Annotated in this window: 57 protein-coding genes and 1 tRNA gene (2 of these 58 only partly in view); 40 read left to right on the forward strand and 18 right to left on the reverse strand. The window is 64.2% G+C overall.

Translation table 11 applies throughout. From position 1 onward, the window contains the following. Nucleotides 1-186, forward strand: partial view of a spermidine/putrescine ABC transporter permease PotB gene (potB, locus tag OOT43_RS06265; protein WP_266023971.1) — the final stretch only. It extends 666 nt beyond the left edge of the window; 186 of the gene's 852 nt are visible here — the last part of the coding sequence; the start codon falls outside the window, past its left edge; its stop codon occupies nt 184-186. Here potB and OOT43_RS06270 read toward each other — a convergent pair. Then, on the reverse strand, nt 183-578 hold the full coding sequence (locus OOT43_RS06270; protein ID WP_266023972.1) for a GFA family protein: 396 nt from the start codon (nt 576-578) through the stop codon (nt 183-185). The genes potB and OOT43_RS06270 overlap by 4 nt on opposite strands. Nucleotides 579-601: 23 nt before the next feature. Between OOT43_RS06270 and potC the strand changes: the two genes are divergently transcribed. Next, nucleotides 602-1,414: a spermidine/putrescine ABC transporter permease PotC gene (gene potC / locus OOT43_RS06275; RefSeq protein ID WP_266023973.1), complete on the forward strand. Its 813-nt coding sequence runs from the start codon at nt 602-604 to the stop codon at nt 1,412-1,414. Continuing rightward, nucleotides 1,411-2,445: an extracellular solute-binding protein gene (locus OOT43_RS06280; protein ID WP_266023974.1), complete on the forward strand. Its 1,035-nt coding sequence runs from the start codon at nt 1,411-1,413 to the stop codon at nt 2,443-2,445. The genes potC and OOT43_RS06280 overlap by 4 nt, the downstream gene beginning before the upstream one ends. A 3-nt stretch (nt 2,446-2,448) precedes the next feature. Here the strand turns inward: OOT43_RS06280 and OOT43_RS06285 are convergent, their stop codons facing one another. The 5 genes from OOT43_RS06285 to OOT43_RS06305 form a co-directional block, all read right to left on the reverse strand. Beyond that, nucleotides 2,449-2,715, reverse strand: coding sequence for a Txe/YoeB family addiction module toxin (locus tag OOT43_RS06285; RefSeq protein ID WP_266023976.1), 267 nt, complete (start codon nt 2,713-2,715; stop codon nt 2,449-2,451). A gap of 2 nt (nt 2,716-2,717) precedes the next feature. After that, complete coding sequence (locus OOT43_RS06290) at nt 2,718-2,969, reverse strand: type II toxin-antitoxin system Phd/YefM family antitoxin (protein WP_266023978.1); 252 nt, start codon at nt 2,967-2,969, stop codon at nt 2,718-2,720. Between the two features lie 50 nt (nt 2,970-3,019). Continuing rightward, nucleotides 3,020-4,099: a phosphotransferase enzyme family protein gene (locus OOT43_RS06295; protein WP_266023980.1), complete on the reverse strand. Its 1,080-nt coding sequence runs from the start codon at nt 4,097-4,099 to the stop codon at nt 3,020-3,022. Further along, the gene (smrA, locus tag OOT43_RS06300; protein ID WP_266023981.1) at nt 4,096-4,689 is read right to left on the reverse strand and encodes a DNA endonuclease SmrA; all 594 of its coding nucleotides are present in this window, start codon (nt 4,687-4,689) and stop codon (nt 4,096-4,098) included. Before smrA ends, OOT43_RS06295 begins: the two co-directional genes overlap by 4 nt. 81 nt (nt 4,690-4,770) lie before the next feature. Further along, the gene (locus tag OOT43_RS06305; protein ID WP_266023982.1) at nt 4,771-6,285 is read right to left on the reverse strand and encodes a B12-binding domain-containing radical SAM protein; all 1,515 of its coding nucleotides are present in this window, start codon (nt 6,283-6,285) and stop codon (nt 4,771-4,773) included. 90 nt (nt 6,286-6,375) lie between these two features. Here OOT43_RS06305 and OOT43_RS06310 point away from each other — a divergent pair, with 90 nt between their 5' ends. Together OOT43_RS06310 and yjgA are read left to right on the forward strand one after the other, a co-directional pair. Then, on the forward strand, nt 6,376-7,164 hold the full coding sequence (locus tag OOT43_RS06310; protein WP_266023983.1) for a M90 family metallopeptidase: 789 nt from the start codon (nt 6,376-6,378) through the stop codon (nt 7,162-7,164). A 38-nt stretch (nt 7,165-7,202) separates the two neighbouring features. Beyond that, on the forward strand, nt 7,203-7,751 hold the full coding sequence (yjgA, locus tag OOT43_RS06315; protein WP_266023984.1) for a ribosome biogenesis factor YjgA: 549 nt from the start codon (nt 7,203-7,205) through the stop codon (nt 7,749-7,751). Nucleotide 7,752: 1 nt separating this feature from the next. Here yjgA and OOT43_RS06320 read toward each other — a convergent pair whose 3' ends face one another. From OOT43_RS06320 to lptM, 7 genes are all read right to left on the reverse strand, one after another. Continuing rightward, on the reverse strand, nt 7,753-8,046 hold the full coding sequence (locus OOT43_RS06320) for a DUF4389 domain-containing protein (RefSeq protein WP_266023985.1): 294 nt from the start codon (nt 8,044-8,046) through the stop codon (nt 7,753-7,755). 25 nt (nt 8,047-8,071) lie between these two features. Further along, nucleotides 8,072-9,103: a DUF2333 family protein gene (locus tag OOT43_RS06325; RefSeq protein ID WP_266023986.1), complete on the reverse strand. Its 1,032-nt coding sequence runs from the start codon at nt 9,101-9,103 to the stop codon at nt 8,072-8,074. Between the two features lie 66 nt (nt 9,104-9,169). Beyond that, nucleotides 9,170-10,084 carry a tyrosine recombinase XerC gene (gene xerC, locus OOT43_RS06330; RefSeq protein ID WP_266023987.1) on the reverse strand — a complete coding sequence of 305 codons (915 nt, stop codon included), beginning with the start codon at nt 10,082-10,084 and terminating at the stop codon, nt 9,170-9,172. Between the two features lie 7 nt (nt 10,085-10,091). Then, nucleotides 10,092-10,796 carry a DUF484 family protein gene (locus OOT43_RS06335; protein ID WP_266023988.1) on the reverse strand — a complete coding sequence of 235 codons (705 nt, stop codon included), beginning with the start codon at nt 10,794-10,796 and terminating at the stop codon, nt 10,092-10,094. Continuing rightward, entirely contained in the window at nt 10,793-11,620 is an 828-nt protein-coding gene (gene dapF / locus OOT43_RS06340) for a diaminopimelate epimerase (RefSeq protein ID WP_317134054.1), read from the reverse strand. Before dapF ends, OOT43_RS06335 begins: the two co-directional genes overlap by 4 nt. Nucleotides 11,621-11,629: 9 nt before the next feature. Then, a complete protein-coding gene (gene lysA, locus OOT43_RS06345) occupies nt 11,630-12,877 on the reverse strand; it encodes a diaminopimelate decarboxylase (protein ID WP_266023989.1) in 1,248 nt (415 codons plus the stop codon). A 7-nt stretch (nt 12,878-12,884) separates the two neighbouring features. Beyond that, nucleotides 12,885-13,013, reverse strand: coding sequence for an LPS translocon maturation chaperone LptM (lptM, locus tag OOT43_RS06350; protein ID WP_266023990.1), 129 nt, complete (start codon nt 13,011-13,013; stop codon nt 12,885-12,887). A gap of 101 nt (nt 13,014-13,114) precedes the next feature. On the opposite strand from lptM, the gene mutY reads away from it, so the two are divergent. Both mutY and OOT43_RS06360 read left to right on the forward strand, forming a co-directional pair. Further along, nucleotides 13,115-14,167: an A/G-specific adenine glycosylase gene (gene mutY / locus OOT43_RS06355; RefSeq protein WP_266023991.1), complete on the forward strand. Its 1,053-nt coding sequence runs from the start codon at nt 13,115-13,117 to the stop codon at nt 14,165-14,167. 14 nt (nt 14,168-14,181) lie between these two features. Continuing rightward, nucleotides 14,182-14,454 (forward strand): oxidative damage protection protein, encoded by a 273-nt coding sequence (locus OOT43_RS06360; protein WP_266023992.1) that lies wholly within the window; start codon nt 14,182-14,184, stop codon nt 14,452-14,454. A 78-nt stretch (nt 14,455-14,532) separates the two neighbouring features. Here OOT43_RS06360 and OOT43_RS06365 read toward each other — a convergent pair whose 3' ends face one another. Together OOT43_RS06365 and rdgC are read right to left on the reverse strand one after the other, a co-directional pair. Further along, nucleotides 14,533-15,684, reverse strand: coding sequence for a L,D-transpeptidase family protein (locus tag OOT43_RS06365; protein WP_266023993.1), 1,152 nt, complete (start codon nt 15,682-15,684; stop codon nt 14,533-14,535). A 9-nt stretch (nt 15,685-15,693) separates the two neighbouring features. Then, entirely contained in the window at nt 15,694-16,629 is a 936-nt protein-coding gene (gene rdgC, locus OOT43_RS06370; protein ID WP_266023994.1) for a recombination-associated protein RdgC, read from the reverse strand. 131 nt (nt 16,630-16,760) lie between these two features. On the opposite strand from rdgC, the gene OOT43_RS06375 reads away from it, so the two are divergent. From OOT43_RS06375 to OOT43_RS06450, 16 genes are all read left to right on the forward strand, one after another. Beyond that, nucleotides 16,761-19,181, forward strand: coding sequence for an ATP-binding protein (locus OOT43_RS06375; RefSeq protein ID WP_266023995.1), 2,421 nt, complete (start codon nt 16,761-16,763; stop codon nt 19,179-19,181). 69 nt (nt 19,182-19,250) lie between these two features. After that, the gene (gene fdhE / locus OOT43_RS06380) at nt 19,251-20,102 is read left to right on the forward strand and encodes a formate dehydrogenase accessory protein FdhE (protein ID WP_266023996.1); all 852 of its coding nucleotides are present in this window, start codon (nt 19,251-19,253) and stop codon (nt 20,100-20,102) included. An 85-nt stretch (nt 20,103-20,187) separates the two neighbouring features. Then, entirely contained in the window at nt 20,188-21,585 is a 1,398-nt protein-coding gene (gene selA, locus OOT43_RS06385) for an L-seryl-tRNA(Sec) selenium transferase (protein ID WP_266023997.1), read from the forward strand. Continuing rightward, a complete protein-coding gene (gene selB, locus OOT43_RS06390; RefSeq protein ID WP_266023998.1) occupies nt 21,582-23,486 on the forward strand; it encodes a selenocysteine-specific translation elongation factor in 1,905 nt (634 codons plus the stop codon). Before selA ends, selB begins: the two co-directional genes overlap by 4 nt. Before the next feature lie 44 nt (nt 23,487-23,530). Beyond that, nucleotides 23,531-23,626, forward strand: a tRNA-Sec gene (locus OOT43_RS06395). Nucleotides 23,627-23,841: 215 nt separating this feature from the next. Beyond that, nucleotides 23,842-25,089 carry a tyrosine-type recombinase/integrase gene (locus OOT43_RS06400; RefSeq protein WP_266023999.1) on the forward strand — a complete coding sequence of 416 codons (1,248 nt, stop codon included), beginning with the start codon at nt 23,842-23,844 and terminating at the stop codon, nt 25,087-25,089. Nucleotides 25,090-25,367: 278 nt separating this feature from the next. After that, nucleotides 25,368-25,703, forward strand: coding sequence for a helix-turn-helix transcriptional regulator (locus OOT43_RS06405; RefSeq protein WP_266024000.1), 336 nt, complete (start codon nt 25,368-25,370; stop codon nt 25,701-25,703). A gap of 10 nt (nt 25,704-25,713) precedes the next feature. Next, nucleotides 25,714-26,040: a hypothetical protein gene (locus OOT43_RS06410; RefSeq protein WP_266024001.1), complete on the forward strand. Its 327-nt coding sequence runs from the start codon at nt 25,714-25,716 to the stop codon at nt 26,038-26,040. After that, the gene (locus OOT43_RS06415) at nt 26,037-28,550 is read left to right on the forward strand and encodes a toprim domain-containing protein (protein WP_266024002.1); all 2,514 of its coding nucleotides are present in this window, start codon (nt 26,037-26,039) and stop codon (nt 28,548-28,550) included. The genes OOT43_RS06410 and OOT43_RS06415 overlap by 4 nt, the downstream gene beginning before the upstream one ends. Nucleotides 28,551-28,704: 154 nt before the next feature. After that, the gene (locus OOT43_RS06420) at nt 28,705-29,028 is read left to right on the forward strand and encodes a TubC N-terminal docking domain-related protein (protein WP_266024003.1); all 324 of its coding nucleotides are present in this window, start codon (nt 28,705-28,707) and stop codon (nt 29,026-29,028) included. 266 nt (nt 29,029-29,294) lie between these two features. Beyond that, nucleotides 29,295-29,708: a single-stranded DNA-binding protein gene (locus OOT43_RS06425; protein ID WP_266024004.1), complete on the forward strand. Its 414-nt coding sequence runs from the start codon at nt 29,295-29,297 to the stop codon at nt 29,706-29,708. 98 nt (nt 29,709-29,806) lie between these two features. Then, nucleotides 29,807-29,968 (forward strand): hypothetical protein, encoded by a 162-nt coding sequence (locus OOT43_RS06430; RefSeq protein WP_266024005.1) that lies wholly within the window; start codon nt 29,807-29,809, stop codon nt 29,966-29,968. 194 nt (nt 29,969-30,162) lie between these two features. Further along, nucleotides 30,163-30,534: a hypothetical protein gene (locus OOT43_RS06435; RefSeq protein WP_266024007.1), complete on the forward strand. Its 372-nt coding sequence runs from the start codon at nt 30,163-30,165 to the stop codon at nt 30,532-30,534. Further along, nucleotides 30,531-31,256 carry a hypothetical protein gene (locus OOT43_RS06440; RefSeq protein ID WP_266024008.1) on the forward strand — a complete coding sequence of 242 codons (726 nt, stop codon included), beginning with the start codon at nt 30,531-30,533 and terminating at the stop codon, nt 31,254-31,256. Before OOT43_RS06435 ends, OOT43_RS06440 begins: the two co-directional genes overlap by 4 nt. Before the next feature lie 63 nt (nt 31,257-31,319). Beyond that, complete coding sequence (locus tag OOT43_RS06445; RefSeq protein ID WP_266024010.1) at nt 31,320-32,066, forward strand: J domain-containing protein; 747 nt, start codon at nt 31,320-31,322, stop codon at nt 32,064-32,066. 3 nt (nt 32,067-32,069) lie between these two features. Further along, on the forward strand, nt 32,070-32,276 hold the full coding sequence (locus OOT43_RS06450; RefSeq protein ID WP_266024011.1) for a hypothetical protein: 207 nt from the start codon (nt 32,070-32,072) through the stop codon (nt 32,274-32,276). 239 nt (nt 32,277-32,515) lie between these two features. Here OOT43_RS06450 and OOT43_RS06455 read toward each other — a convergent pair whose 3' ends face one another. Together OOT43_RS06455 and OOT43_RS06460 are read right to left on the reverse strand one after the other, a co-directional pair. After that, nucleotides 32,516-32,812 (reverse strand): hypothetical protein, encoded by a 297-nt coding sequence (locus tag OOT43_RS06455; protein WP_266024013.1) that lies wholly within the window; start codon nt 32,810-32,812, stop codon nt 32,516-32,518. Beyond that, a complete protein-coding gene (locus tag OOT43_RS06460) occupies nt 32,809-33,231 on the reverse strand; it encodes a BrnA antitoxin family protein (protein ID WP_266024014.1) in 423 nt (140 codons plus the stop codon). Before OOT43_RS06460 ends, OOT43_RS06455 begins: the two co-directional genes overlap by 4 nt. Nucleotides 33,232-33,633: 402 nt before the next feature. Here OOT43_RS06460 and OOT43_RS06465 point away from each other — a divergent pair, with 402 nt between their 5' ends. The 16 genes from OOT43_RS06465 (at nt 33,634) to htpG (ending at nt 53,851) form a co-directional block, all read left to right on the forward strand. Next, nucleotides 33,634-33,909, forward strand: a complete 276-nt coding sequence (locus OOT43_RS06465; protein ID WP_266024015.1) for a hypothetical protein — start codon at nt 33,634-33,636, stop codon at nt 33,907-33,909. After that, nucleotides 33,906-34,130 (forward strand): hypothetical protein, encoded by a 225-nt coding sequence (locus tag OOT43_RS06470; RefSeq protein ID WP_266024016.1) that lies wholly within the window; start codon nt 33,906-33,908, stop codon nt 34,128-34,130. The genes OOT43_RS06465 and OOT43_RS06470 overlap by 4 nt, the downstream gene beginning before the upstream one ends. Before the next feature lie 93 nt (nt 34,131-34,223). Further along, entirely contained in the window at nt 34,224-34,478 is a 255-nt protein-coding gene (locus OOT43_RS06475; protein WP_266024017.1) for a hypothetical protein, read from the forward strand. Continuing rightward, a complete protein-coding gene (locus tag OOT43_RS06480) occupies nt 34,471-35,652 on the forward strand; it encodes an AAA family ATPase (RefSeq protein WP_266024845.1) in 1,182 nt (393 codons plus the stop codon). Before OOT43_RS06475 ends, OOT43_RS06480 begins: the two co-directional genes overlap by 8 nt. Nucleotides 35,653-36,188: 536 nt before the next feature. Then, nucleotides 36,189-38,927 carry an AAA family ATPase gene (locus OOT43_RS06485; protein WP_266024018.1) on the forward strand — a complete coding sequence of 913 codons (2,739 nt, stop codon included), beginning with the start codon at nt 36,189-36,191 and terminating at the stop codon, nt 38,925-38,927. A 453-nt stretch (nt 38,928-39,380) separates the two neighbouring features. Then, a complete protein-coding gene (locus tag OOT43_RS06490) occupies nt 39,381-41,111 on the forward strand; it encodes an ATP-dependent nuclease (protein WP_266024019.1) in 1,731 nt (576 codons plus the stop codon). After that, nucleotides 41,098-42,516, forward strand: a complete 1,419-nt coding sequence (locus tag OOT43_RS06495) for a UvrD-helicase domain-containing protein (RefSeq protein WP_266024020.1) — start codon at nt 41,098-41,100, stop codon at nt 42,514-42,516. The genes OOT43_RS06490 and OOT43_RS06495 overlap by 14 nt, the downstream gene beginning before the upstream one ends. A gap of 527 nt (nt 42,517-43,043) precedes the next feature. Continuing rightward, nucleotides 43,044-43,610 (forward strand): recombinase family protein, encoded by a 567-nt coding sequence (locus OOT43_RS06500; RefSeq protein WP_266024021.1) that lies wholly within the window; start codon nt 43,044-43,046, stop codon nt 43,608-43,610. A gap of 420 nt (nt 43,611-44,030) precedes the next feature. After that, a complete protein-coding gene (locus OOT43_RS06505) occupies nt 44,031-45,146 on the forward strand; it encodes an acyl-CoA dehydrogenase family protein (RefSeq protein WP_266024022.1) in 1,116 nt (371 codons plus the stop codon). Between the two features lie 11 nt (nt 45,147-45,157). After that, nucleotides 45,158-46,015, forward strand: coding sequence for a phosphate/phosphite/phosphonate ABC transporter substrate-binding protein (locus OOT43_RS06510; RefSeq protein WP_266024023.1), 858 nt, complete (start codon nt 45,158-45,160; stop codon nt 46,013-46,015). Beyond that, on the forward strand, nt 45,981-47,186 hold the full coding sequence (locus OOT43_RS06515; RefSeq protein ID WP_266024024.1) for a ferritin-like domain-containing protein: 1,206 nt from the start codon (nt 45,981-45,983) through the stop codon (nt 47,184-47,186). The genes OOT43_RS06510 and OOT43_RS06515 overlap by 35 nt, the downstream gene beginning before the upstream one ends. A gap of 10 nt (nt 47,187-47,196) precedes the next feature. Further along, nucleotides 47,197-48,363, forward strand: a complete 1,167-nt coding sequence (selD, locus tag OOT43_RS06520) for a selenide, water dikinase SelD (RefSeq protein WP_266024025.1) — start codon at nt 47,197-47,199, stop codon at nt 48,361-48,363. Nucleotides 48,364-48,452: 89 nt separating this feature from the next. Beyond that, the gene (locus OOT43_RS06525; protein ID WP_266024846.1) at nt 48,453-48,782 is read left to right on the forward strand and encodes an endonuclease domain-containing protein; all 330 of its coding nucleotides are present in this window, start codon (nt 48,453-48,455) and stop codon (nt 48,780-48,782) included. 115 nt (nt 48,783-48,897) lie between these two features. Beyond that, nucleotides 48,898-50,811, forward strand: coding sequence for an ATP-dependent zinc metalloprotease FtsH (ftsH, locus tag OOT43_RS06530; protein WP_266024026.1), 1,914 nt, complete (start codon nt 48,898-48,900; stop codon nt 50,809-50,811). A gap of 22 nt (nt 50,812-50,833) precedes the next feature. Beyond that, on the forward strand, nt 50,834-51,856 hold the full coding sequence (locus OOT43_RS06535) for a sodium:calcium antiporter (RefSeq protein ID WP_266024027.1): 1,023 nt from the start codon (nt 50,834-50,836) through the stop codon (nt 51,854-51,856). Nucleotides 51,857-51,946: 90 nt separating this feature from the next. Further along, nucleotides 51,947-53,851 (forward strand): molecular chaperone HtpG, encoded by a 1,905-nt coding sequence (gene htpG, locus OOT43_RS06540; protein ID WP_266024028.1) that lies wholly within the window; start codon nt 51,947-51,949, stop codon nt 53,849-53,851. 40 nt (nt 53,852-53,891) lie between these two features. Here htpG and OOT43_RS06545 read toward each other — a convergent pair whose 3' ends face one another. Beyond that, nucleotides 53,892-55,181, reverse strand: a complete 1,290-nt coding sequence (locus OOT43_RS06545; protein WP_266024029.1) for a citrate synthase — start codon at nt 55,179-55,181, stop codon at nt 53,892-53,894. A 290-nt stretch (nt 55,182-55,471) separates the two neighbouring features. Here OOT43_RS06545 and OOT43_RS06550 point away from each other — a divergent pair, with 290 nt between their 5' ends. Continuing rightward, nucleotides 55,472-55,734, forward strand: the start of a protein-coding gene (locus tag OOT43_RS06550) for a cation:proton antiporter (protein WP_266024030.1). The gene runs 943 nt beyond the window's last position; only the first 263 of its 1,206 coding nucleotides appear in the window; it begins with the start codon at nt 55,472-55,474; its stop codon lies off the right edge, out of view.

Consider the following 55,734-nt stretch of genomic DNA (forward strand, 5'->3'; position numbering starts at 1 on the left):
TTCTACGTAGGCGACGTGCTGGGCGGTTCGCGCCATCTGCTGGTCGGCAACCTGCTCAAGGACCAGTTCCTGGAAGCTCAGGACTGGCCTTTCGGCGCCGCCGCCAGCCTGGTGCTGATCGGATTGCTGCTGGCTTTCCTCGCGCTCTATGCGGGGGCGGCGAAACGCATCGCTCCGGACGGCTAGTCCCGCGACAGATGAGCGAGTTCAGCCGCGCTCGCCTCCCAGTTGCGGCCGTCGAAGGGCTCGACCGTCAGCCGGCCCACGGTGGAAGGGTCCAAGCAACGCGCGTTGACGCTGTAGCCGTCCGGATTGGAGCGGGGAACGTAGAACGACTTGATGCCGCAATGCCCGCAGAACAAATGCCGGGCCACGCCGGTGTTGAAGCTGTAGGACACCAGGGCATCTTCGCCGCGCAGGAGCTTGAATCGGGATGCCGGAACGATCAGGTGCTGGAATCCCGTCATGCTGCAAATGGAACAATTGCACTCCTGCACCACGAGATCACACCCGGCGCGGACTTCGAAGGCGACGGCGCCGCAGTGGCAGCCGCCGCGATGTATCACATATTCGGTCATGCGAAGAACGATGAGTCTTGAGAATGAGAAAGTCCGCCTGGCTTGAGCAGGGGAAGGACATTGTAGCGGCGATTCCGCTCGGCCGGCTGCACGGAATACTGGTCTATGCCTTTCTCTACTTGCCCATGGCCACGCTGATACTGGGGTCGTTCAATGCCTCGAGATACGGCATCGGCTGGCAGGGTTTTACCCTGAATTGGTACGCAAACCTGGCGGACGATGCCGAAATCCTCGCCGCGGCCCGCAATTCGCTGACGGTGGCGGCGCTGTCCGCCACCCTCGCGACCGTCGTGGGCACCCTGAGCGCGGTCGGCCTGTACCGCTACCGGTTCCGCGGCAGAAGATTCCTGATGGGCCTGCTGTTCGTCACCCTGATGTCGCCGGACATCGTCATGGCGGTGTCGCTGCTGGTCCTGTTCATCGGCTTGCGGCTGGAGCTGGGCCTGTTCACGCTGTGGTTGGCGCACACCGGCTTCTGCCTGCCTTTCGTCACCCTCACCGTGCATGCGCGGCTGCAGGGATTCGACAATGCCCTGGTCGAAGCGGCGCGCGATCTGGGCGCCGGGGAATGGACCGCCATCCGCCGCATCGTGCTGCCGCTGGCGCTGCCGGCCATCGCCGCGGGCTGGCTGATGAGCTTCACCCTGTCGCTGGACGATGCGGTGGTCAGCTTCTTCGTCACCGGTCCCGATTTCGAAGTCCTGCCGCTGCGCATCTATTCCATGGTCCGGCTCGGCGTGAAGCCCGAAGTGAACGCCCTCGCATCGCTGCTGTTCGCCGTCTCGCTGAGCTTCGTGGTGCTCGCCCAATGCCTGCTGCGGAAGGACCGGGAATGATCCGGCACCGGCTGGTCGCATTCGCGCTCGCGGCCTTCCTCGCCCCGCTGGCAGCGGGGCAGCGCGAACTGCGCTTCTTCAACTGGTCGGACTATCTGCCCCCGGCGGTGCTGGAGAACTTCACCCGCGAGACCGGCATCCAGGTGCACTACACCACATACGACAGCAACGAGGCAATGTATGCCAAGGTCAAGCTGCTCGACGGCGGCGGCTACGACTTGGTGGTTCCGTCCACCTACATGGTAGACCGGATGCGCAAACAGGGCTTGCTGCGCCCACTGGACCGCTCGCGACTGCCCCGCTTCGGCAATCTCGATCCATATCACCTCGACCTGCCGTTCGACCCCGGCAACCGCTACAGCGTGCCCTACCTGTGGGGGACGACCGGCATCGCGGTCAACGCCGAACGGATCGATCCCGCCAGTCTGCACGCCTGGGCCGACCTCTGGCAGCCGCGGTTCCGCCACGCCCTGCTCCTGCCTAACGACATGCGGGAGGTGTTCCACATGGCCATGCTGGTGCTGGGGCTGCCGGTCAATTCGACCGATCCCGCGCATATCGAAGCGGCCTACCGCAAGCTGCGCGAATTGATGCCCAACGTGCGCCTGTTCAGCTCAGATGCCCCTCAAGTTCTGTTTATCACCGGCGAAGTGGGCGCTGGGATGATCTGGAACGGAGTCGCCTGCCTGGCCGCGCGGGAAGCCCCCGCCATCCGCTTCGTCCAGGCCGCGGAAGGGCCTCTGCTGTGGATGGACAACCTGGCGATCCTCAAGAACGCCGCAAACCCGGACGAGGCGCACGCGCTCATCGACTACCTGCTGCGGCCGGAAGTGGCCCGGCTGATAAGCGAGACCGTAGGCTACGCCACCCCGAATGCCGCTGCCGTCGCAATCCTGCCCCCCGGGATCAGGAACGATCCGGTGATCTACCCGCCCGCAAGCGTGATCGGACGTGGGGAGTACCAGGTCGACCTGGGCGAGGCCATCAGGCTCTACACCGAATACTGGGAGAGGCTGAAAGCCGGGCAGTGAGGACTATGAGCCGTAGTAATGGAAACGGCAGGCGATGATCACCAGATCATCGTCCGTGGCGCGGTAAACCAGGCGGTGAGTATCGTCGATGCGCCTGGACCAGTAACCCGACAGGTTGCCGCGCAAAGGTTCCGGCTTTCCCAAACCTGAAAACGGTTCGCGAGCCGCGGCGGTAATCAGAAGATTGATGCGCTTGAGCGTTTTTCTGTCCTGCTCCTGCCAGTACAGGTAGGCCTCCCCGGCATCCGGAACGAAACGGATGACACGCACGCTCAGCCGCCGTCGCCGATCAATTCTCGCGGTACAGCCTGATCTGCTTTGTCCTGCTCGATCGCCCGCGCCAAAGCCGCGGCATTGGCCGGTGTTGACATCGGGTACAGGGTTTCCAGCATGCTGTTGTAATGCTCCAGGGACATCACTACGGCATCGCGGCGGCTGATGATGGTCACGTCGGCGTCCTGCACCACGCCATCCAGCACGGATTTGAGAGCATTGCGGGCATGGGAATAAGTCACAACTTTCATAGCGATACAACCTGTCCAACAAGATGTACAAATATCAGTAAGCCAGACACTCAAGGCAAGGAAGCCGCTACGATCCGCCGTATCGCCGCCTCGTCCGCTTCGATGCATTCCACCAGCCTGAACTGAACCCGCGCCCGGTGGAGATTGTGGCCGCGGCTTTCAGTGCGGAAGTACACGTCGCCGGCCAGATGGTCGGCGAGAAAACGGATGCCGAGTTCGAGCGGAATCAGGCGGATGGCGTCGTAGAGATGCTCGCGGTCCGCCGCTGTCAGCATATTGGCCGCTTCCGAGAGATACCCCCTCAAGATGGCTTCGCAAAGCGTCAGGTCGAAGCGCGTCGACTCCGGGTCTTCGGGAGATTCGCCGGAATTGTTGCAGCAGGAACGGAGGCAGTCGCCGATGTCGTAATGAACCAGGCCCGGCTTGACCGTGTCGAGATCGATGAGCGTCAGGGCGCACTCGCCGGCCCGGTCGAACAGGATGTTGGCGAGCTTGGGGTCGCCGTGGATGACGCGCAACCGCAATAGGCCGGCGGCCTTGGCCCGCTCCAGCACCGGCACGAAACCCCGCCGCGCCTCGACGAAGCCCAACGCCTGGCGGAGCGAGGGATCGTCGAGCCCCCCGGCTGCCGCCCGGGCCGCATCCAGTCCGGCGAGATAGCCCGGGGCGACATGAAAATCCGGCAGGGAATCTTCCAGTTCAGCGCAATCGACCTCGCCCAGCGCTGCGTGGAACGCCCCCAGCACGCGGCCGACCGCGACCGCTTGGCGCTCCGTCGCGATCCGGTCCAGCACCCGGCTGCCTTCGATGTAGCGCAAGGCCCGCCAGTGGCCGCCTTCGGCATCGAGCACGGTATCGCCGCCCTCGCGCGGCGCGATCAGGTCCGGCCAGTGGTCGGCGATGTCGGAGCGGCCGCCGCGAACATGGGCCTGGATCCGGCGCAGGTTGGCGGCGATCCGCTCGGGATGCGGAAACACCCTGGCGTTGATTCGCTGCAGCACGAAGCGGGGCGATGCGTCGGGAGACACCAGCCAGGTCTGGTTGATCAGCCCGTCGCCCAGCGGCTCGACGCCATATCCCTCGCCTGCCGGCAGGAAGCGCGCCGCCATGAATTCCGGTTCGACACTCATCGCGGCTTGAGCGAGGTCAGACCCAACTTCTGGCGGGTGATTTGCTTCTGTCTTTCGCTCTTCCGCAGCATGACGTAGACGGCGCCAGTGCCGCCGTGCCAGCGCTGGGCGCTGTGGAAGGCGAGCACTTCGTCGAATTGCGGCAACCAGCGTGCCACGTAGCTCTTTAGATAGGTCGGCTTGCCGGCCTCCCGCCCGCCCTTGCCGTGATTGATCAGTACCGTGCGCACGTCGTGCTTCATACAGTCGTGGACGAATTCGAACACCGACTTGCGTGCTTCCTCCACGCTCAGGAGATGCAGGTCGAGCACGGCTTCGATTTCGTAGACACCCTGCTCCAACTTGCGGAACACCGCGTGCTGGATGCCCTGGCGGCGGAAGCTCAGCACCGCCTCGCGATCGAGGAACTCGACGAAGTCGGTGGTGAGGAAATTGGGGTCGCGCCCCACGGCCCGCTGCGCCGCCGAACGGCGGTAGAGCTGGCCCGGCGTGGGCCCCTCCTTGGGGCGCAAGGGTGCGTGGTCCGTGGGCTTGAGTGGCGTCACGCCTTCCATCTCACGCCGGAACAGTTCGTTGTCATCGGTATTCATTGGGACAATTCTTTCATGGGAGGGACGCTTAATTGCGCACACGCTACGAGAGAACGACCGCGCATCCGCCCCGGAATTCCTTCAGCCACGGCCATGGCGCATCTGACGCCGGCTGCCTGCGTTTTCGACCCTGCGCGGCGTTTCGTCCGTCCGGCCATCGAGCAAGCAACGGGGGGTGCGTTTGGTACCGCTGGCCCGGAAATCCGCCGCCAGCGCCTCCCGCACCCGATCATCCTCTTCGCCACATTCTGCGCTCAGGAAATCGAAGACGAAATCGTACAAACGATCGAGCGCGATCTCGTGGGTCTTGCGCGTGCGGGCATACAGCCAGTCGGAAAAAGCCTGGAATCGGGCGAAAGGGATATCCCCCAGCAGGATCGGCCGGACCCGCTTGAAGCGTCCGGAGTTGCCTACCAAGTCCCAGTAGCGGGCAAAGCGGTTCAGGCGCTGCAGGGCCGCGAAATCCAGGACGTCGGTCCGGACCACGTTGTAAGGCGGATAGGGGTTGTAGCGCATGCCGCAGGATTCGCTATGGCGGTCGATCGGCGCGCCGCGCAGGCGCTTCAGGATGCCAACCTGGATCTCATGCGGGTCGAGGGCGACCAGGCGGTCGAAGCCGCGCGCGAAGCCCTCCAGCGTCTCGCCCGGCAGGCCGGCGATCAGATCGACGTGCAGATGAGCGTGGGTGTGCCGGCGCAGCCAGCGTAGATTGGCCTCGGTCGCGGCATTGTCCTGGCGGCGGCTGATGCGCGCCTGCACCTCCGGGTCGAAGCTCTGCACGCCGATTTCGAGCTGCAGGGCCCCCGGCGCGAACCGAGCCAGCGCCTCCTTCAGGCGATCCGGCAGATGGTCCGGAATGACCTCGAAATGCAGGAACAGTTCCGGGTCCGCCTTGTCCAGGAAGAATTCGAGGATGCGCAGGCTGGTGCCGATATGGAGATTGAAGGTGCGGTCGACGAACTTGAAATGCCGGGCCCCGCGCCGGTACAGGTCGTCCATGGCGGCGAGGAAGCGCTCGGGATCGAACGGCCAGGCCGTGCGGTCCAGCGCCGACAGGCAGAATTCGCACTTGAACGGGCAGCCGCGCGAGGCTTCGACGTAGATCAGCCGGTGGGCGATGTCGCGTTCGTCGTAATAGGCATAGGGCAGTTCCAGCCCGCGCAAGTCCGGAGTCTCGGCGCGGATGAAACGCCCGGCGGGCGGCGTGCCGCTCAGGATGTCCCGGCACAGACGGGGGAACGCCAGATCGCCGGGGCCGCCGACGATATAATCCGCCAGTCGGGCGATGGGCTGGTCCTCCCACTCGTGGCTGACCTCCGGCCCGCCGAGCACGACGACCAGCTCCGGCCTTACGGCCTTGAGCACAGCGACCAGCCGGGTGGTCTCTTCCACGTTCCAGATGTAGACGCCCAGCCCCACGATGCGCGGATTCAGCGCCAGCAGTTTCTCGGCGATCTCCGCGGGGCGATCGGTGATGATGAATTCGGCCAGCGCCGTCTCGGCCCGCAGCTCGCCCAGGTTGGCCAAAAGACAGCGCAGGCCGAGCGATGAGTGGATGAAACGCGCGTTGAGAGTGGACAAGACGATGGCCGACACGGCTTTGGGGATTCCTGACTTGCGGGGTCGACATTTTAATACAGGCGGAAGCAACACCTCCGCGCGGATGACACGGCGATAGTCCAAACCTTGCCAATCTTCAAATTTTTCCGGAATCTGCGCCGCCGCCGGGTTCTCCAACGATATCCGTTCGACCCGGCCGCCTTTCATGCCGCCATCGGCGAAGTGCCCCTGCTTGCCCGCTTGTCCGAAGGCGAGCGCGAGAACCTGCGCCTTTTGGCGACCCTGTTTCTCCGCGAAAAAAACTTCGAATCCTCAGGGAACCTGGACCTGACCGAAGCCATGAAGACCCGCATCGCCGCGCTGGCCTGCCTCCCCATTCTCCATCTCGACCTCGACTGGTACGCCGGCTGGAGCACCGTCATCGTGTTTCCCACGGAATTCGTGCGGCCGCGGGAGGCCATGGACGACATCGGCGTCATGCACGAATGGGAGGAAATCATCGGCGGCGAAGCCTGGGAGTTGGGACCGGTCATCCTGTCCTGGGCGGATGTGGAAGCCTCGGGGCGATGCGACGGCTACAACGTCATCATCCACGAAATGGCCCACAAGCTGGACATGCTGAACGGCCCATGCGACGGGTTTCCCCCGCTGCACCGGAACATGGCAGCTCCAGCCTGGTCGAAGGCGTTCACCCACGCTTTCGAAGATTTCAACACCCGGCTCGATCGGGGCGAACACACACTCATCGACCCTTACGCCGGCGAATCACCCTCGGAGTTTTTCGCCGTGTTGAGCGAATACTTCTTCGAACAGCCGGCCGTGGTGGAGAGCACATACCCCAACGTCTTCGCCCAGATGCGCCGGTTTTACCGGACCGACCCCCGGCAGTGCACGCATGCCCCCGTCATGGGGTAGGATTGCCGCCCCGAATTGAGATTACGAGAACATTACGAATGCAAGACGATTTCGACGACCTCGACGACTCCGCAGAGGAAGAAGGTTACGGCCGCCGCCGCAGCCACGCGAAAATGAAGCGCGAGAGCGCGGAACTGCTGGAACTGGGCCGGGAACTGGTCCTGCTGCCGCAGGAAAGGCTGGATCGGCTGGCGCTGCCGGAACAAGTCGCGGAGGCGGTCCGCCTGGGGAGGACCATCAGCGCACACGGCGCGCTGAAGCGCCAGATCAAGTACATCGGCAAGTTGCTCCGCCAGATCGACGCCGACCCGATCCGCAGCGCCCTGGACGACATGAAGAGCGACAGCGCAGTGGCAGCCAGGCGGCAGCACCGGATCGAACAATGGCGCGACCGCCTGATCGCCGAAGGCGACGAAGCCGTCAATGCGCTGGCGGGCGAGTTTCCCGGCGCGGACCGTCAGTTGTTCAGGAAGCTGGTCCGCGGAGCCCGGGAGGAACGGGAGCAGGCCAAACCTCCGCGCCATGCCCGCCAGTTGTTCCAGGAAATCCGCCACCTGCTGGCGGATGCGGCCGCAGCCCCAGAATGAACTAGCGGCCCTGCCCGGAAGGCCGATCCGCGCGCTCTCCGAACGGGAACGGCATGGCCTCGGTCTGGTAGGTGAGGAACAGCATGATCCGGTAAATGTATTCGGCCAATCTGGCGCCGCTCCTGACGGCATTGGGATTGACGCCGCCGGTGAACAGATGGCTCAGGAACTGGAAGGCGACGATGGCCCAGAACACGAACCGGACCGCCCCCAGCACCACCATGAAAAACACCATGAAGACCAGGCGTCGGCCGATCCCGGTGATCGCAGGACGTTCGAAAGTTTCGTCAGGCATAAATTCCCCTTTGCCGCAATGAATATCAGCCTTGCTGGAGCAGATTGCGCAGATCGATCGTCGCCGCGTTGGCGCGGGCAATGTAATTGGCCAGGGTCAGCGAATAATTGGCGAAGATGCCGAAACCGTCGCCGTTCAGGATGATCGGGCTCAGAAACGGCGCCTGACCGTCCTCCAGCTCGTGGATGATCGACTGCAGCGAAACCAACGCAGTCTTGTTGCCGAGGATGTCGCGAAAATCGAATTCGATGGCTTTGAGGACGTGGATTGCCGCCCAGCTGTATCCGCGGGCTTCGAAAAAGATGTCGTCGACGTTCCACCATGAGGTCTTGGTGACAACGCCCCGTCTCTCGTCCGCGCTCATCTGGCTCATGTCGCCCGCGCTCGCGCTGAGGCGGTTGGACAGGCTGCCCAGACGCTTTTCCAGGATTTCCAAATACTGTCGCAGATTATCGGCACGGGAGAAGAAGCTCGCCTCGCGCTTCATCAGCCGGGCCCGGTACCGCACCATGGCCTCGATCCCCTTCTGGTATTCCGACTCGGAGGAAGGCAACTGCCAGGATGTGTGATCGAAATAGAAGAACGGTTCCGCCTGGGCCAGATCCGGATCTTCCTTGGACTGGGACTGGGCGCGGGCGATGTGGTTGCGCAGGGCCGAGGTCGCGTCGCGCAGCGCGGTCAGCGCTCCGTACTCCCACATCGGCATGTTGTCCTCGAAAACGCCCGGCGGGAACATGTCGTTGACCAGGAATCCACCCGGCTTGTAGAGCAGGGTTTCGCCGATGTCGATGAGCGTGGTCGCATAGGTGTAGCCCAGCGGCAATTCGCGGGAATTCTTGACGCCCGCATCCTGAATGGCCGAAGCGAGCACATCGAACTCTTCCGGCTCTTCGCCCCAATACTCGGCGATCGCCAGGAAAACGCCCAGCACCAAAATCGTCAGCACGCCCACGGTCCACGCCAGGCCCTTCTCACGCATGGTGCGCGGATGGAACGCGCGGAGGATGCTGCCGAAGAAAGTCTTCAGCAGACCTGGACGTTTGGGTGACGCAGCCATGAGGAATCCTGTTGGGGTTGCCCGTCGCGGGAAGATGGGATTATATCCAAAAAACCCCGGGGAGGTTCAGGCTTTCCCGGCACGGTCGCGGCGTGCACGGGGGTGGGCCTGATCGTAGACGGCGGCCAGCCTCTGGAAATCGACGTGCGTGTAGATCTGTGTCGTGGCCAGCGTGGCATGGCCGAGCAGTTCCTGCACGGCCCGGAGATCGCTGCTGGCTTCCAGCATGTGACTGGCGAAGGAATGCCGCAGCATGTGGGGATGGACCCTCTCGGACAGCTTCAGCTTGCTGCGCCAGCGTTCCAGCCGCATTTCGACGGTGCGCGGCGCGATGCGCCTGCCCTGCCGGCTGAGAAACAGCGCCGGCTGCACCGCGCCGGTCCGCGGGCGGCGAACCTCCAGCCATACCCCGATGGCCTCGAGCGCTTTGGCACCGACCGGCACGTAGCGCGCCTTGCCGCCCTTGCCCTTGCGGACGAACACGCTGCCGGCGGCGAAATCGACGTCGGCGACATCCAGCCCAACCAGTTCGCTCAAGCGCAGGCCGGAGGAATAAAACAGCTCCCACATCGCCCTGTCGCGGGTTTCCAACCCGTCGTCGGCCGGCGCATCGAGCAGCCCGGCGATCGCGTCCACGTCGAGCAGGCGCGGCAGCCGGCGCCCGCTCTTGGGCGGACGCACGCCGCGCGCCGGGTTGGCCTCCAATATCCGTTTTTTCAGCAGATCGTCGAAAAATCCGCGAATGGCGGAAAGGCCGCGCTGGAGGCTTCGGGCCGACAAGTTGTCATCATGATGTCTGATGCCGACGTAGGCCCTGATCCTGGCCCCGTCGACGTCCGTCCAGCGAGCGACATTCGCCGACTCGCAGTAGGCCTGGAAGGCGCGGAGGTCCCGCCGGTAGGCCGCATGTGTGTGTCTGGAACCCCGGCGCGCCAACCGGGCCAGGTAGTCGTCGAGCTGCTCGAGGGACTCCGGCTCCACGGAGCTCTCAGCGCTCGCGGTCGATCAGGGCAACGAGGCGGGCGGCAACGACTTCGCCCATCTGCACCAGGAACAGATTGCCCATGTCCGGGCTGAAGCGGCCTGCGTCCAGGCTGCCTATCGCCAACAGCCCCTTGATCCCGGCATGGCAAAGCGGCACCAGGGCGCAGGACGCCACCTCGGGAGCATCGGCGCCGAATAGAAACTCCAGCAACGGCTCGGGCGGCGAACCGCACACCGGTTCGCAGGAGGCCAAAAGGGGTTCCAGCAGGATGCTCACGGCCGGATCCGGCATTACGTGCAGATCGCCTACCGCAGGATGCGAGACGGTGCGAAAAACCCTGACGGAGACGAAGTCGGCCTGGAACCCCTCGTGCAGGCTCCACTTCAGACCCGCCAGCATGTCACCCACCGAAGCGGCATCGAGCAGACTCAGCGTGAGCCGGTGAAAACGGACGAACAAGGCATCGTTCTCGCGGGCGATCCGGAGTATGTCGTTCAACTGTCCCTGCTGCTTCCGGTTCTGGCCGCGCAGCAGCTCGATCTGCCGCGCTACCAGCGAAACCGCCTCACCGCAGGGGTGGGGCAAATGCATGGCTTCCAGCAGATCGAGCTGATCGTGGAAAAACTCGGGGTGCTTCCACAGATAGTCCGCCACTTGGGATGCCGACAGATCGTCTTTGTCCGCGCGCTTCACCTTACCGAAATTCATGCTTCTATGCTCCCCTCGAACACGGTAACCGCCGGGCCGCTCATATGGACCGGCGTACCTCTCCCTTGCCAGCCGATCCGCAAGGTGCCGCCCGGAAGATCGATGCGCACGGGATCTTCCAGCGTCCCCTGCAGTATGCCGACGACGGCTGCGGCGCAAGCTCCGCTGCCGCAGGCCAGGGTTTCCCCCGTACCTCGTTCGTAAACCCTAAGGCGCGCATGATGCGGCTCCAGAACCTGCATGAAGCCGATGTTGGCGCGTTCGGGAAACAGCCGGTGCCGCTCCAGGGCGGCGCCGACTCGCGCCACCGGCGCTTCATCGACGTCGGGTACCGTGATCACCGCATGGGGATTGCCCATGGATACGGCGCCGAACACCCAGTCCACACCGTCAACGCTAACCGTGTAGCCCAGCCGCTCTTCGTCCGCCAACAGCGGCACCTGAGCCGGCAGGTGGCGCGGCACCCCCATCTCGACCCTGACTTCACCGCCCGCCTCCATCCGCAACACCATACGGCCGGAAGCAGTTTCCACCCGGATTTCGTCGCGGTCGATGAGTCCGTTGTCGCGGACGAAGCGGGCGAAACAGCGTGCGCCATTGCCGCATTGCGCAACCTCGCCGCCGTCGGCGTTGAAAATCCGGTAGCGGAAATCCACCTCGTCCGATGTCGGCGGCTCCACCAGCAGAATCTGGTCGCAGCCTATACCGTAATGCCGGTCGGCCAGCCGGCGCAATCCCGCCTCATCCAGGTCGACTGTCTGATGAATGGCATCGATCACCACGAAATCGTTGCCCAGCCCCTGCATCTTGGTGAAACGCAGCATGGCCGACCTCTACGGCAGCAGCCGCTCGGCGGCGAACAACTGGGCAATGGTCTCCCGTTCACGGATCAGGTGCACGGTGCCACCATCCACCAGGACTTCGGCCGGCCGCGGCCTGGAGTTGTAATTCGAACTCATGCTGAAACCGTAGGCGCCGGCGGAACGCACCGCCAGCAGGTCGCCCGGAACCAGCGCCAGATCCCGCGACTTGCCCAGGAAATCGCCGGTTTCGCAAACCGGTCCCACGATATCGTAGGTGTGCGGCTCCCGATCCGGGCACGGCGCCACCGGAACGATCTCCTGCCAGGCGCCGTACAGCGCCGGGCGCAGCAGGTCGTTCATCGCCGCGTCGACGATCGCGAAGCGCTTCGCCTGATTGGCTTTGAGATACTCCACCCGTGTCAGCAACAGACCGGCGTTGCCGGCGATCGCCCGGCCCGGCTCGATCAGGATTTCGAAATCGTGGCGGCCGAGCCGGGCGAAAAGCTGCTCGGCGTATTCCGTCGGATGCGGCGGATCCTCGTCGCGGTAGCGGATACCCAGGCCGCCGCCCAGATCCAGGTGGCGGATCGCGATGCCTTCGCTGCGCAACTGAGCGACGAGCGCCAGCACCCGGTCCAGTGCGTCGATGAACGGCATGGAACTGGTCAGTTGCGAGCCGATGTGACAGTCGATGCCGACGACTTCCAGATTCGGCATCCGCGCCGCGCGGCGGTATTGCGTGAGCGCCTCTTCGACTTCGATGCCGAACTTGTTCTCGCGCAGGCCGGTCGAGATGTAGGGGTGGGTGCCGGCGTCGACGTCCGGATTCACCCGCAACGATACCGGCGCCTTAACGCCGTACTCGCCAGCCAGCCGGTCGAGGCGGTCGAGTTCTTCGGCCACCTCGACGTTGAAGCAGCGGATACCGGCGTCCAGGGCGAGCGCCATCTCGTCCTCGCGCTTGCCGACGCCTGAGAACACGACCCTGGAAGGATCGCCACCCGCCGTCAGCACCCGCTCCAACTCGCCCGCCGACACGATGTCAAAGCCCGAACCCAGCCGCGCCAGGAGATTCAGGATGGCGATGTTGGAGTTGGCCTTCACCGCATAGCAGACCAGATGGGGGCAGCTTCCCAACGCACGGTCGAAGGCGTGCCAGTGGCGCTCCAGCGTGGCGCGGGAGTAAACGTAGCACGGCGTGCCATGGCGTTCGGCAATGGCAGACAGTGGCACGTCCTCCGCATGGAGGAGGCCGTCGCGATAATTGAAATGATCCATGGAACCTTCAGGATTTCTGCTTTTCGGTCCGCGCCGGCTCCCGGTCGGGGAGATACAACGGACCCTTCTGCCCGCAGGCGCCCAACAGCAAAGTCAGCGCCACGGCCAGCCAGAGTGCGGGATGATTCTTGCTCATACCGGATGGTCTTGCGAAAAGTGGGGAACGGGCTTGAAACACGTCCTGTAGGGCCGGCATTCTAATGCAAATACCGCCCCCTGTAACGATTCGTAACCTCCATGCCGTTCTCCAGCTTTCAGCAGGCCGTGCTCGACTGGTTCGATCTGCACGGACGCCACGACCTGCCCTGGCAGCGGCCCCGCACCCCCTATCGGGTGTGGATATCCGAAGTCATGCTGCAGCAGACCCGGGTCGCCACCGTCATCGGCTATTTCGAACGGTTCATGCGGCGGTTCCCCGACCTTCCGGATCTGGCAGCCGCGGACGTCGACGAGATCCTGGCGCTGTGGTCAGGCCTGGGGTATTACAGCCGCGCCCGCAATCTCCACCGCACCGCCCGTATCGTCGCCGAGCATCACGCTGGCGAACTGCCCGCCGACCTCGCCGGGTTGGCCGCTCTGCCCGGCATCGGCCGTTCCACGGCGGGCGCGATCCTGAGCCTGGGATTCGAGCGCCGGGCGGCGATCCTCGACGGCAACGTCCGCCGGGTGCTCGCGCGCCACCATGGGGTCGAAGGCTGGCCGGGAGAATCGAAAGTGGAGAAGGGGTTGTGGCAACTGAGTGAGGAACTGACGCCTTCGAAGCGCTGCGCGGACTACAACCAGGCGATGATGGACCTGGGCGCGATGGTCTGCACGCGCGGCTCGCCGGCCTGCGAAGCCTGCCCGCTGGCCGGGACCTGCATCGCCCGGCGGGACGGCCGGCAGACCGAACTGCCGGGGCCTCGCCGCGCGGGCCCGATACCCGTGCGTTCGACCTTCATGCTGCTGACGGTCGATCCGGACAAGCGGGTACGGCTGCAAAAACGTCCGCCCGCTGGAATCTGGGCGGGCCTGTGGGCATTTCCGGAATTCGACGGACTGGAGCAGATCGTCGCCTGGTGTGCGCTACACAGCATTCACTCCCGGCGGATTGAGCCCCTGCCGCCGCGCCGTCATACTTTCAGCCATTTTCATCTGGACTACACGCCGGTCGTCGTGCACTGCGATGCGCGCCGCACCGGCGTCGAAGAAACGGCGCAAGGCCTTTGGCACTCGCTAGGCGCCGAGATCGGGTTTGGCGTCCCGACGCCGGTCCGCCAGCTTCTGAACGAACTCGAACAACTCATCTGAACCCGGAGAACACCATGGCAAGACAGATCATTTGCGCAAAACTGGGCATCGAAGCCGAAGGGCTGGACGCTCCGCCGTTTCCTGGTACCCAGGGCCTGCGCATCTTCGAACACGTATCCAAGCAGGCCTGGCAGGACTGGCTCAAACTGCAGACCATGCTGATCAACGAACACCGCCTGACCCCGTTCGAAGCCAACGCCCGCAAGTTTCTTGAACAGGAGCGGGAGAAATTCCTGTTCGGCGAAGGCGCCGCCGCGCCGGAAGGCTACGTGCCGCCCAAGTCCTGACGGTCTTCGCGGCACTTCAAGAATCGAAAAAGGGCCGTTGGAAGACGGCCCTTTCCATTATCCGCAGAAGAAAGGCGGTCAGAAGAGGCTCTCGGTCGACGGGCGCTCCTCGGTTCCGTAAGAGGTGGAGGGCTCGCTCATCCTCGGTGCTTCGATCTGGGTTTCGTAGCGCGGCGCGGACGGCTCCTCCGTCACGGCTTCCGGAGCACGCTCGATTTGGCCGCGTGGCGGTTCCATGTCGCCCATCGGCGAATAAGGGGCTGCAGCCTCGAGCGGCGCGGCGCCGGACAGACTGATGCCGGTAGGAATTCCGGTGGGCTCCTCGACGGCCTTCTTCAACGCCGCCTCGTCGATGGTGACGGGATGGGTGGCGGTTTCCTTCTGGATCAGGCTCACCGCTTTGGCCATGAGGTCGGCGGAGCTCAGCCGGTCCTCGTCCAGCGATTCGCTCACTTCGATGTAGAGCGTATCGCCCCTCCAGCCCAGTTTGACCGGCTGGTTCACCAGGTTGACCGGCGTTCCGACGGCGACTTCGGGAAATAGCCTGGCGACGTCTTCCGGGTACATGCGGATGCAGCCGTGGGTGACCCGCATGCCGATGCCGTAGGACTTGTCCTGGTCGGTACCGTGGATGAGGTAGCCGGGCACGCCCAAACGCATGGCGAACTGGCCTAGGGGGTTGTTGGGTCCGGCCGGAACGACGTCGGGCAGGATTTCGCCGTTCTTGGCATGCTCGGCCTTGATCGAGGCGGGCGGGCGCCACACCGGGTCCTTCACCTTGGCCACCACCTTGGTCACGCCCAGCGGCGAGCGCCAGTCCATCCGGCCGATGCTGATGGGATAGGTGACCACCGTGGTCGCCTTGGCGCCCTTGCCCGCGCTGGGATAGAAGTACAGCCGCATCTCGGGGATGTTGACGACGATGCCGTTGCGCGGCGCGTTGGGGAGGATGAATTGCCGCGGCACCGTGACCTGGGTGCCAGTACCCGGCAGCCATCGGTCGACCTTGGGATTGGCCATCACGATCTCGTCCTGGCCTACGCTGTATTCCCTGGCGATGTCGATCAAGGTGTCTTCCTGGCTGGCCGGGACATACTTGGTCTGGCCGACCAGGTCCGAACCGTCGGCCGGCAAGGGCAGCACCTCGGCGGTGACCGCGGAAGACAGCAGCCCGCCCAGAGCTATCGCGGCGCACTGCCGCGCCAACAGGGTCATCCGATTCGCACTCATGAACTCTTCTCAGCTTGATTTGTCCGCCAACGCTTGTCCTTGGACGGCCTCGCCGCCGAAGAGTTCGACGAGCCGCGCCAGAAATTGTGACAGCTCCAGCGTCATGATGGCAAAGTCCGCATCGAAACGCTCCATTTCGTCAGCCGCGTCGATTTCCGCCGCCTGTTCCTGGATCACGTCCAGGAAACGCAGCTTCTTGATTCCCAGCGCATCGTCCAGGGTAAAGCTCAGACGGTCGTTCCAGCTCACCGCCAGCCGTACGACTTCCTTGCCCGCATCGATGTGATTGCGGATTTCCGGCGCCGACAGGTCCTGGCGGCGGCAGCGGACGATGCCGCCCTCCTCGTCCGGCGAGCGCAGTTCGCACTCGTCTTCGATGACGACGTCCGAAGGCAGGTCCTGTTCCAGCAGCCAGGCGGTCATCACCGCCGGCGGACGGCCCTGGGTCGCGACCGGCGCCACCGGCAGGGAGCCGAGGGTCTGCCGCAGCAAACTGACCAGTTCCTCCGCCTTCTTGGCGCTGGCGCTGTCCACCACCAGCCAGCCGCCGCGCGGGTCGATGTAGGCGTAGCTGCGCCGCGAGTGGCTGAAGGCGCGGGGCAGCAGGCTGTTGAACACCTCGTCGCGCAGGTCCCGGCGTTCCTTGCGTCCGACCGGCGTCCCGCGCCGCGCCTCGATCTCCTCCGCCCGATCCTCCAACGCCTCGTTCACCACCGAGGCGGGGAGGATTTTTTCTTCCTTGAGCAGTGAAACCATCAGATAGCCGCCGGCGGCATGCACCAGCGGCAGGTCGTCACGGCGCAGCGGCGGATGCCAGCCGGCGCTGGCCAGCTCCATGCTGCCGCAGGGCGCGAAGCGGCGTGCCTCGAGGGCTTCTTCCAGTTGTTCCGCGGTAAGAGCGAAGGCTTCGGTGAATCGGTAGAGGACGAGGTTCTTGAACCACATGGGCAGTCGGTCAAAAAGTGCGGGATTATCGGCGCAATCGGACCGGCTGTCACTGACGGTGGGCCCAATTGCAGCCACCTGCCGTTTGAAGGATCATGAGCCTTCCCGCAGTTCGCCCAAGACAAGGAATCATGAACGGCCATCCCGCTGCGCTGCCCCCCGACCGTCTCCATACCGCCTGCGACCCTGCCCGATTCTGGTTCGACACGACCGCCGAGCTGGCGGACACCGACATCATCATCGGCCAGCCCCGCGCCCTGGAAGCGATCCAGCTGGGCCTCAAAGTCGCGCAGAAGGGCTTCAACGTGTTCGTGCTGGGCCCGCCCGGCAGCGGCAAGCTGACCGCCGCGCGCGAACTCGCGGAACGCATCGCCGCCAGCCAGCCGCCGCCGAGCGACTGGTGCTACGTCGACAACTTCGCCAATCCCGCCCAGCCCAAGGCGCTTCGCCTGCCGGCCGGCTGGGGGCGGCACTTGGCCCACGACATGGAAGTGGTGGTCGAGGATCTGATTTCCGCCCTCCCGGCAGCCTTCGAAGGCGAGGAATACCGCAGCCGCGCCGAAAAGATCGAGCAGCAGGCGCGCGAACGGGAAGCCGACGCGGTCAACCGGCTGAGGGCGGAAGCCTTGCACAGCCGCATCGCGCTGATCGAAACTCCGACCGGTTTCGCGTTCGCCCCGATGCAGCGTGAGGAAGACGAGATCATCAGCCCGGAACAATTCCAGAACCTGTCGGACCAGGAACGCCAGACCATCGAATCCACCGTCGCCGACCTGCAGCAGCAGTTGCAGAAAGTCCTCCGCCAGTTCCCCGCCTGGCGCAAGGAGGCGCGCGGCAAGCTCAAGGCGCTCAACCGTGAGATCGCCGAATTCACGGTGTCGCATCAGTTCGCCGACCTCAAGGCCCGCTATGCCAGCCTGCCGGGCGTGATCGACTACCTGAACCTGGCCCAGGCCGACATCATCGAGCACACCGAATCGTTCCTCCCCAAATCTGAAGGGGTCATCAGCCTGTTCGAGGGACCGCAGAAGGCGCCGGCACAGCGCTACCGGATCAACCTGGTGGTCGATCACAGCGAACTCACCGCCGCGCCCGTCGTCCAGGAGGAGCTGCCCACCCACGGCAACCTGATCGGCCGGATCGAGCACCAGGCGCACATGGGGGCGCTGGTGACCGATTTCACCATGATCCGGGCGGGGGCGCTGCACAAGGCCAACGGCGGCTATCTCCTGCTCGATGCGCGCAAGCTGCTGACCCAGCCGTTCGCCTGGGAAACGCTGAAACGCGCCCTGCACGCCGGCGAGATCCGCATCGAGTCGCTGGAGCGCAGCCTCAGCCTCATCAGCACGACCAGCCTGGAACCGGAGCCGATTCCGCTCGACCTCAAGATCATCCTGTTCGGCGAGCGCATGTTGTACTTCCTGCTGGACATCTACGACCCGGAATTCCGCGAATTCTTCAAGATCGCCGCCGACTTCGAAGACAATCTGCCGCGCGATGCGGATTCGATCGAGCTGTACGCGCGGATGGTGGCCACCCTCGCCCGCCGCGAGAAACTGCGGCCGCTGCACCGGGACGCGGTGGCCCGCATGGTCGAGCACGCCTCCCGGCGGACCGGCGACAGCGAGAAACTGAGCGCACACCTGCGAAGTCTGGCCGACCTGATGAGGGAGGCTGATTTCTATGCGGGCAGCGACGGACGCGGCCTCATCACCGGAGACGACATCGAACGTGCCATCGACCGGCAGATCTACCGCTCCGACCGGATCCGTGGCCGAGTCCAGGAAGCGATACGGCGGGGGCTGATCTTCGTTGACACCGAGGGTGCGGTAGCGGGCCAGATCAACGGCCTCTCCGTATTCCAGCTCAACGACTTCGCCTTCGGCCAGCCCTCGCGGATCACCGCCACCACCCGCCCCGGCACAGGACGCATCCTCGACATCGAGAAGGAGACCGAACTCGGCGGCGCCCTGCACAGCAAGGGCGTGCTGATCCTCGGCAATTTCCTCGCCTCGCGCTATTCCGGCGCCCTGGGCTTCTCGGTCGCCGCGAGTCTGGTGTTCGAGCAGTCCTACGGCGGGGTGGACGGCGACAGCGCTTCGCTGGCCGAACTGTGCGCCGTGCTGTCGTCGATCGCCGAAATGCCCATCCGGCAGAATCTGGCCATCACCGGCTCGGTCGACCAGCACGGCCGGGTGCAGCCCATCGGCGGCGTGAACGAAAAGATCGAAGGCTTCTTCGACGTCTGCGCGGCGCGCGGCCTGACCGGCGACCACGGCGTGATCATCCCGGCGGCCAACGTCGTGCACCTGATGCTGCGGCAGGACGTGGTGCAGGCCGCGGCCGAAGGCAAGTTCCACGTCTATGCCGTGTCCCAGGTCGACGAGGCACTGGAACTCCTCACCGGCGTCCCCGTGGGCCGGCGTGACGAATCCGGCGTGTTTCCGGAAGGTTCGCTGAACCGGAAGGTGGAAGAACGGCTCAAGGACTTCGCCGCAGTGCAGCGCAGCTTGCAGAAAAGCGGCGAAGAGACGGGCGGGGAGAAACACTGACCGGACCGGCCCGACGATTTCCGACAATCGCCTGACGGCGCTTCGAATCACCCGCACTCCTCCTGTCCCATGGAAAGCAACCCGTTCGACGGCAGCGGCACCGAAATCCCCGCCGTCCGTCTCCCTCCCACCGACGGCCCGTTCCGCCATCGCGCGGCCCGCTTCCGCCAACTGGCCCGGTCCCGCTTCTCGCTGGCCGGCTACCTGAATCTCATGGCCGACCTGGCCGAAATTCAGGCCAGCCTTGGGGAACAGGCCGCCGCCGCGCTTCCGCCGGGTATGTCCGGGCTGCCGGAAAATCCCGCATGGCGGGCCACGCTTCGGTCGATCGCCGACCGGCTGAAGCCGGGAGAGGCCGGGCTCGCCTCATTGCTCGACCGCATCCGGCGAGCGACGGACGAAGAACTGGCAGCCTGGGGCGGCTGCGTTCTGGCCGGCGATTTCGATCGCACCGATGCCGGGATCACGCCCTTCGTGGCCGCCGCACTGCAGGTACACATGACTTCGCTCGCATCGCGTCTGGCAAGAGAAGATATCGGCCCGGCGCAGACAGGCTCCGTTTGCCCCGTCTGCGGCTCCCTGCCGGTCGCCGCCCTCCTGCAGACGGGCGGGGCGGTCCACGGCCTGCGCTACCTGGTCTGCAGCCTATGCGGGAGCGAATGGCACCGGCCGCGCATCCAATGCATCCACTGCGGCTCGAGCAAGAAAGTGGCCTACTTCGCCATCGAGGGCCTGGGCGGGGCGGTGAAGGCGGAAGGCTGCGGCGACTGCATGACCTACGTGAAGATCATGGATCGCGACAAGGACGCCGCCGTCGATCCCTTCGCCGACGACATCGCCAGCTTGGCCCTCGACCTGCTCATGGCCGAGGAGGGTTATCGGCGGCTGGGGTTCAATCCGCTGCTGGTGCCCGGCGGCTGATGCTAGGCGGTAGACTTTGACGGCGGAACCGCACCCCCTAGCCATATCATCGCTTCAAGATCCCAGGGCCCTCCCCCACTGAACCATGCCTTCAACCGTACATGCCCGCCCGCCATCGGTCGACCGGCTCCTGAACCTGCCGGAAATCGCCGAACTAAAACGGTGTTACGGCCACACCGCCGTGGTCGCCACCCTCCGCGCCGAGCTGGAATCGCTGCGCGTGGCATTGAAGACGCAGCCGGAAACGCCGGTCGACCCAAGCCGGATCGCCGTGGCCTGCCGGACCCGCCTGCAGGCCCGGTTCAGCCCGAGCCTGCGCCCCCTGTTCAACCTCACTGGCACGGTGCTCCATACCAACCTGGGACGGGCGCTGCTGGCGGAAGAAGCGGTGGAGGCCGTACTGGCGGTGCTGGCGCGGCCGAGCAACTTGGAATACGACCTCGACGCCGCCCGGCGGGGCGACCGCGACGACCACATCGACGGCCTGATCCGCGAACTGACCGGGGCCGAGGCCGCGACGGTGGTCAACAACAATGCCGCGGCCGTGTTCCTGCTGCTGAACACCCTGGGCCTGCGCAAGGAAGTCATCGTCTCGCGCGGCGAGCTGATCGAGATCGGCGGCGCCTTCCGCATCCCCGACATCATGGCCCGCGCCGGCGCCCGACTGCGCGAAGTCGGCACCACCAACCGCACCCACCGCAAGGACTACGCCGAAGCCCTGAATCCGCGCACCGCGCTGATCATGAAGGTGCACCGCAGCAACTACGCCATCGAAGGCTTCACCGCCTCGGTGCCGGAAGCCGAACTCGCCGAGCTGGCTCACGCCCACGGCCTGCCCTTCGTCGAAGACCTGGGCAGCGGAACGCTGATCGACCTCGGCGCCTACGGCCTGCCGAAGGAGCCGACGCCGCAGGACGCGCTGAACAAAGGCGCCGACCTGGTCAGCTTCAGCGGGGACAAGCTGCTGGGCGGCCCCCAGGCCGGCATCCTGGTCGGGCGCAAGGCGCTGATCGCCAGGATCAAGCGCAATCCGCTCAAGCGCGCCCTGCGGGTGGACAAGATGACCCTCGCCGCCCTCGATGCGACCCTGCGGCTTTACCGCAGCCCCGAATTGCTGGCGGAGAGACTGCCGACTCTGCGGCTGCTGACGCGGACGGAAACCGAGATCCGTGAGCTAGCGCAGCGCCTCCTGCCCGCCGTGCAAACCTCGCTGGGAACGCGCGCCGTGGTTTCGGTCGAAGGCTGCCGCAGCCAGATCGGCAGCGGTTCGCTGCCGGTCGACCGCCTGCCCAGCGCCGGCCTCGTCCTCCGCCCGCAGGGGGGCGGCGGACGCGCCCTCAACCGGCTGGCGCAAGCCTTCCGCGAACTGCCCCTCCCCGCCATCGGACGGCTGGAAGACGGCGCCCTGCGCTTCGACCTGCGCTGCCTGGAGGACGAAGCCGCCTTCCTCGCCCAGCTGCCTTTGCTGGAATTCCCGGGATGATCGTCGGCACCGCGGGCCATATCGACCACGGCAAGACCGCCCTGGTGAAGCAGCTCACCGGGGTGGACGCAGACCGCTTGGCGGAAGAAAAATCCCGCGGCATCACCATCGACCTGGGCTATGCCTACACCCCTCTGGCCAGCGCCGAAATCCTCGGCTTCGTCGACGTGCCCGGCCACGAGAAATTCATCCACAACATGCTGGCGGGCGCGACCGGCATCGACTTCGCCCTGCTGGTGGTGGCGGCCGACGACGGCCCCATGCCCCAGACCGTGGAACACCTCCAGATCATCGACCTGCTCGGCATCGAGAGCGGCGCCGTGGCCCTGACCAAGACCGATCTCGCCGATGCGGGACGGATCGCCGCAGCCCTTGGAGAAATCGAAGCCTTGCTGACCGGCACCCGCCTCGCCGGCTGCCCGGTGTTCGAGGTGTCGGCCCACACCGGCGCCGGCATGGCCGAACTCCGCGCCCATCTGGAAGCGGCGGCAGCCCGGCTCGACGCCCGCATCCCCGGCGGCGGCTTCCGCCTGGCGGTGGACCGCAGCTTCACAGTCGCCGGCATCGGCACGGTGGTGACCGGCACCGTGTTTTCCGGCACGGTCCGCGTAGGCGATCATCTGGTCGTCGCCCCGTCCGGCCTGAAAGTCCGCATCCGCGGCATCCACGCCCAGAACCGCCCCGCGGAATCCGGCCAGACCGGCCAGCGCTGCGCCCTCAACCTGGCCGGCGTGGTAAAACAGGAGGTGCAGCGCGGCGACTGGGTGCTGGCACCGGCCCTGCACCGGCCGACCCGCCGTCTGGACGTCCGGCTCCGGCTGCTGGGCAGCGAAGCCCGGCCGCTGCACCACTGGACGCCGGTGCACGTCCACCTCGGCGCGTTCCGGTCCGCCGGGCATGTCGCCCTGCTCGAAGCGGACATGCTGGAGCCGGGCGCGGGCGCCTGGGCGCAACTGGTGCTGGACCAGCCCACCTGCGCGGCTCAGGGCGACCACTGCATCCTGCGCGATGCCTCCGCCCAGCGAACCCTGGCCGGCGGCACGGTGCTCGACACCCTGCCCCCTGCCCGGGGCCGCCGCTCGCCGCAGCGACGCGCCATGCTGGCCGCCTGGGAGCAAACCCGGCCTGAAGCCCGGCTCAGTGCGCTGCTGGAGGGCGCACCGAACGGCGTCGATCTCGGCGCCTTCGCCGCCAACGCCAACCTGACCGCAGCCGAGACCGACAGGCTCTGCATCGGCCTGACGCTGAAGAAAATCGACGGCGCGAATCCGATCGCTTTTTCCCCTGCGCATTGGGCAGCGCTCCGCACCGGCGTCATCGCCGCGCTGCAGCGGGAACATCAAAACGTGCCCGATTCGCTGGGCCTCAACACCGAGCAATTGCGCCTGCGGACCGCACCCCGGATGGAACGCCCCGCGTTCGGCGCACTCCTGGCCGAACTGCTGGCCGATGGACACTGCCGCCGCGACGGCTCCTGGTGGCACCTGCCCGGCCATGAACTCAGCCTCGGCGCGGAGGACGAAGCCCTGTGGCTGCGCATCGCTCCGCGGCTGACTGCAGAGCCGTTCCAACCGCCCCGGGTACGCGACATCGCCCGCGCCGAGAACCTCGACGAAACCGCGGTGCGCCGGCTGCTGATGCGCACCGCCCGGCTCGGGCGGGTGTACCGCATCGCCCACGACCACTATTTCGACCGGACCGCCGTCGCCCGGCTCGCCGCCATCGTCCGGCAGGCCGCCGGCGACAGCCCGGATGGCGCAGTTTTGGCCGCCGAATTCCGCAACCACATCGGCACCGGCCGCAAGCTCGCCATCCACATCCTGGAATTCTTCGACCGCATCGGCCTGACCCGCCGCATCAAGGACAGCCACCGCCTGCGCAACGAAGCCTTGGAGTTCTAGAACGCCGCAGCCCGCGGGTTTTTCGATAGAATCCGCCCAACTTCGGAAGAGCAGCGTCCCCGGTGGGGCGGCCGGTCTTCAAAACCGGATGAGGCCGTGAGACGGCCTCAGGTGGGTTCGACTCCCATTCTCTTCCGCCAACATACGTCTAACCACATCTAACAACGTCAACACTTACACCTATAAATCAATGTGTTGAACGATTTTATTGTCTAAAGATGGCCAACAATTTAGAGTGACATCCAATCAATTTTGTGGCCCTTTTTGGGGGAACCGATGGGGCTTCTCGCGTTTGGTTCCCCCACGAATGGCTGGAGCCCAAGCATGACGCGGCTTTGAGCGATTTGGTGCGAGCATGTTGACCGAAGTGAAGTGCAAGAATGCCAAGCCCATGGCGAAGTCCTACAAACTTGCGGATTCGGGTGGGTTGTATTTGGAAGTGACTCCATCGGGGCGGAAATACTTCCGCTGGAAGTTCCGATTCGCTGGCAAAGAGAAACGTCTAGCGTTGGGTGTTTGGCCTGAACTTGGCTTGAAGGACGCCCGCCTCAAAAGGGACGAAGCTCGCCTGCTGCTCGCCTCTGGCAAAGACCCTGTGGCGCTCAGGCACCAGGAAAAGCGGGCGCGGCGTTTGGCCGCTGCCAATTCTTTCGAAGCGGTTGCGCTGGAGTGGTTGGATACGATCAAGCCGAGCTGGACGCCGGATCATCACGCTTACACCCTGCGGCGGTTCCAGCGTTACGTGTTTCCGGAATTCGGACACATTCCAATTACCGAAGTGGACGCGCCCCTGCTGTTGGACATGGCGCGAAAAATTGAACGGGGCGGCACCATCGAAACCGCCCATAAGGTAGTGCGAGCCTGCGGGCAGGTGTTCCGGTTTGGCATTGCGGCGGGGCGGTGCCGGTCCAATCCGGCAGCCGATCTGAAGGGGGCGCTCAAGGCGAGGCCGCCAGTCAAGCATCAGGCTGCTGTCACTTTTTCGGACCTTCCTGAGCTATTACGCAAGGTCAGTCGCTACTTCGAGGACGGGCACGGTGATCTGTTGACCCAGCTTGCCCTGGAATTGATGTTGTTGACCTTCGTTCGCACAACCGAACTGCGTGGAGCGCGGTGGAGCGAGTTCGACCTTGCAGAACGGGTTTGGCTGGTCCCGGCCGAGCGCATGAAGGCGGGGCGTCCGCATTGGGTGCCGCTCTCGGATCAGGCCATGGTTGTCTTGACGCGACTCAGGGATATTTCAGGCGGGTACGAGCTGGTTTTTCCGGGGCGGAATCCGTTGCGGGCAATGTCCAAGAACACGGTTTTGTTTGCGCTTTATCGGCTCGGGTATCGGGGGCGGATGACCGGCCATGGTGTCCGTGCGCTGGCATCGACCTGGCTCAATGAAGCTGGCTTCGATCCTGACGTGATCGAGAAAGCCCTGGCGCATGAGGAGAAAAATCGAGTCCGGGCGGCTTATCATCGTGCTGAATATCGCAACGAGCGAAGGCGACTCGCGCAAGCCTGGGCGGATGCTTTGGATGGCTTCCGCGCCAGTGCGGGGCAGACCGGAGCGGAAATCGTGCCGATCCACCAACGTTCCCGAAGATTTAGGTGTTGAAGTAAGCCTGAAGACTGATAACATTGTCCGAAAATGTCGGACGCAACCAGCGATACCGCCCCGTGCGGTGTTTTGGGCTTCTCCTGGATTAATAGCCTATCCATGCCGACACGGGCGCGGTACATCACATCCCCCGGAAGCAACAGCCTCACAGCCTTCGATGGCTGACATGAGTAAGGTCGCAAAAGGCTCTACCCCGCATGGCGGGGTGGGGCTGATGCGCCTTTAATCTCTCACGCACTCCTCCACCCCGGCCATGCTCCTCCTGGAGCATTTCAGTGGCCGAAATTTCAAGTTCACGCCCCTTAATCTCGCGACCGACCGAAGCGGCGCGCCTTACTTACTATTCCGGCATCACGCCGCAGATTCCTCATCCCCTGATCGTGCGCCCGGCAGAAGCGGCACGTCTCACGGGGATACCGCGATCCAGTTTGTACTGGCGGATAAATCAAGGAACGTTCCCGCCTGTCGTGAAGCTGGGTCCGCGCAGCTCCGGCTTCCTTCTTGCCGAAGTCCAGGCGGTACTGGAGGCGCACATCGCCGGTTGGCCTTTGGATCGCATCCAGGTGCTTGTGCGCGAGCTGGTCTCCCGGCGCCCCGGTTTAGCGGCGTGAGGAGGCGATCATGCACACAAAAGAAACCCCAGCTCGGCGGGCGGCCGAGACTGGGGATAAGCATGTCGTCGACAACAATTTTACCACGCCTAACGTCACGTTATGCGACTACCAACGGGATGCGGTTAATGCCTGCCTGACCTCTTTCGACGATACAGCGCGGCTTGCCGCCGTGCAAAACGACCTGCGTCCTGAGCAAGTTGTAGCGTCTCTGATCAACGCCGTTGATCGTGCTATTGATGAAGGAAACAGCGCCCATGCGCGGCGCGCACTCGATGTGCTGCGGGATACTTGGCTCCCCAGACTGGCCGTTCAATGTCGAACGGAGGCGGCATGAGCGTGAAACTTTCAGGCCGCCCCGCCCCGCGCGAAATCGTCGAAGCGTTGAAGGCCGCGATGCTGCAAGCCGGTCTCGAGCCGCCCGCGGACATGCAGCTCGATACCCCCCGCCTCGTGCGGTATCGCGTCGGAAACGAAAAAGATCGGTCCGGTTGGTATAGGGTTCACACCGACGGAATCGCGGCCGGCGCGTTCGGTTGTTGGCGACTCGGCATCAACGAAAATTGGTGCCTGCGGCGAGAAACCGAGGTCGATCCCGCCGAATGGGCCGCGCACCTAGCCCGAATGGCCGAGCGGAAACGGGCCGAAGAAGCGGAGGAAAAGGACCGCCAGCGCCGCGCCCAGGCTCGAGCTTCGAGCTGGTTTGAACGGTCTGGAAACGCTGATCCGCAGCACCCCTATCTCTCCGCGAAACGCGTCAGCCCCCACGGCATTCGCCAGTCAGGCGACCTTTTGCTGATCCCGGCCCAAGATGTCCACGGCGCAATCTGGTCGCTCCAGACCATCGATCCGCAAGGGAGCAAGCGATTCTTGAGCGGGGGCCGGAAGCAGGGCTGCTTTTATCCCATTGGGCTGGACGACAAGCCAGAGCTGATCTTGCTGGCCGAGGGGTTCGCGACCGGCGCAACGCTTCATGAACGGACCGGCCATCCGGTTACTGTTACATTCGATGCGGGCAATCTTCAGCCGGTGGTGCTGGCACTGCGGGAACGCTACCCGCGAGCACGCGTTCTGATTTGTGGCGATAACGATCGCTTCAAAGGCACGAACACCGGGAAGGAAAAGGCCAGCGCCGCTGCCAGAGTCTTGATCGGAGGCGTGGGATGGTGCGTGCCGGATTTCGATCTTGGAGAGGCGGGTGGTGGCGAGGCTCCAGAAGGGACGGACTACAACGACCTCGATCGTTTGGGCGACAGCCTGGTCAAGCGGCAGATCGATGCGGCGGTGGAAGCACTGCGGCGGATTCGCGTGTTCGGGGGGCAACTGCCGACCGTCCTACGTCGGGCTGAGGCGGAAATTCTGTTTCAGCGCTGCGACGTATATCAACGGGCGGGGCAGCTCGTCCGCCCAGTACATACCGACAAGCCCGCGAATACGAAAGGGGTGAGAACCACCGCAGGCACGCTGGAAATTCAGCTGGTGACGCCGGAATGGCTAGCGCTGCTTTTGACGCGAATAGCTGAATGGCAAAAGTACGACGGCCGGGTAAAGGACTACGTCAACATCGATTGCCCCGAAAAAGTTGCTCGGGCGTATCTGGCCGCTTCCGGCGAGTGGCGGGTTCCTGTGCTGCGGGGCGTGAGTGAACACCCTACCTTGCGACAGGATGGATCGTTAGTGGCCCGGCGCGGTTTTGACGATGCGAGCGGACTTTTTGTGGACTATGACGGGCCGCCGGTCCATTTGCCGCGGGCCCCGACGCTGGAGGACGCCAAGGCGGCGCTCGATGTGTTGGCGCAGCCGTTCGAGGAATTTCCGTTTGCTTCGCCCGAAGATCGGTCCGTGGCGCTCTCCGCCCTGTTGACCGGCCTCGCCCGCAAGGCCCTCCCCACAGCACCCTTGCACGCTTTTGACGCGCCCGCGGCCGGATCGGGCAAGTCCTTGCTGGCCGATGTGATTGGGCTGATCCTGACGGGTCGGCCGGCGCCAGCAGCGAGCTATGGCCGTGACCCTGAGGAGATCCAGAAGCGGCTTTCATCCCTGTTGATGGCGGCGCCGTCCCTGATCTCGCTCGACAACATCGAACGGCCCCTGGATGACAGCGAGACGCTCTGTTCGTTGCTTTCGCAGCAGGTCTATACCTTTAGGATTCTGGGCGCCAGCCGGGTCGTGACGGTGCCGACGAATACTCTGATCATTGCTACGGGCAATAACCTGAGTATCCGCGGCGACCTGACGCGTAGGACGTTACTTTGCCGGATCGACGCTGGGGTGGAGAGGCCCGAGTTCAGGGAATTCAAGCGTGATTTGAAGAGGTGGGTGCCCGAGCATAGGCACGAACTGATTATGTCCGGGCTCACCGTGCTGCGTGCCTATCACGATGAGAGTCGACCGGCTCATGGCGGGAAAGCGCTCGGGAGTTTCGAGGAATGGGATTCCTGGGTTCGCGGGGCTCTCGTCTGGTGTGGATGGGCTGATCCCGTGCGGACTCAGGCAGCGGCGGAGCAATCCGACGGCGGACGGGCCGAGCTGGAGCGGGTTGTGACGCTCTGGCGCGCCGTGCTGGGCGACAAAGCGCTGTCGGCCGCGGAGGTGATAGAGCGGTGCGGGATGTCCTCGTGCGTCGATTTGCGTGACGCATTGCTGGAGGTCGCGGCCGATGTCCGCCATCCGGACACGATCAGTGCCCGGCGGTTGGGGCGGTGGCTGGAACGCCAGCGCGGGCGTGTGGTGTGCGGCTACCGGGTCGAGCGCCGCGACGATTCGTGCCGGAAGATTGCTGTGTGGGGTATGCAGACAATCGCCAAGGTTGACATGCCCGAAGATCGAGAGAGGTTCGAGCTATGAGCCTCCTCCTTACGGGGTTTACGGGGTTTCTTTTATCTTTTCCTACTATCGCGGAAAACTGTCAGAGAAGAGATGTTGGCAAATTAAACAAAGGGACAGGAAATCTTGATCGAAACCCCGTAAACCCGGAAAGCCTTCGAGCGGTGTTCCGACCATGAATGCCGCTTCGAACCTCCTACAAACGCTGGCGCGCCGGGGTGTCCGGATCGGCATTTCCGGGGACAGGCTCACGGTGGACGCGCCGCCGGGCATTTTGACGGACGAGGACCGCGAGGCGTTGGTGCGTCACAAGGCTGGATTGGTGACAGCCTTGCTCAACACCAATGCAGGTCCAGCAAACAAACCCTTGCCCGACGCTCTGGTTCGGGCCGCTCTGCGCCTCTGCGCCTCTGCGCCGCCCATAGCGACGGCCCCGAGGCGCAACGGCAGATGCTGGAGGATCTGGCGGGATACCCGGCGGACAGGCACGAGTGGCTGACCGATTACCTCAACGTTGCGGCCGATGCGCTCGCCGCTGGGCCCGATCAGGACGACCGCCGCACCTGTACCCAATGTCTGAACTTCCGACGCAGAGACGGTGCGTGCCTGGCGGCAAGGCGCGACGAGCTGCCCAATACGGCCCGAAGTTACCGACCTCTTCCCGACACGCTTCGCCGCTGCGAGCGGTATCGCCCTCAAGCCGAGGATGTGGACCCCAGCCCAGGGTATGAGCGCTGGCCGGGCTTAACCTTTGGAGATCCATGAATGATTTCAGCGTTGTGTAGCGGCGTGGTCGTGCGCGACCCGCAGACCAAGCAGACCCGCACCGGGAACTCGTTCGTTTCGTTGCTCGTGTCTTCTCCTATGGGGGGCGACCAGTCCCAGCTACTGAACGTGACGGGCTTCGACAGCGACGTATGCCGCGTGCTTGGCGGTCTTCGTAAGGGCGATGCCGTGACCGTTTCGGGGCGGGTTTCCCTGGGCGTGTATGAGGGACAGAACGGTCCGCAAGTGTCGGTGCAATTGACGGCCAACCGGGTCATGTCCTTGGTAGAGGCCGCCGCGAAACCGAGAACGCGGGCGGGCAAACCGGGGGAGACCCGGACGGGCCGGGAGTTCGATCCGCGGCAGGTGTATTCGGCGCCAGAGTCGGAAATGAACGATGAGATTCTCTTTTGAGACGTCGGACCGCGCGTGTGCCGGGATGTGTGCCAAGCGGTTTTGCCCGAAGGTGCCCGGCTGTCCGACTGGCAAAACCCTAGAGGAGATGTACGTAAATGAGAAACCAAGTGAACGATAGGAAGGCATGGCGTTTGCGGCTGCCGCGTTGGGTGTTAGTTATGCAGCTTGAGACCAAAGACATGTTGATCTCCGCGCTACAGGAAGACATTCGGGAATTGGAGCAAAAGCTCAAGAAGAAGGAGGCAGGTATCGAGTAAGTAAGAGGTTATAACGTTACAAAATCAGAGAAATGAAGAGGGGGGGTATCCCCAAGACAATGGAGAAATGACAGATGTTGAGCAAGATCATAAACATAGCTTTCGAATCACTGGCGTGTGGCGGGTTTTAGATTGCGGATTCCGGCTGGACCTACGCGCTTTGGCCGCACCGCTTCGGCTCGGCGAGGGATTGCATGGCGAACTTCAACCTCGCCGAGATCGCGTTGGCGCTGAAGTCGAAGCGGCCGGGACTGAAGTACGTTCGGGCGGAGATCGCAGGGCGTGAAGTGCTGATCGTCGCAGCAAGCCTGGTGCAGTTGGGCGAGCGGATCGAGCACGTCATCGGCCAGCCGGTGGGCAAGCTGCTGCCGGCCGAGCCGCCGGCCCGGAAGTTTGAGCCCGCACCTTCGCCGCGGCTGGTATCGGTCGTGGACTGGTCGGGATTCGACCCGGTGAAGTTCGCGGAGTCCTTGCCCGTCCACGACTGTGCGGCGCGGCCTGAAGGGTTGGCGAAGATCGAGGCCTTCCGTGCCTACCAGGCCGAACAGCCTGCGGAGGCCGCATGAACGCCATGGTGGAAGACTTTTTGACACCGGCCGAGCGGTTGGCCTTGCGGGAAGATGAGGCCGAGGTCCTGGACGATCTGCGGGCGCTGGCGGAAGGCGAGGATGAGGGTGCCGCCGAAGTGTCGCGTTCGGCGTTCGATCCCGCACTCCTGAGCCGGATACCGGTCGCGGACCTGGAAATGCTGGAAGGGCAAATTCGTGAGGCGGAGACACTTCGGGAGGGGATCGAGGCGGCCTACGAGGCTGGTGATCTGGAACTGAGCCATGCGGAGTACCGGGCGAAAATGCGTGACATCGATGCGCGGCTGATGACGTTGAGCGAGGAACGGGCGGAGGCGCGAATGATCGGCCGATTCCAGCAGCAGGCCTTGCGTGACGACTGGCAGCGTCAAATCGACGTGGTACGGCAGGAAGCGCGGGCGCTGGGGTTGGACCTGAAGCCGGGCAGCGAGCAGGAAGCCCAGTGGGATCGGTGCGTCAAGTTCCTGGGCAGTGATCCCGCCAACACGGACAAGGATGGCCGGTGGTTTCTGCAAGAAGCCTTGCGCATGGTGGCGGCGCGTCATGGTGCGGGCGACGGCGCCGAGGCCGGGCATCGCGGTGCAGTAGCGCGCGAACACGATGGGCGCTCGCCGAATCTGGACCGTCTCAGCGGGCTGGCGCTGGAGCGCGCTCTGGCCCGGCTCAGTCCGGAGGAGGCTGACGCCTGGCTGGAAAGCTAGCCTGCCACTCACCCGCCCTGCAAGCGGTTGCAGGGCGGTTTTCTTACCTTATCGGGGGAGCGCGTGAGCCGGAACAAGTACCACGGGCGGTTTGCCCTGGAGCGATACCGCGGCTACTGGCTTTGGGCGGTGCAGCGGCGGGAAGTGCTCCAGCGGCCGTACCCGAAGGTCATGGCGTGCGGGCGCACCGATACGGAGGATGAGGCCTATGGCCAGATCGCCGCGGTGCTGGCGGGGCTGGAGTTCGGGGCCATCACTGGCGGGTGGGCGCCGTCCTGGGCCAAGGTGCGGGATCATCTCCGCGCGGAAGGGGAAAAGCGGCGCTGCGAGGGTTCTAGGGCTTGGGCGGCGTTCAAGGCGGAGCGAGGGCCGCGAGGCCTGGCGGCACTCACGGAGACCGGCCGGCGGTTCCTGGCCGGCTGGGAGGCGGAGTTGCGGCACCAGGCGGCGGACGTCGACTGGCTGGAGTTCTTGCGCTTCTGCCTGGACACCGAGCGTAACCCGGCTGACAAGTCGGAGGAAATCTTACGGGCGTTTCGCCGCTGGCGGATCGATCAGATTTCGGCGCAGGCGGAAGCCGAGGCGGCCTTCCGGCGCGGCCAAGCCGGGGAGCGGGCCGGCTTTGGCTTGGGTCTGGCAGTGCACCAGCGGCAGGTGGACTTGCAAGTGCTGGGATTGCCGGCGGGCGCGGAGCCGGCGGCGATCAAGACGGCCTGGCGGCGGCTGGCGATGCGGCTGCACCCGGACCGGGGCGGCGATCATCAGTCCTTCACGCGGGCGAAGGCGGCTTATGAACGGTTGATGGGGTGACCGATGCAGACTGAGGTGATCCAAGCCATTACGCTGCTTCAACAGGCCAAGCAGCTCGATCAGGCGGCCCAGGAGGCGCGCTACGCGGCGTGCTGGTTGCTTGCAGCCTGTGATGGCTGGACGATACAGAAAGCGGCGGAGCGGGCCGGCTGTAGCAAGGACGGACTGGCGCGGTTGGTGCGGGGCATTGCCGGCGGGATGGAGGATTGATTGACCCTTCCGCAGAGACGGCGGTATGCTCCGCTCAACGCCCCGCGTGGCAGCGCTCCTCTTTGGGCAAGTAGAGCCCACTGTATTGAGAACCACGCGGGGCTTTTTTGCGTCTGTGGCTTCGTCAGAAGCCCGTGACGACGCGTTTGGCGGATACTCTAATTCCCTTGCTCCTCCGCCGCGCTCTCCCTTCTCCTGCCCTTTTGCTCGTCGTCGCCAGGCTCGGCGCTCCGGCTACGTCAGTCGTCCGAATCAAACCCCATGTCCCGCTTCATCCGGTTGAGCCCGCCGGGGTCGTTCATGTCGAAGTCGTTGCGGCGAATGGTGTAGTTGGGGGCGGTGGCTTCGCGCAAGTTGGCCGATCCCGGCAGGGTGCGGTAGATCGTGGTGCTCCCCGCAAGTTCCTGAACGGCGTAGCCCGGCTGGGTGGCGTCCTGAACGCCGGTTCCCGGGATGTTGGGCAGGATGTAGGCGGTGTCGGCGCCGGCGGCTGTCGTAACCAGCGCCAGCGCGGCAAGGTGGATTTGGATTTTCATGCGGGGTCTCCGGCGGTCTTGGGGCCGCTCCCGAGTCTGAGCGGCAATTCTGGTTTTCTGACAGAGTGCAGCAAGATCAAAAGGTTGAGGGAACAAGGCGGTCCGGCCTTCGATGTGCCGTGTGCTCTGCCCTGGTGCAGCTCTTCCCGGATCGTTTCCCGCACCACCTCGGCCAGCGTGAGACCCTGGGCGAACTGCCACAGCGCTTCATTCATCAGCGTTTGGTAGTTGCCGCCTGCCATCTCCGCCCGCGCCTTGAACACGGCCAGGGTGTCATTGTCCACCCGGATGGTGATGCGGGACTTGCCTCCATGCTCGGCTTGCAGCCGCGCCAGGTGCGGGACTTCCCGGACGGGTTTGGCGTCGGTGAAGTCCATATCGGCGTAGCGGTCATATTTCGGGCCGGAATTGTTGCGCATGTAGCGGCGCGTTGGCCTCGTGGGGCTGACCGGTGTCAAGGCAGGCGATAGGCCAGAGTTTGCGGAGCGTGACCGCGCAGCGCTCCGGGGAAGCCCTTGATTCAATCCCAGCGCCATTGCCAGCGTCTTCGGCTATTCCCTCGCTCCCTGCCCTGCTGCTACACTCTGAGCCGTTCCCTGGACGCATCCAGGGCCGGGCGTGGAAACCCGGTTGACTCTGGCGCACCCAGCGCCATGACAGGCGCTTTTTTGTGCCTGTCGTTTTCCCATGGCGGGCGGTGCGGGGCACGGTTCGTCCGTGGCCGGTCCCAGAGTCCGGTTTTCCACCCCCGTATCGTCCGTCACCATTGCACCGTGGAAAGTGCCGGTGACGGTCTCCAACCTCAACTCTGGAGCCACACCATGACACCCAAGCCCACGGGCGACCACCGCCCGGATTCCGTCCTGACCCTCCCCCAAACCACGGCCTTGGTCCGCGACTGCGGTTTCTTGGCCGGTGAATTGAACGCGTTGGCCAGCTACGCCGAGCGGCTGTCCATCGCCTGCCCTGGCGACGGCCGACTTGAGGACATCGCCAAGCGGACCGATGACGCCTACAGCTTGATTAGGAGCGCCTACCGGGCCGCATGCTCGCTACAGGTTTCTGCCGAAGCAGGCAGCCAAGTGGGTGCGGCATGAACGCTCTTGACCGCGTTACCGCCACCCAAACCAATCCGGTGATTTCCCCGCTGGGCCGAGCTGACACGCTGCTCCAGGCGTCGGCGGTGATCCGGCATGTGGCCTATGGCGTGTTGCCCGGCCGTGAGCTTCTGTCTTTGCAGCAAACGCAACTGCTTTTGGAAGCGGCGGCCAGGGCATTGGACTTCGAGGCCGGACAAGGAGGGCAGCGCCATGCTTGAGCGCATCGAGCTGTTCCTGACGGCCTTGGGGGCGGTGGATGTGGTTTGCACGGTGGCGGATGCGGTCGCGGCCTGGCTGGCGGGAGGTGGGGTATGAACGGCCGGAACGAACCCATCGACCTGAACACGGCGATGAACAACGGCATCCTGATGTCGCAGGCCATCGCGGCGGGGCTGGAACTGTTGCGGGTGAACCGCAGCGATGATCCCGGCCTGTCGGACGATCGCTACACGGCGTTCTGCTGGTGGCTGGAGCAATCGGCGCTGGAACTGGAACCGCTGTTCCTACAAGCGATCGAGGAGCAGAACCGCCGGCAGCAGCAGGAGGCGGAACGTGGCGATGCGTGAGGGTAAACCGGTGTCGGCGGCCAGCCTGGCACAACGGGTGGTCGATCTGGCGGAGCGCGCCAAGGCTTGCCCTGAGCGCAGCCGAACGCCAGAGCAGCCGGAAACGCCCCGGCCTGCGCCGTCCCCGGCCGAACGCAACTGCGGCCGGCTCCAGTTGGGGCTGGCCCTGGTGCACGGCTCCAGCATCCAGCCGAAGCCGATCCGCTGGCTATGGCCGGGCTGGCTGGCGAAGGGCAAGCTGCATGTGATCGCCGGGCAGCCGGGGACCGGCAAGACCAGCATCGCCCTGGCCCTGGCGGCGACGGTGACGGCGGGCGGACGCTGGCCGGACGGCACCGGCACGGCGCCGGGCAATGTGCTGGTGTGGTCGGGCGAGGACGATTGTCACGACACCTTGGCGCCGCGCCTTCTGGCTTCCGGCGCCGATCTGGGGCGCTGCTTCTTCGTGGGCGACATGCGCAGCCAGGAAGGCCGGCGGCCGTTCGATCCGGCGCAGGATATGCCGGCCTTGGCGAGAGCGGCGCGGGAGGTGGGTGAAATCCGCTTGATCGTGGTTGATCCCATCGTGTCGGCCATCGCCGGCGACAGCCACAAGAACGCGGAGACCCGGCGCGGATTGGCGCCCTTGGTGGAACTGGCGGCGCGGCTGGATTGCGCCTTGCTGGGCATCTCGCACTTCTCCAAGGGATCGGCGGGACGCGATCCGCTGGAACGGGTGACCGGCTCCTTGGCCTTCGGCGCTCTGGCCCGCGTGGTGTTCGCGGCCTTCAAGCAGTCCGAGGAGGATGGCGGCGGGCGCTGCTTCTGCCGGGTGAAGTCCAACATCGGGCCTGACGATGGCGGCTTTGCCTACGACCTGAGCATCGAGGACTTGGCGGACCACCCGGGCGTGACAGCTTCGCATGTGGCCTGGGGCGAGGCCGTGGAGGGATCAGCGAGGGCGCTGCTGGCTCGGGCGGAGGCTTCGGGGAATCCGGATGAGGTGTCGGCCTTGGAGGAGGCTTGTGGGTTTCTGGCGGAGTTGCTGGCGGGTGGGCCGGTGAAGGCGAAAACCGTGAAACAGGAAGCCGAAGGCGCCGGCATTTCCGAAAGGACGCTGAAACGGGCGCGGAAGAAACTTGCCTTATCCGTGACCAAGACGGACATGGAGGGCGGCTGGGTCTGGTCGATCTGATGCCGAAGGGGGCCAAGCCTTGGCACTCTTCGAAGGGGGCCAAATGCGCCGAAGAGGGCCACACTTTTCCTTGGCACTCTTCGTGGGTGTTTGGCCCTTCTTCGAACGTTGAGCCATCGTCCGTTATTTGAAGCTTTAGGTGTAACGCTGCCTTCACCCGATATAGTCCACGCTCCTTCCACCACCATTTCGTGTTCAGTCGAAGCGGGCGTTCGCACAATCATATCTGGTAGGCCCCTAACGGTTACGTCCAGTCACTCACCCGCCATACGGCACGGCGAGAGGAATGACAGCAATCCCCCGATAGCAGAGGCTCCAGATTTGAGTGGTGATTTCCCGTAACTCAGCACAGACCATCGGTGACGCGAAGAACTCGTCGCCCTCAAGCACGTCGCCCACGCTATGTGCCTCCCACTTGGAGGCAAAGCCATCGAGAAGGGGCGTCGGCGACAGCCCGCTAGGAAATCGCAGCACAGTCCTTTTCCGAATGCCTCGATCGGCGGGATAATTAGCGTTTCAAGTTAGGAAAACACTTGATGCCTGAGCAAACGCCCCCAAAATCCCAGCCGTTCCGGATGCAGTCCGCGATGGTCCTCTTCGCGCTGGAGGAGGCTCTTGGCACGTACGTTGTCCAGAACGCCCATGGGCCTGACGCGATCCCCGAGAGCATGCGCAGCGAGATCGAGAAGCGGGTGTTTCAGGCGGCGGCGCCGGCTCCGGTCACACAACTCGTACAGGAAACCTACATCAAGGAAGTCATCGATCTCGCCCTCGCGACAGCGAAAGACCGAAGCGACCACGATCCGCTTAAGCGCATGAAGAAGCTCGTCGAGGCGCTTGAGGTGTTTGATATCCGCAACGCGGTGTGTCACCCGAACCGCCCTTTCCCAGAGCACTTCTGGCACCGAATGGCGTCTCTTGCGACGGATCCAGCCATCGAGACGCTTCGACTCCACCGTGTCACGGACGCCTTTCGGTGCGCTTCTGAGGGCCGGCTTATTCCGCCCCCAGAAGGATGGCTCCAGCAACGCGCGTGGATTGTCGCCAACAATCTTCCGAGTTCGTTCGACCATCAGGTCACGGGCCTGATTGCCCGAAAGGACGAGAAGGCCGACCTTAAGAAGCGGCTCGCAAAACCGCGAAACAACTTCCTCGCCCTCGTTGGGCCAGGCGGAACCGGAAAAACGGCGCTCTGTCTTGAACTGCTTCGCGAAGTAGCACTCGATCCAGCGACTCTGTACTGGGCAGACGAGATCGTCTACGTCACGGCGAAGACGGAGAAGCTGACCCCCAATGGCATTGAGCCCATCGAGGACCCGGTTGACTCCCTTGAGTCAGTGAAGCAAGTGGTCGCCAGCGCTCTGCTGGGAGAGGACGCGGGCGCAACCGAGGACGAGCAGTCACGGGCGTTCGAATCCGCTACGAAAGGGCTCGCAGGAAGGCGTGTGCTGCTCTGCATCGACAACCTAGAGACTCTCCTTCGCGATCACGCCGACAAAGTTGAGGAAATGGTCCAGGAACTTCCGCCATCGTGGCGCGTACTGGTGACCAGTCGCGTTGCCGTGAACGGAGCGAACGTGTTGTCTCTTGGCCCGATCAAGCATGAGGGCGCCATGAAGCTTGCCCGGGACTACCTCTCTATTCGCGGCGCTGCCCGCCTTGTGGAAGATCAGTTGGTGCGCCTCGTTGACGTGTGCGACTGCAATCCCTTGGCGATTCGGCTCGCGGTGGACAGCTACGCGGCCGGGGCAGAGTTAGCGGCTGCGCTTACCCAAACCAAGGAGCGCATTGTCGAGTTCTCGTACACGTCCCTAGTCGATCATCTGTCTTCGGACGCTGGCAAGATCCTCGAGTGCCTCTTCGGCTCAGCAGAGCCGCGGGGCCGATCCGAGATAGGACACTTGCTTGATCTCACGCCCGACCTGGTAGCGGAAGCCATCAACAGTCTGCTTCGTACCAGTCTCGTCACGAGACAGTTGGTGGGAGGGATTGAGAAATACACCCTAAGCTCCTCGGTCCGAGATCTTCTGCTTCGGACTCCTCGCAACTCCTCTGTGCGGGCGGACGTGCAAGCTCGTCTCCGTGAGCAGCAGCGCCTGCTCGCTGACCTGGAGCAGAGCGGGTCGAAAGACCCGCTCGCCGAGGACTTCGTGCCCGCTGAGGCACCTGATCACGTTCGCGCACTTGTTACACGAATGCGCCGCAGCATTTGTGGTCGGTCTGGACGCGCGGAGCAGTTGAGTCATCTTACGGAAGTCCGCGCTGCAATCTCTTTTGACCCCAATGAGCCCGTCCTCCATCGCGCCGAGGCGCTTCTCCTCGAGCAACTGAATGATCGGTTTGCGGCGATCGAAAGTCTTACCAAGGCGTCGACGTGTGCGCGTGATGACTGGTCAGCGCGTCTGTTGTTGGCTGAGTTCCTTCGCGACGAACAACGCCTGCCGGAGGCGTTGGACCAGAGTGAGCGACTCATAACCGCGAAGCTTCTCTCTAGCGATGCGGTCGGTGTCCGTAACCGTGTGCGGCTCCTCCGTGCGCATTGGGTTACCGTCTTGTGGATGAAGAGATTCAAGGAAGTGCTTGCAGCGACGAGCGACTGGCGAAAGGCTGGGGACCTTCGCTCCGCGCTGGAAGCGTTGCGGGTCTCGACATTCCAGCGCATCCTTGACGATTCCACCCTCGCTGCCCCTGAACGAACCGATGCGGTGCAATCGCTAGTCGAGTGCCTCGATGATGCTTTCAGGCTCGACGGCTATCTGCCGGAAGTCGTGCATGAGGGCTTCCATGCGATCGAGAGACTCGAGAAGCTCGGGCGGCGGCGACTGTTGTCACCCGAAGAGGTCGCACTCTGCGCTGGACTTCTCGATCGCCACCTGCCTGCGATGTGCGGTAACCATCGGGACTACTCGCTCTCGGATGAGGGGATCGTCGGCCTTGTAACCTGTTTCCGCGACCTTCCCTGCGCGGATACGAACCCCTTGAAGGATGCACGCTGGTCGGACTTGATTGCCTTCGGCGAGGAAGAAGACCCGGCGCTCGAAGGCGCTGGCTACGAAACCGCCACGATCACGCGAGTGCTGTCCGATCGCGGCTACGCTTTCGCGCGTGCGCGCGATGGTAGTCGAGACTTCTACGTCCATCGGTCCGCTACCGACATGAGCGAGGTTGACTTCGGAAGGCTACGTCCAGGGACGCTTGTCTCTGTGCTCGCTGCAGATTCTCCGGGGGCAGCGACGGGGCGCGCATGGCCGGCCAAGCATGTGATGCTTACGTAGAACTGGCGTACGCACAGCTGTGCTGCATACCCAATTCCGATGGTCCGTAGCCACCACTTGGTGATGGTTTTCCAGACACTGCCTATGATGAAAACTACGAACAATGGAAAGACTCTTCTGCACAGTAGAGGCAATCCAAACCGCACCACGGAGTGTTAACTATTCGTACGTCGCGGGAATCTGGAGAAAGGCGGATCCTGCTCAGTTAGGTGACTGTGGCTCCGATTGAGCCTGAATGACTTTTTCGGGTCCGTTGCAGCCATCGAGGGATAATGCGCAAATATTCCGCTCCGGCCAAACACCAGACCTTCCCGAAAAGCCGTCGAATAGACAGGTTTTCAGCCAAAACATACCATCGTTGGCGAGTTGCCATATTTCTGCACCAATGCGTTTTCCAGGCGCTTCGTGAGACGATGCAAAGTGTCTTGAAAAATCTAGGCTATGAGGCGACGCATGGCAAGAATCAGAAAAATAGAGATTGCGAACTTCCGCGGGATTCAGCAGTTGGCCTGGTGCCCGGCGCCAGGCATCAACTGCCTGATTGGCCCTGGCGACAGCGGCAAGTCCACGGTGTTGGACGCGATCGATCTCTGCCTAGGAGCCAGGAGGAACGTCCAATTCTCGGATGCCGACTTCTTCGGCCTGGACATCACAACCCCGATCAGCATTACGCTGACGCTGGGTGATCTTGACGATTCCTTGAGGACGCTTGAGAGCTTTGGTGCGTTCCTGCGGGGATACCACGCCACTACCGGCGCCGTCGAGGATGAACCCTCCGCCCCCGCCGAGGTCGTGCTCTGCTTGAATCTGACAGTCGCCAGCGACCTTGAGCCCTCGTGGACACTTGTCTCCGATCGAGCCGCACAGCAAGGCATCGTCAAGACGCTGGCATGGAAGGATCGCGTCGCGCTTGCGCCTACGCGCATCGGCGCCCTCGCGGACTTCAACCTGGGGTGGCAACGGGGTTCCGTCCTGAACCGCATTTCGGAAGAAAGGGCCGACGCGTCGGCCGCACTGGTCAAAGCCGCCAGGGATGCACGCGGTGCCTTTGGAGACCAAGCCGAGCAGCAGTTGGGGGAGGCGCTGGAGATCGTCGCCACGACCGCCCAAGAGCTTGGCGTCTACATCGGCGCCAAAGCCAGGGCACTCCTCGATTCGCATTCGGTATCGTTCGGGGGCGGTACCATCTCCCTCCACAGCGAAAGCGGCATCCCGCTTCACAGCCTGGGTGTCGGCTCCACGCGCCTGCTCGTCGCTGGCCTGCAGCGCAAGGCGGCCAGCGACGCGTCAATTGTGCTTTCGGACGAGTTGGAATACGGGCTGGAGCCGCATCGAATCGTGCGGTTCCTGGGCTCTCTCGGTGCTAAGGAAGCCGCTCCGCTGCAGGTGTTTCTCACCACCCACTCGCCCGTAGCGTTGAGGGAGCTGTCGGGCAGCCAGCTCTTCGTACTACGCCGTGGTCCATATGGTCACGAGGCCCTGATGGCCGGCGCCGACGACAGCATCCAAAGCACGATCCGCCTCTACCCCGAGGCCTTCCTGGCCGAGTCCGTGGTCGTGTGCGAGGGGGCCAGCGAAATCGGTCTGCTGCGCGGGCTGGACCTGTTCAGACTCGACCTGGGAAACGTAACCCTGCCGGCATTGGGGGTTGCTCTCGTCGACTGCGGTGGTGGGGAGCCGGATCGCCCGTTTGCCCGCGCTGCGGCATTCCAGTCTCTGGGCTATAGGGTGATGGTAGTGCGCGACGACGACAAAAAGCCCACTCCGGACATCGAGCACGCGTTCGTCCAGAACGGCGGCACCGTCGTCGCCTACCGAGCAGGCCGTGCACTGGAGGACGAGCTGTTCGGCAGTCTCACGCCGGCTGCGTGCCAGAGGCTGATCGGCTACGCGAACGAGCTGCATGGAGACCTGATCGTCGAACACCTGCGCACCGTCTCGAACAACACGCTCACCTTCCAGCATGTCTGGGACGAGATCCAGAACACCGGCGCGCTGTCGGCCGAGCGTAGGGCCATCCTCGGCCAGGCGGCCCGCATCCGAAAAGCCGGCTGGTTCAAGTCCATCTCCTGGATGGAGGACGTGGCGAGGTCCATCGTCGCGCCGGACCTGGATCATTGCGATCCGGGCTTCCGCGCACTGGTGGACCAGGTATTCGAGTGGGCCGCTCATGGGCCCCGCTGAAATCGACCTTCGTGCGATCACACGCGGCACAGTTACCGCACCGGCCGGCTGCGGCAAGACGCAGTTGATCGCCCAGGCCCTGGCCGGCCATCGGAGCAGCAAGCCTATCCTCGTGCTGACGCACACGAACGCCGGGGTTGCGGCCCTGCGCGGCCGGCTGGACCGGGCCGGGGTGCCGACCACCGCTTATCGGTTGAGCACCATCGATGGTTGGGCCATCCGGTTGATCTCGGCCTTTCCCGGCCGCAGCGCCCACGATCCGGAGATTCTGCGGTTGGCCGTGCCAGCGCGCGACTATCCGGCGATCCGGGATGCCGCCTGGAAGCTGCTGCAGGCCGGGCACGTCAGCGAGGTACTGAAAGCCTCATATGCACATCTGATCGTCGATGAGTACCAGGACTGTTCGGTGCCTCAGCACCACATCGTCTACTTCCTCTCACTGATCCTGCCGACCTGCGTGCTGGGCGACCCGATGCAGGCGATCTTCGGGTTCCGCGGCAATGCGCTGGCAGACTGGAATCAGCAGGTGTGCACACATTTCCCCGTCGTCGTGGAACTGACAACGCCCTGGCGATGGCGCAATGCCGGTGCGGAAGTACTCGGGCAGTGGCTACTGGAGGCCCGGCGGCGGCTGGCCGCGGGGCATTCGGTCGACTTGCGCAGTGGACCACCGGGGCACGTGATCTGGATGCAGGCCGTCCCGCCCAACGATCACGCCCAGCGGCTGGCTGCGGCGAAAACGGTGCCGCCCACCGCTGACGGGCGCGTGCTTATCATTGCCGACAGCCGGAACCGGGCAGCTCAACAGAACTTCGCGAGCCAGACACCAGGGGCTTCGACGGTGGAGGCCGTCGATCTGCACGACCTCATGGCCTTTTGCACCAGCTTTGACGTTCATTCACCGGATGCACTCGGACAGATACTAGCACTAGCGCAGAGCGTGATGACCAATGTCGGCATGGCAGAACTGAACCGGCGGTTGGAGTCGTTGTCACGGGGAACGGCACGAAATCCACCGACTGAAGCTGAGAGCCGTGCCATGGAATTCCTGCGTGCGCCATCGCTCGCAACAGCGATCGCGTTGCTTTCGGATTTACGCGCGCTACCAAACGTGCGCGTGCATCGCCCCACGATATTCTATGGCGTACTCAAGGCGCTCAGACATTCCTCGACGGGGACCATCCCGCTCGTAGAGGCAGCCCGACGGGTGCGTGAGGAAAGCAGGCTGCTGGGGCGTCCTCTACCCAAGCGCGCCGTCGGCAGCACACTTCTCCTTAAGGGACTGGAAGCGGAGGTGTCGGTGCTGCTTGACACAGAGGGTATGAGCGCTCAGCACCTATACGTAGCTATGACCAGGGGTTCGATGAAGCTGGTGGTATGTAGCGCTAGCCCTATCGTGGGGTAGAACAGAGATGCGTAATGGCAAGAGGCTTGCCGAACACAAAGGGGCAGTAGTTGTCGCCGTGGTGGATGGCGAGCTGACGGTCAAGCGCTTGTGGTACCCGACGCCGGAGCGGGCCGAATGAGTGCGTCAGGTCTCATCAAAGAGCGACCCTGCCCCGGCGGGCACACCCGCCTGATTGGGCCTCAAGAGGCGTTGAATGTGCTCTTCTAAAAAGAGCACGTGAAGTATGGCGACGTGGCCGCGACTCCCGACACCAGCCACCTTGCCGGTGGGGATGACACAGCGCGCCCCGCCACCGCGGGTGGGATGATAGCAAAGCCCGTGCTCGAACGCCTGCCCGATCCTGCCCCGTGCGTGTCTATCATTTTGTATACCTGTGAGAGACGTGATAGACCAGCCTGAAACCCGCATTCCATCGTCTACCATAAGTTTGTTTTTCGTTTTTGAGAGACTGACGATCTTTTCTTTAAATACTTATGATAGACTTCCTATCGTGTTCAATTCGTCTCACGCGCGGAGTGCTCGCCATGAAACACCAGACCATCGGTTACATTCGGGTCAGTTCTGTCGGCCAGAACACTGACAGGCAGTTGGCAGGGATAGCGTTGGATCGGGTCTTCGAGGAAAAGGCGAGCGGGAAGACGGTCACCGCTCGGCCTGTCCTGGCGGAATGCCTGGCCTACGTCCGGGCCGGGGATACGCTGGTCTGTCATTCCATGGATCGGCTGGCGCGCAACACGGAGGAACTGCTAGGCTTGGTCCGAGATTTGACCGGCAAAGGGGTGACGGTCCAGTTCCTGAAAGAAAACCTGACCTTTTCAGGGTCCGACGCCGATCCGTTCAAGAACCTGATGCTCAGCATGCTGGCAGCGTTCGGGCAATTCGAGCGTGAGCTGATCAACGAAAGGCGGCGGGAAGGTGTAGCCGCCGCCCGCGCGAGGGGAAAGAAGTTCGGGGCACCGCCCAAACTGACGCCGGAACTGTGCCAGCAGATCGATACGCTCTTGGCATCTGGGGCGAACAAGCGAGCTACGGCTAAGGCAGTCGGAATCGGGGAGGCTACTCTGTATCGCTATCTGAGCGAAAAGAGCTAGAACATGCGATGCAAAAGCAGGGGGAATCTTAGGGGGAACCATTCCATAGACGAGTCGTTATACATATGATTTTACAAATGAATTATCGATAGTTTGCGTTCCATTCTCTCCGCCAACATCCCGTCCAAGTGACGTCATACACGATCAGGACTTGCGAGAGCCTTCACCGGGAGATACTGAAAAGGCACTGCGTGTTGAAAGACGGCAGCCAAAACTCGGAGGCACGGACCAGCGACGACTGAAGAAACGGGCCGAAGCGAAAATGCATACGGATGGCCCGGCGCCGTGGCAAAATGCGCCGGCCGGCGGAGGTCTGAAACGAGGCGTCTGCCGCACACCACCGCGAACCGGGCCCGCTTGACCGGTTCCGGTCCCATCCGGTCGCATCCGACCGGCTTTTTTCATGTGACAGGTCTGCCCATGAAGAAGCTCGAAGCCCTTGAAGATATCGTCGTCTCCGTCGTGGAACCGGCCGCCGAGGCGGTGGATCGCGACGCTCTGTTTCCGCGCTCCGCCGTCACCGCCCTGGGCCAGGCCGGCCTGTTGGGACTGATCAGTTCGGCCGAGGCAGGCGGACTCGGCGGCTCGCTGGCCGATGCCAGTGCCGTGGTGTCGCGCCTGGCGCGTGCCTGCGGCTCCACCGCCATGGTGGTGACCATGCACTACTGCGCCACGGCGGTCGTTGAGAGATACGGCCCACCCGAATTGCGCCGCGAGATCGCGGCCGGCCGCCATCTTTCCACCCTCGCCTTTTCCGAATCCGGCTCGCGCAGCCATTTCTGGGCGCCGCTGGGCGTCGCCTCGGCTGACGGCGACGATGTGCTGCTGAGCGGCGCCAAGACCATGGTGACCTCGGCCGGGGAGGCCGATTCCTACGTGTGGTCGTCGCGGCCGGTGCAGGCCGAAGGCGCCAGCACGCTCTGGCTGGTCGCCGCCGGCAACCCCGGCTTGAACCGGCCGAAGCCGTTCGACGGACTGGGGCTGCGCGGCAATGCTTCTGCGCCTATCGTGGCCGAGAGCGCCCGGGTGCCGGCCGCGGCACGGCTCGGTGGCGATGGGGACGGCTTCGCCATGATGATGGAAGTCGTGCTGCCAATCTTTTCGGTACTGAACGCCTCCTGCTCACTCGGCCTGATGGAATCGGCGCTGGAGCGCTCCTGCGCCCATGCCGGCCGGACCCGGCTGGAACATCTCGGCTCCTGCCTGGCGGACCTGCCCACGCTGCGTGCTCATCTGGCCCGCGCCCGCATCCGCGCCGACGGAGTCAGGACCCTGCTGAACGACACCGTGGAGGCGCTGGCGTCCGGACGGGACGATGCCCTGCTGCGGGTGCTGGAAGTCAAGGCTGCCGCAGCGGAGGCGGCGCTGGCGGTCACCGATACCGCGATGCGGGTGTGCGCCGGGGCGGCCTTCCGCAAGGATCTCGCCATCGAGCGCCCGTTCCGCGACGCCCGTGCCGCGGCGGTGATGGCGCCCACCTCCGACGTGCTGTACGACTTCATCGGCAAGGCGGTCTGCGGCCTGCCCCTGTTCTAGAGAATCCAACCATGACCGAAACGCTGATCCTGGGTGCGGTGGCCTATGCGCCGAAGGTGGTCACTATCTGGGAAGGCTTCAAGGCGCATTTCGCCGGCCGAGGACTGGCCTTCGACTACCTCCTGTACTCCAACTACGAGCGCCAAGTCGAAGCCCAGTTCGACGGCACGATCCACCTGGCCTGGAACTCGCCGCTGGCCTGGCTGCGGGCCGAGCGCATGGCGAAGGCGCGGGGTTTGCCGGTCGATGCGGTCGCGATGCGCGACACCGACCGCGACCTGACTTCCCTGATCGTGGTACGCGCCGATGCCGGCATCGAGACCCTGGACGGCCTGCGCGGCAAAACGGTCGGCTTCGGCGCGGTCGACTCTCCCCAGGCCACCCTCATCCCGCTCGAACACCTGGCCCGGCAAGGTCTGCTGGCCGGACGCGACTTCAGCGCCCGCCGCTTCGACGTGCTCGGCGGCAAGCACGGGGACCACATCGGCGGCGAGCGCGATGCGGCGCTGGCGCTGTTGCGCGGTGAAATCGACGCGGCCTGCCTGATCGACGGCAACCACCTCGCCTTCACCGCCGACGGCACCCTGACACCGGGCGCAACCCGCATCCTGGCGCAGACCGGCGCCTACGACCATTGCAACTTCACCGCCAGCCCCGGCGCACCGGCAGGACTGGTCGGGCGCTTCGTCGAACTGTTGCTGGCCATGTCCTGGGACGACCCGGCGGTCCGCCCACTGCTGGAACTAGAAGGCCTCAAGCAATGGCTGCCGGGACGCAGCAGCGGCTACGGGCTGCTGGAGGCGGCGGTCGACCGGCAAGGGTTTTATGCTCCCGATGGACGCATCCTCGCCGCCGACTATCGATATTGAGGCGCTCGGCTTCGACCGCGGGGCGCACCTGCTGGTCAAGCGGGCCTTGAGCCGCATTCCGCCCGGCGCGACCCTGCGCGTCCTCTCCTGCGCGCCCGGCTTTCAGGCCCATCTCGCCGCCTGGTGCCGGGCGCAGGGCCATCGCTTGGCCGAAGCTAGCGGCATGCGGGCTGACATCGTCCGCGGCGGCTATCAGGCCGGACGCTGGCAAGGCGCAGAACGCTGCGGCAAGGCCGATCCGCGCGAACCCGAGGCCGTGGCCGAACGGGCGGAATCCCGCTGGGGACTGGCGGCGCGAGGAGCGACGGTGGAATCCGGCGGGCCGGAATGGCATTTCCCGCTGGACTGCAAGGCGGAGGTCTGGGCCGAAGAAGCGGCGGAACTGTACCGCCAGGCGCTGGCCGCGCAATGGGATCCGGAAACCGCGGTGGACTGGAACGCCCGGTTCGAGCTGCCGGACACGGTCGAGGACGCGGTAGTGCAGGTCATGACCTATCTCGTCGAAAACGAGAACGCCGCCCTGCTGATACCGGCCCGCTTCCTCGGCCGCCTCCATCCGCATTACCGCGAGATCATGCAGTTGCTGGCGATCCAGGTGGCCGACGAGGCCCGCCACATCGAGGTTTTCACCCGCCGCGCCCGGCTGAAACGGCGGGAACCGGCCCTGTCCACCGCCGGCGGGCAAAGCTCACTCAAGACCCTGTTCGACGCGCCGGATTTCTCGATCGCCTCCTTCCTGCTCTCGGTGCTGGGCGAAGGCACCTTCGTCAACCTGCTGCGCTTCCTCCATGCCCACGCCCCCGACCCGGTCACAGGACAGATCGCTCGGCTGGTGGCGCGGGACGAGGCCCGCCACGTGGCCTTCGGCATGGCCCACCTGCTCCACCGGCTGCGGCGGGAACCCGAGTTGCGCAGCCGGCTGGCCAATGCGGTGGAACTGCGCTACGACAGCCTCGCCGCCACCGCCGGGCTCAATGAGGAAGTCTACGACGCCCTGGTGCTGCTCGCTGCGGGCGCATGGTCGCCGGCGGCGATCGCCCTGGGTTTCGAAGCGGTGCAGGCGCTGCAGCGGGAGATGGCCGAAGGCCGCCGCCTGCGCCTGCAGAAGCTCGGCTTCGAGGAAGACCAGGCCCGGCGATTGGCCCATCTGCACACCCGGAATTTCATGTGAGGCACCCCCGATGACCGACCTCCGATTGACCACGCTCTCCCACGGCGGCGGCTGCGGCTGCAAGATCGCCCCCGCCGTGCTGTCGCAGATGCTGGCGGAACTGCCCCTGGCGAGCCGCTTTCCCGACCTGCTGGTCGGGGCGGAGACCAGCGACGACGCCGCGGTCTACCGCATCGGGCCCCATCAGGCCGTGGTCGCCACGACCGATTTCTTCATGCCGATCGTCGACGATCCTTACGATTTCGGCCGCATCGCCGCCACCAACGCGCTGTCCGACGTCTATGCGATGGGCGGCACGCCGATCCTGGCCCTGGCGGTGGTGGGCATGCCGGTGGACAAGCTGCCGGTGGAGACGGTACGGAAGATCCTGGCCGGCGGTGCGGCGGTGTGCGAAGCGGCGGGAATCCCCATCGCCGGCGGGCACTCCATCGACTCCCCCGAACCGATCTACGGCCTGGTCGCACTCGGCCTGGTCCATCCGGACAAGCTCAAGCGCAACGACGGGGCCCGCCCCGGCGACGTGCTGATCCTGGGTAAGCCCTTAGGTATAGGCGTACTCAGCGCGGCTCTCAAAAAAGGCCAACTCGATGCCACGGGCTATGCCCGGATGATCGAACACACCACCCGCCTGAACAGCGTCGGGACGGTGCTGGCGGAGCTCGACGGTGTCCACGCCATGACCGACGTCACCGGCTTCGGCCTGCTCGGGCATCTCCTGGAAATCTGCAGGGGCTCGCAACTCGGCGCCGAGATCGTTTTCGGCGACATTCCCGTCATCGACGTCGCCATGGAACTGGCCCAGGACGGCTACGCCACCGGCGCCGCCGCCCGCAACTGGGACAGCTACGGCGCTTCGGTCCGTCTGAGCCCCGAGTTGGCCGAATGGCAGCGCAAGCTGCTGTGCGATCCCCAAACCAGCGGGGGCCTCTTGGTCGCCTGCGATCCGGCGAGCGCCGGCGAGGTCATGGCCTTGTTCGAGTCGCAGGGCTATGCTCAGGCGGGCCGGATCGGGCGGATGCGGGAGCCGGGGGGTGTGACAGGCATCTGCGTTGAGATGATGAAAGATAACCCCCCTCAATCCCCCCTTGTCAGGGGGGAAGATACACCATCATCTCAGTCCCATTTCGAGGGAAAAACCGAAGCGTCCTCGCCGCACCCCCTTGATAACCCCCCCTGATAAGGGGGGCGGGGGGTTGGGGGCGGGGGGTTGGGGGCAGGGGGGTTCAGAGGGCCATCTACCTCCCCTACGACAAGAACCTCACCGCCCTGGCCCGTGAAAACCGCAGGAGCCCCACCCCGGCCGAATCCCTGCTCGGGAACAAAGTGCTGCGCTGCCCCCAGTTCGCTCGGTACAAGTTCCTGCGGCAAAAACCCCTGGGCGCCTATATCGTCGATTTCTACTGCTCCGAGCTCCAGCTGGTCATCGAGATCGATGGCGACAGCCATGCCCGGCAAATCGGATACGATGGCGAACGAACGCGCTTTCTGAATTCCCTTGGGCTGGAAGTGGTTCGTTATGCCAACCAGGAAGTCCTGCGGAATCTCGCGGGTGTTTTTTCCGATTTGTCACGCCGCATCGAGACCAAGCCCGCGTGACGCGGCCCGGGGCGCCGCCGGCCATCCCTTGCAGCAAACCGGCCCCACAAGCACTAGAATCTCCCCACCGGAACCGACCGTCCCGGCCGTCATGCAGCCTTAACCGGAGACTCCCATGGCCAAGAACACCCAGAATTCCACACCGCCCCGCAAGCTGTTCGACACCCTGAGCGATTTCTGGCAGCGGGCGAAAAGCGAAGCCGGCGTCTCGGGCGATGGGCCCGACAGCACCCGCCGCCGCAACAACATGATTCTGTACCTGCTGCTGGTGCTGTCGACCCTGTACCTGCTGAACGGCTACCAGACCCTGCGCAACGAGGAAATCCCCTACAGCGAATTCCTGAAGGCGGTGTCCGAAGGCAAGGTGGAGGAAGCGGTCGTCACCGAGCAGGCCATTTCGGGCACCCTCAAGCCCGAAGCCGAAGGCGAATCGCCCAGAGCCTTCATCACCGTGCCGCTGTGGAACCACGAACTCGCCGCGGAACTCGAAAAAAAGGGCGTGAAATACACCGTCCGCTACGGCAGCAATTGGTTCAGCAACCTGATCTTCAACTGGGTCGTACCGATCGCCCTGCTGACCCTGTTCTGGACCTGGATGGCGCGGCGCATGACCGGAGGGCGGGGTTTCCTGAGCATCGGCAAGAAGACCAAGATCCAGGCCGACACCGCCGCCAAGGTCACTTTCGGCGACGTGGCCGGGGCCGACGAGGCCAAGCAGGAGCTGCGGGAAACGATCGAGTTCCTGCAGAACCCTACCCGCATCCAGAGCTTAGGGGGACGCATGCCCAAGGGCGTGCTGCTGGTCGGCCCGCCCGGCACCGGCAAGACCTTGCTGGCCCGCGCCGTCGCTGGCGAAGCCGGGGTGCCGTTCTTCAACATCAGCGGCTCGGAATTCATCGAACTGTTCGTCGGCGTCGGCGCCGCCCGCGTGCGCGACCTGTTCGAACAGGCCCGCCAGAACGCCCCTTGCATCATCTTCATCGACGAGCTCGACGCCATCGGCCGCTCCCGCGGCGGCCCGGTGGTGATGGGCGGCCATGACGAGCGCGAGCAGACCCTCAACCAGCTGCTGACCGAAATGGACGGCTTCGACCCCTCGGTCGGGGTCGCTGTGATGGCCGCCACCAACCGCCCGGAAATCCTCGATAAGGCCCTGCTCCGCTCCGGCCGCTTCGACCGCCAGATCGTGGTGGACAAGCCGGGACTGGAGGACCGCGTCGCGATCCTCGAGCTGCATACCCAAAAAATGAAGCTCGACCTGGACGTCAACCTGCGTGTCGTCGCCCAACGCACACCCGGCTTCGTCGGCGCCGACCTGGCCAATGCCGCCAATGAAGCCGCCATCATCGCCGTGCGCGCCAACAAGACGGCGATCGGCATGGCGGATTTCGAAGCCGCCATCGACCGCATCCTGGCCGGGCCGGAGAAGAAGAGCCGCTTGCTCAGCGATGCCGAGAAACACCGCGTGGCGGTGCACGAATCCGGCCACGCCCTGGTCGCCGAAATCGTGCCTACCGGCGAACCCGTGCACAAGGTCTCGATCATTCCCCGCGGAGCGGCGGCCTTGGGCTTCACCCTGCAATTGCCGGTGGAGGAGAAGTTCCTGTCGACCGAACAGGAGCTGAAGGACCAGATCGCCATCCTGCTGGGCGGCCGCACCGCGGAGGAACTCGTGTTCGGCGAATGCTCCAGCGGCGCCCAGAACGACCTGGAAAAAGCCTCGGAAATCGCCCGCACCATGGTCTGCAGCCTCGGGATGAGCAAAGTGCTCGGTCCCCTCACCTACGGCCGCCGCCAGCAACTCGCCTATCTCAACGTCGAAGGTATCGAGGAACGCAACTTCAGCGAGGAAACCGCGAGGCTGATCGACAACGAGGTGCGGAAACTGGTCGAGGAAGGCCTGCAGCGGGTGCGCGAGATCCTCACCCAGCGCCGCGCCACGCTGGACAAGCTCGCCGCCCTGCTCAAGGAAAAGGAAGTCGTGAGCGGCGAGGAAGTCAAAACCGTCATCCGCGAAGCGGCATCCTAGCGAACGCGAAAAAGGCCGCCGGGTGGCTGCGCCGGAATTGCTGATTCCCTGGGCGGAATTCCTGTTGTGCGTCGCGCTCATCGGCATGGCGGGGTTCCGGCTCTCCCGCTACGGCGATGTGATCGCGGAGAAGACCGGCCTCTCGGGGAACTGGATCGGCCTGATCCTGCTGGCCACGGCGACCTCACTTCCGGAACTGATCACCGGCGTCAGCGCGGTCACCGTCGCGGCGGCTCCGGACATCGCCGCCGGCGACGTGCTGGGAAGCTGCGTATTCAACCTCGCCATCCTCGTCGCCCTGGACTTCCTGCATCGGCACGAGTCGGTCTACCGCCGCGCCAGCCAGGGCCATCTGCTCTCGGCGGGCTTCGGGATCATCCTGCTCGGCCTGGTGGGCATCAACCTGTTGCTGGCCGACAAGGACATCGTACCGGCGCTGGGCTGGGTCGGGCTTTACTCCCCCCTGCTCGTTCTGCTGTACCTGTTTTCGATGCGTGCCGTGTTCCTTTATGAACGCGAGCAAATGGCGGCCTTCACGGACGATGTGACCGAACAATATCCCGGCATCAGCCTGCGGCGGGCGCTGGCGCAATATTTAGGCTCTGCCGCCGTGGTCGTCGGCGCGGGTGCCTGGCTGCCCTACATCGGCACGGCGCTGGCCGAAGTCATGGGCTGGAACAAGAGCTTCGTCGGCACCCTGTTCGTCGCCGCCGCCACCTCGATGCCGGAATTGAGCGTCACGATCGGTGCAGTGCGCATCCGGGCCGTCGACATGGCGATCGCCAATCTGCTGGGCAGCAATCTGTTCGACCTGTGCATCCTTGCGGTCGACGACCTGGCTTTCCTGCCCGGGCCGCTGCTGTCGCATGTCTCGTCCGTCCACACCCTGTCGGCATTCTCGGCCATGGTCATGACCGGCATATTCATCGTAGGCCTCCTCTACCGCGCCGGCACCCGGCTGTTCAGGACCGTCGGCTGGGTCAGCATCGCCCTGCTGCTGGTATACCTGGGCAATGCGTACGTGCTTTACCTTCATGACCGTTGAGCGGTTGAAAACCGGCGCAATAGTCTCCAATTCGGCAAGCTGAAATCTTCAACTTTCAAGCTCCACAACTCAAAGGGGGAACCTACACCCATGACAGTCGCCGAAAACCGAGTGACCCTGGGCTTCGAAGCCGAGGTCAAGCAACTGCTCCAGCTGATGATCCATTCCTTGTACGGCAACAAGGAAATCTTCCTGCGCGAGCTGATTTCCAACGCCTCCGACGCCGCCGACAAGCTGCGCTTCAGCGCGCTCGGCAACGAAGCGCTGTATGAGGGCGACAGCCGGCTCCGGGTGCGGATCGAGTTCGACAAGGCCGCCCGCACCGTGAGCATCAGCGACAACGGTATCGGCATGACGCGCGAGGAGGTGCAGCACAACATCGGCACCATCGCCCGCTCGGGCACCCGACAGTTCTTCGAATCGCTGACCGGTGACGAGAGCAAGGACAGCCAGTTGATCGGCCAGTTCGGCGTGGGCTTCTACTCCGCCTTCATCGTCGCCGACAAGGTGGTGCTGGAAACCCGCAAGGCGGGCGCTCCGGCCGAGGAAGGCGTGCGCTGGGAGTCCGCCGGCGAAGGCAATTACAGCCTGGAATCCGCGGCGCGGACCGAGCACGGCACCCGCGTGACGCTGCACCTGCGCGAAGGCGAGGACGAGTTCCTGGATGGCTGGAAGCTGCGCTCGATCGTCCGCAAATTCTCCGACCACATTTCCCTGCCCATCGAGATGCTCCAAGAGGCCGGCGAGCCCAAGGAAGGCGAAGAGCCGGCTGCCGAGGTCTGGGAGACGGTCAACAGCGCCTCCGCACTGTGGGCCAAGAACCGCGAGGAGATCACCGACGAGGCCTACAACGAGTTCTACAAGCACGTCTCGCACGATTTCCAGGAGCCGCTGGCCCGCGTCCACAGCCGGGTCGAAGGCACCAACGAATATACCCTGCTGCTCTACGTCCCCAAGCACGCGCCGTTCGACCTCTGGGACCGCGATTCCAAACGCGGGGTAAAGCTCTACGTCCGCAAAGTCTTCATCATGGAAGACTCGGACAAGCTGATGCCGCGCTACCTGCGCTTCGTCCGCGGCGTGATCGATTCCGACACCCTGCCGCTCAACGTTTCGCGCGAAATCCTCCAGGAAAACAAGCAGCTGGAGAAAATCCGCGGCGGTGCGGTGAAGAAAGTGCTGGGTCTGCTGGAAGACCTGGCGAACAACGAGCCGGACAAGTACAAGGAGTTCTGGGGCGATTTCGGCCAGGTGCTCAAGGAAGGCCTCATCGAGGACTTCGCCAACAAGGACCGACTCGCCAAGCTGCTGCGCTTCAGCTCCACCCACACGGACAGCGAGGACCAGACGGTTTCCCTGGACGACTACCTCGGCCGGATGCAGGAAGGCCAGGACAAGATCTATTTCGTCTCGGCCGAGAGTTTCGGCGCCGCCAAGAACAGCCCGCACCTGGAAATCTTCCGCAAGAAGGGCATCGAGGTGCTGCTGCTGAGCGACCGCATCGACGAATGGCTGGTCGGCTACCTGACCGAATACGAGGGCAAGTCGCTGCAGTCGGTGGCGCGTGGCGACCTGGACCTGGGCAAGCTGGCAGGCGAAGAGGAAAAGGCCGAAGCGGAAGCCGAGAAGGCGGAATTCGCCCCGCTGGCCGAACGGCTTAAAAAGGCGCTGGAGGCCCAGGTGAGCGACGTCCGCCTGACCCACCGCCTGACCGATTCACCGGCCTGCCTGATCTCGGAATCCTACGGCATCAGCCGGACCATGGAGCGGATCATGAAGACCGCGGGCCAGGACGTCCCCGGCAGCAAGCCGATCCTGGAAATCAACCCGCATCACGGTTTGATCGCGCGCCTGAAGACGGAAAGCGAGGATGCCCGCTTCGAGGACCTGGCTTCCGTCCTGTTCGATCAGGCCGTGCTGGCCGAGGGCGGCCAGCTCGACGACCCGGCGGCGTTCGTGCACAAGCTGAACGGATTGCTGCAGAGCCTGCTCTGAAGCCTCTCAGGCCCTTCGGCGAGCGCCGCGGGGCCTTTCCTCAACGCTGGGCAATGGGCACGTAGGGACGCAGCCTTTCCCCCGTGTAAATCTGGCGCGGGCGGGCGATCCGCATGCCCGGGTCCTCCAGCATTTCCTTCCAATGCGCGATCCAGCCCGGCAGCCGGCCGAGCGCGAACATCACCGTGAACATGTTGGTGGGAATCTTCAACGCCCGGTAGATGATGCCGGAATAGAAATCCACGTTGGGATAGAGCTTGCGCTCGATGAAGTAGGGATCGGTCAGCGCGACCTCTTCCAGCCCCTTGGCGATCTCCAGGATCGGATCGTCGATGCCGAGATAATTGAGCACCTCGTCGCAATATTTCTTGAGGATCTGTGCGCGGGGATCGTAGCTCTTGTACACCCGGTGGCCGAAGCCCATCAGCCGATAGGGGTCGTTCTTGTCCTTGGCCCGTTCGATGAATTTCTTGTAGCAGCCGCCGGCCCGATGGATCTCCTCCAGCATCTCGATGACGGCCTGGTTGGCGCCGCCGTGCAGCGGTCCCCACAGGGCGCAGATGCCGGCGGAAATCGCCGCGAACAGATTCGCCTTGGACGAACCCACCATGCGGACGGTCGAGGTGGAGCAGTTCTGCTCGTGGTCGGCGTGGAGGATGAACAGCACGTCCAGCACCTTGCGGATCAACTCGTCCGGCACATAGCCGCGCATCGGCCGGGTGAACATCATGTGCAGGAAGTTGGAGATGTAGTCGAGCTCCGGCCGGGTATAGACGAAGGCCTCGCCCACTGAACGCTTGTAGGCGAAGGCGGCCAGCACCCGCACCTTGGACAGGAGTCTGGAAATGGTTTCGTCACGCTCGTCGATGGTCTGGTCCGGTTTCAGCAGTTCGGGGTGATAGACCGAGAGCGAGCAGACCATGGAGGAGAGGATCGCCATCGGATGGGCATGGCCGGGATACGAGGTGAAGAAGCTCTTCATGTCCTCGTGGATCAGCGAGTGGTGATGAATCTTCTCCTTGAACCGCGCGTACTGCTCCACCGTCGGCAACTGGCCGTAGATCAGCAGATAACTCACTTCGACGAAGGTCGACTTCTCGCTAAGCTCGGCGATGTCGATCCCGCGATAGCGCAGAATGCCCTGTTCGCCGTCGATGTAGGTGATGGCCGACAGGCAGGAGCCGGTATTTCCGTAGCCGGGGTCGAGCGTGATGTAGCCAGTCTGCGCGCGCAGCTTGGTGATGTCGATCGCTTTCTCACCCTCGGTGCCTTCGATCACCGGGACTTCCGCGACGCCTTCGTTCAGTTCAAGTTTGGCAAAATTCGACATAAGGAATCCATATTTTGGGACAGCAATTCAAACTCTATAGTCGGCACCTGGGTCCCCAAAACCCTTTCCGCGTGCTGCTTTGCGGACCCGTGCCGTTCGCCGTGCGATGAATGCATCTTATCCGGGAAGCGGACACACTTGGGCTGATCTTAACATTCCTTTTGCGCACACTGGACTTCATCGGTTAGGGTTACAGGCTGCCGCCCACCTTCGAGCGCTCAGCGGGATCGCCCGTAGACGGACGCCGCGGCCTGATTTAACCAGCGGAATGAAATACCAGGAGGAATAGAGTGGAGAGCTTCCGGACCGACCTTTTGTTGATTGCGCTCATCGCGATGCTCGCGCCCCTGCTGGCCGAGTTGCCGAAAAGCTTTCGGATGCCCATCGTCGTAGCGGAAATCGTTATGGGCATCATCGCCGGACCGCAGGTGCTGCATCTGGCGGAACCGTCCCTGGTTGTCGACGCGCTGGCCCGTCTCGGCTTGACCTTCCTGATCTTCCAGGTCGGCATGGAAATCGATCTCGGGAAAATCGGAATGCGGCCACTGGCGAT

Source organism: Methylococcus mesophilus, assembly GCF_026247885.1.
Lineage (GTDB): Bacteria > Pseudomonadota > Gammaproteobacteria > Methylococcales > Methylococcaceae > Methylococcus > Methylococcus mesophilus.

Excerpts from the sequence above, each read along its gene's own strand:
- htpG (WP_266024028.1), top strand. The coding sequence starts at position 51,947 with ATGACAGTCGCCGAAAACCGAGTGACCCTGGGCTTCGAAGCCGAGGTC.
- dapF (WP_317134054.1), bottom strand. The coding sequence starts at position 11,620 with ATGCTGCGTTTCACCAAGATGCAGGGGCTGGGCAACGATTTCGTGGTG.
- OOT43_RS06450 (WP_266024011.1), top strand. The coding sequence starts at position 32,070 with ATGCAGACTGAGGTGATCCAAGCCATTACGCTGCTTCAACAGGCCAAG.
- OOT43_RS06485 (WP_266024018.1), top strand. The coding sequence starts at position 36,189 with ATGCCTGAGCAAACGCCCCCAAAATCCCAGCCGTTCCGGATGCAGTCC.
- OOT43_RS06480 (WP_266024845.1), top strand. The coding sequence starts at position 34,471 with ATGCGTGAGGGTAAACCGGTGTCGGCGGCCAGCCTGGCACAACGGGTG.
- OOT43_RS06410 (WP_266024001.1), top strand. The coding sequence starts at position 25,714 with ATGCACACAAAAGAAACCCCAGCTCGGCGGGCGGCCGAGACTGGGGAT.
- OOT43_RS06415 (WP_266024002.1), top strand. The coding sequence starts at position 26,037 with ATGAGCGTGAAACTTTCAGGCCGCCCCGCCCCGCGCGAAATCGTCGAA.
- OOT43_RS06290 (WP_266023978.1), bottom strand. The coding sequence starts at position 2,969 with ATGAAAGTTGTGACTTATTCCCATGCCCGCAATGCTCTCAAATCCGTG.
- OOT43_RS06375 (WP_266023995.1), top strand. The coding sequence starts at position 16,761 with ATGAACGGCCATCCCGCTGCGCTGCCCCCCGACCGTCTCCATACCGCC.
- OOT43_RS06455 (WP_266024013.1), bottom strand. The coding sequence starts at position 32,812 with ATGAAAATCCAAATCCACCTTGCCGCGCTGGCGCTGGTTACGACAGCC.
- OOT43_RS06510 (WP_266024023.1), top strand. The coding sequence starts at position 45,158 with ATGACCGAAACGCTGATCCTGGGTGCGGTGGCCTATGCGCCGAAGGTG.
- OOT43_RS06465 (WP_266024015.1), top strand. The coding sequence starts at position 33,634 with ATGACACCCAAGCCCACGGGCGACCACCGCCCGGATTCCGTCCTGACC.
- OOT43_RS06360 (WP_266023992.1), top strand. The coding sequence starts at position 14,182 with ATGGCAAGACAGATCATTTGCGCAAAACTGGGCATCGAAGCCGAAGGG.
- OOT43_RS06400 (WP_266023999.1), top strand. The coding sequence starts at position 23,842 with ATGTTGACCGAAGTGAAGTGCAAGAATGCCAAGCCCATGGCGAAGTCC.
- OOT43_RS06495 (WP_266024020.1), top strand. The coding sequence starts at position 41,098 with ATGGGCCCCGCTGAAATCGACCTTCGTGCGATCACACGCGGCACAGTT.
- OOT43_RS06430 (WP_266024005.1), top strand. The coding sequence starts at position 29,807 with ATGAGAAACCAAGTGAACGATAGGAAGGCATGGCGTTTGCGGCTGCCG.
- selA (WP_266023997.1), top strand. The coding sequence starts at position 20,188 with ATGCCTTCAACCGTACATGCCCGCCCGCCATCGGTCGACCGGCTCCTG.
- smrA (WP_266023981.1), bottom strand. The coding sequence starts at position 4,689 with ATGAATACCGATGACAACGAACTGTTCCGGCGTGAGATGGAAGGCGTG.
- OOT43_RS06500 (WP_266024021.1), top strand. The coding sequence starts at position 43,044 with ATGAAACACCAGACCATCGGTTACATTCGGGTCAGTTCTGTCGGCCAG.
- OOT43_RS06460 (WP_266024014.1), bottom strand. The coding sequence starts at position 33,231 with ATGCGCAACAATTCCGGCCCGAAATATGACCGCTACGCCGATATGGAC.
- OOT43_RS06295 (WP_266023980.1), bottom strand. The coding sequence starts at position 4,099 with ATGAGTGTCGAACCGGAATTCATGGCGGCGCGCTTCCTGCCGGCAGGC.
- OOT43_RS06270 (WP_266023972.1), bottom strand. The coding sequence starts at position 578 with ATGACCGAATATGTGATACATCGCGGCGGCTGCCACTGCGGCGCCGTC.
- fdhE (WP_266023996.1), top strand. The coding sequence starts at position 19,251 with ATGGAAAGCAACCCGTTCGACGGCAGCGGCACCGAAATCCCCGCCGTC.
- OOT43_RS06335 (WP_266023988.1), bottom strand. The coding sequence starts at position 10,796 with ATGAATTTCGGTAAGGTGAAGCGCGCGGACAAAGACGATCTGTCGGCA.
- lptM (WP_266023990.1), bottom strand. The coding sequence starts at position 13,013 with ATGAGCAAGAATCATCCCGCACTCTGGCTGGCCGTGGCGCTGACTTTG.
- OOT43_RS06435 (WP_266024007.1), top strand. The coding sequence starts at position 30,163 with ATGGCGAACTTCAACCTCGCCGAGATCGCGTTGGCGCTGAAGTCGAAG.
- ftsH (WP_266024026.1), top strand. The coding sequence starts at position 48,898 with ATGGCCAAGAACACCCAGAATTCCACACCGCCCCGCAAGCTGTTCGAC.
- OOT43_RS06490 (WP_266024019.1), top strand. The coding sequence starts at position 39,381 with ATGGCAAGAATCAGAAAAATAGAGATTGCGAACTTCCGCGGGATTCAG.
- OOT43_RS06515 (WP_266024024.1), top strand. The coding sequence starts at position 45,981 with ATGGACGCATCCTCGCCGCCGACTATCGATATTGAGGCGCTCGGCTTC.
- OOT43_RS06505 (WP_266024022.1), top strand. The coding sequence starts at position 44,031 with ATGAAGAAGCTCGAAGCCCTTGAAGATATCGTCGTCTCCGTCGTGGAA.
- lysA (WP_266023989.1), bottom strand. The coding sequence starts at position 12,877 with ATGGATCATTTCAATTATCGCGACGGCCTCCTCCATGCGGAGGACGTG.
- OOT43_RS06545 (WP_266024029.1), bottom strand. The coding sequence starts at position 55,181 with ATGTCGAATTTTGCCAAACTTGAACTGAACGAAGGCGTCGCGGAAGTC.
- potC (WP_266023973.1), top strand. The coding sequence starts at position 602 with ATGAGAAAGTCCGCCTGGCTTGAGCAGGGGAAGGACATTGTAGCGGCG.
- OOT43_RS06420 (WP_266024003.1), top strand. The coding sequence starts at position 28,705 with ATGAATGCCGCTTCGAACCTCCTACAAACGCTGGCGCGCCGGGGTGTC.
- OOT43_RS06470 (WP_266024016.1), top strand. The coding sequence starts at position 33,906 with ATGAACGCTCTTGACCGCGTTACCGCCACCCAAACCAATCCGGTGATT.
- OOT43_RS06440 (WP_266024008.1), top strand. The coding sequence starts at position 30,531 with ATGAACGCCATGGTGGAAGACTTTTTGACACCGGCCGAGCGGTTGGCC.
- OOT43_RS06425 (WP_266024004.1), top strand. The coding sequence starts at position 29,295 with ATGATTTCAGCGTTGTGTAGCGGCGTGGTCGTGCGCGACCCGCAGACC.
- yjgA (WP_266023984.1), top strand. The coding sequence starts at position 7,203 with ATGCAAGACGATTTCGACGACCTCGACGACTCCGCAGAGGAAGAAGGT.
- rdgC (WP_266023994.1), bottom strand. The coding sequence starts at position 16,629 with ATGTGGTTCAAGAACCTCGTCCTCTACCGATTCACCGAAGCCTTCGCT.
- OOT43_RS06325 (WP_266023986.1), bottom strand. The coding sequence starts at position 9,103 with ATGGCTGCGTCACCCAAACGTCCAGGTCTGCTGAAGACTTTCTTCGGC.
- OOT43_RS06320 (WP_266023985.1), bottom strand. The coding sequence starts at position 8,046 with ATGCCTGACGAAACTTTCGAACGTCCTGCGATCACCGGGATCGGCCGA.
- mutY (WP_266023991.1), top strand. The coding sequence starts at position 13,115 with ATGCCGTTCTCCAGCTTTCAGCAGGCCGTGCTCGACTGGTTCGATCTG.
- selB (WP_266023998.1), top strand. The coding sequence starts at position 21,582 with ATGATCGTCGGCACCGCGGGCCATATCGACCACGGCAAGACCGCCCTG.
- OOT43_RS06475 (WP_266024017.1), top strand. The coding sequence starts at position 34,224 with ATGAACGGCCGGAACGAACCCATCGACCTGAACACGGCGATGAACAAC.
- selD (WP_266024025.1), top strand. The coding sequence starts at position 47,197 with ATGACCGACCTCCGATTGACCACGCTCTCCCACGGCGGCGGCTGCGGC.
- OOT43_RS06280 (WP_266023974.1), top strand. The coding sequence starts at position 1,411 with ATGATCCGGCACCGGCTGGTCGCATTCGCGCTCGCGGCCTTCCTCGCC.
- OOT43_RS06365 (WP_266023993.1), bottom strand. The coding sequence starts at position 15,684 with ATGAGTGCGAATCGGATGACCCTGTTGGCGCGGCAGTGCGCCGCGATA.